Origin of the sequence: Colwellia sp. Bg11-28 (genome assembly GCF_002836245.1) — a bacterium.
GTDB classification, from domain to species: domain Bacteria; phylum Pseudomonadota; class Gammaproteobacteria; order Enterobacterales; family Alteromonadaceae; genus Colwellia; species Colwellia psychrerythraea_A.
In genome coordinates, this window is record NZ_PJBA01000006.1 from 346,030 (window position 1) to 403,700 (window position 57,671).

Below are 57,671 nucleotides of genomic sequence, written 5' to 3' on the forward strand. Positions count from 1 at the left end.
CGATAATGTTGGGATTTACCGCCGTTGCGACTTCAGAAAAAATTGATATTAGCCAAGATGATTTAGAAGATGCCCAGTGGTTTTCACGCGAGCAACTTGTCAACTTTGGCATTAATAATTCAGTTATAGCAGAGGACGGTGGCGCTGAGAAACCACAATATAAAATGAGTAGTGGTGATTCGATTTCGTCTTATTTGATCACGGCATGGATGAATAAGGAAATAGGGCAGTATTAGTAGCAAGCAAGCAAGACACTAAAACTAAAGTGAACAACAGCTAAAATCTTTTATAGGCTCAAAAAAAGAGCCGCTAATTAATAATTAGCCGCTCTTTTTATTTACATAGTTTTTTATCGCTTGAGTTATTGCTTGAGTTACCGCATCTTGCGATAGCTTTCATGTAATATATCACTGAAGGTATTTACTGTGTATTCTCACTGTATTTTTCACTATATCGCTCAATGACCATCGCAATGCCTTGGCCAACACCAACACACATAGCGCAGAGAGCATAACGTTTACCACTGCGCTCAAGCTGCTTAGTTGCCGTAATTAATAAGCGCGTGCCACTCATGCCTAATGGATGACCCAGCGCAATGGCGCCGCCTTGTGGATTTAAACGTGCATCATCATCTTTAAGACCCAATTCACGCGCACTGGCAAGTGCCTGTGCAGCAAAAGCTTCGTTGAACTCAATAATGTCCATATCATCAATACTAAGGCCTAAACGTTTTAATAGTTTGGCACTCGCTGGCGCGGGGCCAATACCCATAATTTCAGGAGTAACACCAATAACAGCAGAGCCAAGTATTCTCGCTTTTGGTGTTAAGCCATTTGCTAAAGCCGCTTCTTTACTCGCGAGAATAACCGCTGCAGCACCATCATTTACGCCAGAAGTATTACCTGCAGTGACTGAGCCTCCTTCTCGAAAGGGGGCTTTGAGGCTTGCTAGTTTATCTAACGGGCTAAGACGTAAATGTTCATCTTTTTCAACAATGACATCATCACCGCGACGTTTTGCAATAACCACAGGGACTATTTCTTCGGCAAATCGGCCGTCTTCTTGTGCGGCTTTTGCTTTACTTTGACTAGCAAAAGCGAATTTGTCTTGAGCTTCACGACTAATGTTAAATTGCTCAGCCACATTTTCTGCCGTTTCAGGCATAGAGTCTGTGCCATAGGCGGTGTGCAGTTTTTGATTAACAAAGCGCCAGCCTAATGTTGTATCGAATAATTCAGCACTGCGTGAAAAAGCCGCTTCAGCTTTAGCCATTACCATAGGTGCGCGCGACATGCTTTCGACACCGCCAGCAATTAACATATCCGCCTCGCCAGCTTTAATCGCATTTGTTGCCATCGCAATAGCATTCATACCTGAGCCACATAAACGGTTAATGGTGCAACCAGCGACTTGAGTTGGATAGCCTGCTAATAAAAGTGCCATACGAGAGACGTTGCGATTGTCTTCACCTGCCTGGTTGGCACAGCCCAAAATAACATCGTCTACTTGGGTTAAGTCTAATGTTGGGTTTCTGTCTTTTAATGCTTTAAGTGGAATAGCCGCTAGGTCATCGGCGCGCACTGATGATAAAGCACCAGCATATTTTCCAATTGGCGTGCGTACGCCGTCACAGATATATACGTCTTTCATTCTTTATTTCCTTTGTAGGTTTCACTCCTTCGCTATTTGAATCATTTCGTTGTCAAAAGTACTGATACCAATCAAATTAACTAAGTGATTAATTTAAATAGTCTAACTATCCAATAACATCGTTGCTTTTAATCCCAATAGCTAGCTATTGGTCAATCAAGCGCCTTGTTCTTGAAAAGTTATCTTTATTAAAATTTTAACCACTAATTAATCTAATTGGTATTATTGACCAACGTCAATTCCGTGCTTTTTTCTTGAAATTAGTTCAATTATCTTTGAGTTAAATTCGTTACTTTATCAATTATTTATTTTGAGTTATTCCCGAGTTTACAATAGGGAGTCAAGTTATTTCAACGCTAAGATTTCGGCTTTAGATACAAACCAAATAACAAAGCATGTTATGCCATTTCTGGTTTTATCAGTTCAAAGCCATCTTTTAATGCACAGACTAAATGATCTATTTCTTTTTTAGTCATGGCGGTTGATAACGTTGCAGTGCAAGTATTTATCATCATAATGCCATTATCGAATAAATGATCGAGTAATTTAGTGATTAATTGGCTTTCTTTTTTATCAACATAGCCGTCACGGTAGTTTTTAGGCGGCAGTGCTTTGAGGTGTATTCTAAACATACTACCTGCGCCAGTCACACATGCCTTAATGCCTACATCGGCCATCGCCTGTGTAATCGCTTCTCTTGCATAACTGGCAAGTTGATTCAGTTTGGTAACGGCTGCTTGATCAAAGTCTTTCATGGCGGCTAAACCTGCTGTCATGGTAATTGGATTAGCCGAGAAAGTACCTGAGTGGGGTAATAAAACCTTAGGCTCAGTTGGATCGAGGACTTTCATCACCTTATCACAACCTGCTAAAGCGCCTGCAGGGAAACCACCACCAATTACTTTTCCCATCGCGGTTAAATCTGGCGCAACATCATAGTTTTGTTGGGCACCACTGTAATTAGTTCTAAAGGTAATGACTTCATCGAATACTAACAGTGATTTATTATCACGAGTCCACTGATGTAATGCATTAATAAAGGCATTGCTGGCGGGAATTAAACCAACACGATGAGGTAATAAATCAACTAAAATACAGGCAATGTCATCTTTGTGTTGATCTAAGATTTTAATCGCTCGCTCAGGATCATTAAAAGGGATCACTACAACATCTTCTAATGCTTTTGGCGGAGTACCTACCGCTACAGGAATGCTATTTGGTTTATCAAGTTCACCCCAATTATTTGGGGTTGCTGTTTGGCTTACTTCAGCATAATCGTAAGCACCATGGTAAGCACCTTCAACTTTGGCTATTTTAGCTTTACCTGTATAGGCACGTGATGCTTTTAACATTGCCATAACCGCTTCGGTTCCCGAATTTACAAACCTAATTTTATCGAAGCTAGGTACTCGATCGCATAAAAGCTGAGCATAGTTAACTTCAGCTTCAGTTGCCATGGTAAAACAACTGCCTTTAGCGAGTTGCTCTGTTACGGCATCAACAATTGCCGGGTAGGCGTGACCATGAATTAATGACGCCATGTTATTAGCAAAGTCGATGCGCGTAACACCTTCTACATCGGTAACATAACAACCTTCACCTTTGTCAGCGTAAAATGGATAGGGTTTTCTAAAAATGGTATTACGACTAACACCGCCAGGTAATACTTTCAGCGCTTTGTTAAATAGTTTTTCGCTTTTATTTGCCATTACTGCTTCGCCTTATACTGTGTACTTCTGACTGGCTTATTAGAGCTATTAACGGTTTTATTTGCAACTTCATCTTTTTGAGTCAGTCCATTAAGTAGCGCTACCCCTGTACGTTCTTGTACGTAATCAAAGCTAATACCGGGCGCTAGCTCTATAAGTACTAAACCGTTTGCTGTGACATCAATGACACATAAATCGCTATAAATACGATTAACAACTTGTTGTCCGGTGAGCGGGAAAGTACATTCAGGTAGTATTTTAGCTGCCCCATTTTTGGTAGTGTGTTGGGTAATAATGTAGATGGTTTTAACACCCGCCACTAAATCCATAGCACCACCCACGGCGGGAATAGCATCAACAGCACCGGTTGACCAATTGGCTAAATCACCTCTCATTGAAACTTGCATTGCACCTAACACACAAACATCTATATGATTGCCGCGGATCATGGCAAAGCTATCACCATGATGAAAATATGAAGCACCAGGAATAGCTGTTACTGCTTTTTTACCGGCATTGATTAAATCAGCATCAAGCTCTTCGTCGCTGGGAGAATTTCCCATGCCTAGTAAACCGTTTTCTGTGTGATAGATAACTTCTCTGCCATCAGGAACATATTGAGCGACTTTTTCTGGAATACCTATGCCAAGGTTTACATAGCTGCCATCTTCAATATCTTGTGCACAGCGTTGCGCCATTTGTTCTCGGTTCCAGCCAACTTGTGTCGTGGTTTCAAGGTTTTGTTGTTCTGTTAGTTGGCTCATGCTTGTGTTTCTCCGACATTTATCTTTTCTAGGTTACTTGGTGAAACGTTATTTTGTGCAGTGTTCTTTGCCGTCGGATTCTTTGTTGCTGGGGTTTTTGTTACTGGGCTTTTTGTTACTGGGCTTTTTGTTACTGGATAGGTAATACCGTCTTTCACAAGTTGAGATTCTTGTTGAGGTTGAGTCACCTCAATTAACGCATTAACGAATATGCCGGGGGTAATGACGTTTTCGGGATCAAGATCACCCAATTCAACCATATTATTGACTTGCACTAAGGTGTTTGTTGCTGCCATGGCCATTATTGGCGCAAAGTTACGGGCAGTTTTGTTAAAGGTTAAATTACCGTATCTATCTGCTTGCTTGGCTTTGATAAGGGCGAAATCAGCTTTTAGACCGCGCTCCATAACATAATCATCGCCTTCAAAATTTCGCAGTTCTTTACCGTCCGCAAGTGGTGTTCCAACCGAAGTTTTGGTGTAAAAAGCAGGGATCCCAGCGCCACCAGCACGAATTCGTTCGGCTAACGTTCCTTGAGGGACAAGTTCTAGCTCAATTTTTCCACTGCGATATAACTCGGGAAAAACTAAAGAATTAGCCGTGCGCGGGTAGGAGCAGATCATTTTAGCCACTTGACCATTTTCAATTAGGGCAGCTAAACCTACTCGGCCACTGCCAGTATTGTTATTAATGACGGTTAAGTTCTTTACACCATGATCTATTAATGCGTGAATTAACTCTATTGGGCTACCTGCTTCACCAAAACCACCAATCATTACCGTATCGCCGTCCTTTATATCGGCAACCGCACTGGCGCAACTCGCTACTCTTTTATCTATCATTTCGCACTACTCATATCATGTTCGTGTTATACCAAACGGAGCAATAAATTAGTCCTATTGAATTATTTAAGGATCTAGGTTATTTCATCTGGCAGTTATTTAACGTTAGCTAATGTAAAGTTAACTAAAACAAGTTGTGCGCTATGCGAACACTTGTTAGTATGCCGAACATTAGTGTAGGTTTGAGATTATTCAATGTCAAAGCAAGAACAAGAAAAACATGATGGTGATCAAGTTATGATCAAATCCACCGAAATTGTACAATCATTACTCAAAGGTTTGGTGGTGATTCAGGCCTTTGATCAACAAAGACCCACGATGACCTTGTCTGAAGTTGCGACCGCTACAGGTTATACGCGCGCAGCAGCAAGACGATTTTTACTAACCTTAGTTAGTGAAGGTTATGCTAAGCAAGAGGGAAAGCAGTTTTCGTTAACGGCGAAAATACTCAAGTTGGGTTTTTCATACCTTGCTTCTCAAGATGTTTGGCAAAGCGCAAAACCTTTGATGCAACAGTTAGTTGAGCAACTTAATGAGTCTTGCTCGGCAGCGGTATTAGATGGTGAAGATGTTGTCTACGTTGGGCGGGTTGCTACCACTAAACGCATCATGTCTGTTAGTTTAAATGTAGGTACTCGCTTACCGGCATTTGCAACCTCATTAGGTCGTGTACTGTTAGCGGACCTGAAAGATGAAGTATTAAATGACTTTTTAACAACCTGTCGCATAGAGCAATATACTGCCTTCACCCTTACTAACAAGGCGGAATTAGCCGCAGAAATTTTACGGGTAAATCAGCAAGGTTATTCTTTGGTAGAACAAGAATTAGAGCTGGGCTTAACCTCTATTTCTGTCCCCGTACGAAATCAAGCAGGAAAAGTGCTTGGTGCGTTAAGTATCAGCACGCATATTTCTCAAACAACGAGACAGCAAGTATTAACGACCATTTTGCCCACGCTAAAAGCCTGTGCGGCTGCTATTGAACAGCTAACTTATTAAAATACTGGTTGAATATAGCTAGTTATGTTCTAATACACGAAAAGTACTGTAATAAAATACAGTGTTCATTGCTGGTGTTCCTCGAGAGTATTTTAGCCAGTACAAGTGAGCAACAATTTAATAAATTTGGTATCAATTATGAACTTTTCCATAGAGCCACAACACCTTTTACCACTCGCACTCACGTTAGCACTAGTGTTTTTTTTAATACTGATATGGGTGTTATTTCGATTAAGCAGCATCAAAAATGCAGTGCTAACACAAAATTCTGAGCAAGAAGAGCGTGTTCAAGCATTATTAAGCCAACATTTTTCAGAACAATTGTTACATTTACAGCAAAATTATCAACATGTTAACCAGCAACAGTTATCACAAGCCCATGATAAGCAACAACTGCAGTTATCGAATAATATTGAACAGCAAATGGCTGATTTACGTATCAAGCTCATGCGGCAAATTAACGAATTACAAACTCAACTTGCCACCAATCAAAGCCAATCATTAGATCAGGTGATTAATCATCTAAATAATACGGGTCAAGCTAACCGAGAAGAGTTGGCTAAAACACTGGCACAAAGTAGTGATCAAATGAGTAAACGTATAGATGGTTTGACCCTAGCGACCGATAAACGTTTACAAGAGATTAGTGGCCAAGTAGAAAAACGCTTGGCTGAGGGGTTTGAAAAAACCACCAAAACCTTTAGTGATATTTTACAACGTTTGGCGTTAATTGATGACGCGCAGAAGAAAATTACTGAATTATCTACCAACGTAGTTAGCTTGCAAGAAGTACTCAATGATAAGCGCTCACGGGGCGCCTTTGGTGAAGTACAATTAAATAGCTTGATTAGAAATGTATTGCCGGAACAAAGCTTTAAACTTCAACATACGCTATCAAACGGTAAAATCGCCGATTGTGTGCTCTTTTTACCTAAACCAACGGGTAACGTCGTTGTTGACTCTAAATTCCCATTAGAAAACTATCGAAAAATGGTGGATTTTGAAACCCATGAGGCAGAGCGAAAATCAGCTATGCGCCAATTTAAAATAGATATCAAAAAACACATTAATGATATTAGTGATAAGTATTTGATTGATAACGAAACAGCTGATGGCGCTATTATGTTTATTCCTGCAGAAGCGATTTTTGCTGAGATCCATGGTCACCAAAGTGATCTCGTAGAATATGCTAATAAGAAACGCGTTTGGCTGACATCGCCCACGACCTTAATGGCAATATTAACAACCGCACGCTCGGTACTTAAAGATGAGGCGACGCGACAGCAAATTCATATTATTCAGGCACATTTGTCCGATTTAGCGCAAGACTTTAGTCGCTTTAAAGGTCGCTTTGCTAACCTTGCTAGGCATATAGATCAGGCTGCAACGGATGTGAAACAAATACATACCTCGGCAGATAAAATATCTACCCGTTTTGAGAAAATAGAGCAGGTGGATCTCAGTGAAAAAGAATCTTTAGAATTGCTTGACTAAAAGTAGTGGCAGGAACATTTTCCTAACTTATCATAGAAACTAGCTACTATTTATCGTCTTTTTGTGTTTTATTGGTTATTGTGATTTATACAAAAAATGACTAATGTGGCTAATCAGTTGCTTTATTCTCGTTAATAACACTCTGTTAGTGGGCTATTTTATATGATTAAAATATTATGCCGTTTGCTCTTATTTTCACTATTATGTTCATCCAGTTTGATAATGGCTGAGCAAGACTTAAAGATAGGTATTGGCAATTTTGCACCTTTTCTTGATGAAGAAGATAATCAAGGTGTGTTTCTTGAACTGACCGAAGAAATATTTAAGCAATTACCAAGATATAATGTGCAGTTTATCTATATGAGTAACAATAGATTGTTACATGAAATCAATTCAGGACAACGAATTGATGTTGCCTGCAATATTTTCTCAAACTCATCAGTTAAAGGCTTTTTATCCTCGCCTGTTTTCCGTTATACCGATGTCGCCGTGTCAAAAAATTCAGCAAAAATTAAGGTTAACCAAATTTCCGATTTACAAGATTTCTCTATTGCTGCCTATCAGGGGGCTAAAGAAATGCTTGGTGACGATTATAAAAAAATGGCTCTTGCTAATCCTCATTACAGTGAGCATTCAAAGCCAGATGAGACTACTTATATGATGGTTGCTGGTGAGAAAGATATTCGTATCGGAGATATACATATTTTTCTAAATGACTTAGCAGATAAACGTTATATAAATGAAGATAAAATAGCAGCGAAAGACTTTACCATACATAGATTATGGCCAGACGTTTACTCACACATGGCTTTTAAAGATGAGATGCTACGAGACTCAGTTAACAAGGTAATCAAAGAATTAACGGCTAATGGTACGATAGAGGCCATTTACCGTAAACATCGCTAGTTTCGCTCACGACGCTAATCATTAGCACCAATGAGTAATGTTTAGCTGAACATGCACTTCACTTCAAATCAGTTCACATCATCTAGCCTCAATAGACAATCAGAGTATAACGATTAAAAAGCCACATTAATAAAGACTACCACTAAAAGAATTGGGCAGATAAAGCGTAAATAAAAGCCAAGTAATTTTAGTGACATGTGTTTATTTAACTGAGCAATATCGGTAAGTTGATTCCCTCGTTTCCACAACCAACCAATAACTATGAAGTAAAACAATGACATCAGGGGTTGTAAAATAGTAGTTAAGAGCTGGATCACTAAGCCAAATAGTTGCTCAAAAAAGGCAATGAGAAACATACTGGCAATAAATACTAACCCAGAGACTAACCAAGTTGCACGTTTTCTTGTCATCGCTTTATCTTCAATGAGATAAGCAACGGGCACTTCAGTTGATGAAATTGTTGAGGTAAGGGCTGCAATTGATAACAGTGAGAAAAAAGCAAAAGAAACAAGTAATCCCACGCCTCCCATAGAGCTAAATAAGGTTGGTAAAATATTAAAAATAAGTTGCCCTTCACCAATGAGATGACCGTCTACAAAGACTTCTTGTCCACTATGTTGAGCGACAAAGAGAGCAGGGATAATCAGTAAACCAGCAATAAAAGCAATAAAGGTATCAAGTAACGTTATCGATAATACTAACTTACCTACGCTTTGTCCTTTAGGCATATATGAGCCATAAGCCATCATAGCGCCAACACCGATAGCGAGTGAGAAAAATGCTTGCCCCATGGCCGAAATAATCAATTTTGGCTCAGTGACTTGACTAAAGTCAGGGACTAAATAAAGCGTCAAACCTTCTTTCGCACCATCTTGCTGTAAGATGTAAATGATTAAACCAAGCAACATTACTAATAACATTGGCATTAATCGTGCTGACCAACGCTCTATGCCACTGTGAACGCCTTGATGAACGATAGCAGCACCTAGCACGATAAATATGGGCGTAAATATTACATTTCGCAGCGTGCTTGAGGTCGATAGCCAATGCGATAAATCCAGTAAACCGACTAATTCAGCTAATGACGCTAGTGCATGCGACAACATCCAACCGGCTACTATGGTATAAAAACTGAGCATCATCATCGCACCAATAATCCCTATGATGCCAGCAGAGTGTCCGAGTTTATTAAAGCGCTTACCACATGCGTTAGCTAAGGCGGAAACAGGGTTGGTTTGTGCTTGATTGCCAATATAAATTTCTGCATAAAGTGCAGGCAAAGCAAGTAAAAAAGTCACCACTAAATAAACAACTAAAAAAGCACCACCGCCATTATTTGCCGCCTGAGTAGGGAACGCCCAAATATTGCCTAAACCTATAGCAGCACCTGCTGCAGCGAGAACAAAACCAAGACGAGAATGAAAAGAATCGCGAGAAGAAGCTGTGGTCATAAATAGTGAGTAGTCGATAAAATTAGTTGTGCAAAGCTTACCGAGTTAAGGCGCTTAGGGGAAGCACTATTCATTGCTTTTATTACATTTTTGTTAGCAATATAACGGAATAATTTATGGACACAGGAGAGACTGAAACTCGCATATTGAGGTGGCTTGAGTATATAATACTGTCATTTTGTAAATAGTAACAATTGAAGAGCAAGATATGTTGAAGCATGAAATTATTCCGGTAACCCCTTTTGAGCAAAACTGTACTTTATTTTGGTGTAGTGACACTAAAAAAGCTGCGGTAGTGGACCCTGGTGGTGATATCGAAAAAATTAAAGCGGGTATTGCCAAACATGGCTTAACACTTGAAAAGATTCTAATTACGCATGCACATATTGATCATGCGGGTGCAACTGATGATCTTGCAAACCACTACGATGTGCTGATAGAAGGCCCACACAAAGAAGATCAGTTCTGGATAGATGGAATTGAAGATCAAAAGCAACGCTTTGGTGGTGCTTTCTCTTATGCGAAAAAATTTACGCCAAACCGTTTTTTAGATCAAGGTGATACCGTTAGTTTTGGTAATATTGTTATGGAAGTGTATTTTTGTCCGGGTCATACACCTGGGCATGTTGTGTTCTTTCATCGTGAGTCAAAACTTGCCCAAGTTGGCGATGTGCTATTTAGTGGCTCAATAGGGCGCACTGACTTTCCTCGTGGCGATCATGCAACGCTGATTAATTCTATTCGTAAAAATTTATTCCTTTTAGGAGATGATGTTCGTTTTATCCCTGGACATGGCCCAATGAGTACTTTTGGGCAAGAGCGCCGCAGTAATCCTCATGTAAGTGATGCTGCGGTAGGGATGAGATAATGGGGCTTTTGGTAGTCAAGGCTCAGCGCCAACTTAGAAAAATAGATAACAGCAAAGTATTTCAAGGTGTTGTCATTGCGGTTATTTTATTATCTGCGTTATTGATTGGCGCAAAAACACATAATCTATCCTCTAACGTAGTCGCTATTTTATTGCTTATGGATGTAGCGGTTACTGTATTTTTTGCTATAGAGATATCTATTCGTTATTTAGCGTGTCCCCAGAAAAAGAACTTCTTTAAAAGTGGCTGGAATATTTTTGATACGGTTATTGTTATTGGTAGCTTAGTTCCATCAGGTGGCTCAGGTGTACTACTCGCTCGATTATTGCGAGTCTTTCGTGTTCTGCGTTTAGTATCCATGGTGCCAGAATTACGCTTACTGATTAATGCATTACTAAAAGCGATACCTCGTATGGGTTATATCGCGCTGCTTATGTTTGTAATTTTCTATATTTATGCCGCAATCGGTAGCATGTACTTTCACTCAATTAACGAAGTGTTATGGGGTGATGTCTCCATCTCTATGTTGACCTTATTTCGTGTTGCCACTTTTGAAGATTGGACCGATGTTATGTACGAAACCATGGCTGTACATCCACTAAGCTGGATTTATTATTTAACTTTTATCTTTTTAACCGCCTTTATCTTTTTAAATATGATGGTGGGTACGGTATTAGAAGTGATGAGTCAAGAACATGAGCAGTTTCGTGCAGAGCAACACGGTGAAAGTGGAGATGGCGGTGAGCCCGCTAGTCGCGCACAAATTGATAAATTAGAAAGTGAAATAGCAGAAATTAAAGCACTCTTGTTAGCCAAAACCTAAGAGTGAAATAGGCTTGTGTTACTTGCATAGTCTTAATTGAAAATCACTTAAAGTTAATTCGCAGATACTCACTTGAGTATCTGCCTATCCTCTAATCACATGAGTATGCAGGTTCCAGCTAAAATACGTACTTTTATACCTATTGAGTTTTCTTAAATTGGGTAATAATACGGTCAAGGTGGTTAGCAAAATTTTGTCTATCTGTTTGATTTAAAGCAGGTGGCCCACCTGTATGCACGCCGCTAGCACGCATGGTGTCCATAAAGTCACGAATATTGAGACGCGATTTTATATTTTCCTTAGTATAAAGCTCGCCACGTGGACTAAGGGCAATACCCGACTTATCTATCACTTCATCTGCTAGTGGAATATCACTGGTGATAACTAAATCATTAGCTTCAATACGCTTAACTATTTCATCGTCGGCAACATCAAAGCCGCTACTTACCTGCATGAAACTTATAAAAGGCGAAGGTGGTATGCGGACATGATGATTAGCCACCAAGGTGATGGCTATTTTCGTTCTGTCAGCTGCTTTGAATAATATTTCTTTGATCACCACTGGACATGCATCAGCATCAACCCAAATTTTCATGTTTTTCCTCAGGGTCTATTGACCGCTCGCGTTATTTTTACTTATGCTGCTATGATACCGTAATTTATTCGGTAATTAACAATTCGGATGAAAAACAGGACTAATAACACAATGCTAAATCCTCATTACCAACAAATATGGCAAACGGTACAGTTAATTCCGCAAGGTAAGGTGGCTTGTTATGGGCAAATTGCGGATTTAGCCGGTTTGCCCGGTAGAGCGCGTCTGGTCGGTAAATCGCTTGGTAAAGTACCAAAAGATGGCTGGCGAGGGCAAAGGGTACCTTGGTTTAGAGTTATTAACTCACAGGGTAAGATTTCTTTCCCTCCAGGCAGTGAAAATTTTGATAAGCAAAAGCATCATTTGCAAGATGAGCAGGTCGTTGTGATTGGTAGCAGGATCAAACTAAAAGAATTCCAATGGAAGCCCGATTTATCAGAATTATTGTTTTCACTAGAATTTTAACTAATCGCTACTCTAAGGTTTTATTCTTAACTTATGCAAACCGGGCTATTTGAGTAAAGGGGCAAGTCTTGTTAAGGCCATTTTTTCTAACTCCTGGTATATGTGATCCTCCTGCCAACACTGGTGAATATTCTTAATTTGCATTATTTCAGCCATAATGCTCTTTTGTGCTACTGATATCTCTCTGGCTTTTACGTATGAAATATCAGGAGAAAAACTGACCATTTGATCTAATGAAGGCCAAAGTTCGGGGTACTTTAATGCGAATTGATGAGCTATCTTTTGATTCAATTGCTCATCAATATTATCATCAAGACTGCTTATCTCAGTAAAATAGTCATTAGATAATTTACTAATAGCATCGTTATTTTTTTTACGTTGTAAGTAATAAGCGGGTAATATTTTTAGCCAGTCATCACGGTATAACTTGATAAGCTTTGCGAGTACGTGACAATCTTCAAAACTACTATTTAAACCTTGGCCATAGAAAGGCAGCATGGCATGCGCAGCATCGCCTATCAAAGCCACTTTGTTATTTATCACCCAAGGATCGACACTCACTAAAAATAGTGGACTAGGTGTTTTATTTAGGAATTCAGTGACAGGATTTTCTAATAGTGGCATAACATCAGTAAAATGATGGAGAAAAAACTCCTCTACAGCCTTTGCACTTGTCAGTGACGAAAATGAAATAGGTCCTTGGTAGTTTAAGTATAAGGTACAGGTAAAACTACCATCATTATTTGGCAGTGCAATCAATAAAAATCCCTTGCGAGGCCATAAATGACTAGCATGTGGCGATAATTTAGAACTACCATCTTTGTTCGGGGAAATGGTTAATTCTATGTATGATTGCTTCATATAACGTTGAGAATAGCTAAAACGTGGTGTTTCCTGCGCAAGACGACGTACTTTAGAAAAAGCACCATCGGCAGCAAAGACGTAATCTGCATCTATCTCTTTATGGCCTTTTCTACCTGCTTTCAAGTAGCTGAAAGAGGAGCAAGCAGTGCTAAAATCTACGTATGTTAATCGTTGCTCAAAGTGTAAGTTAACTTGTGCTTCTTGCTCAGCTTGACTGATCAGAATATCAGTCAATTTTTCTCGTGATATAGACCAGATAGCTTGATTTTTTTTACCATAGTTTTGTTCTGATATAATCCCATCTTGCCCATGGAATACACGCTTATAAAGTGGCGTAGCATATTGACGAACTTTCTTATCAATGCCAATAATAGCCAGTGCCGCCCATGCTCTCTCTGATAAAGTAATATTAATAGATCTACCTTGCTGAGCAATGTGCGTTCTGGGGTCTGGGCGTGATTCAAAGACATCTACCTGATAATTGGCACGTGATAAAATAATGGCTAGCATGGCGCCTACAGGGCCAGATCCTGCGATGGTGATTTTATTTTTTAACTGTGGAAGTTCAGTCAATGGCTAACTACTTAAATAATTTTTATCACTATTTAAATAGCATAGTAAAACAAAAAAGCCCAGTCAAAGACTGGGCAAAAACAACAGATAAAACAAAAGGAGAAACATGAAATAAATTAGGAGTTATGAATTTCCATTCAATAAGCTTTTACCATTTATAGCTATCTTTCGAGACTTTAATGCTTCTGGGATTTCTCGTTCTAAATCAACGTGTAGTAAACCGTTTTCCATAAAGGCGCCAATGACTTTGACGTGTTCTCCTAGTTGGAATTTACGCTCAAAATTTCGCTCTGCAATACCTTGATGTAAAAAATGACGAGTGGTTGCTTCGCTTTCCTGTGTTGAATTAGCTGGGGGTTGCTTGGTACCAACAATGATTAAGCCATTGTCTTTAGATTCAATATCAATATCTTCTTCACGAAAGCCTGCGACAGCCATAGTAATCCGGTATTGATTTTCGGCCAATAACTCAATGTTATATGGCGGGTATGATGATTGTTTGCCCGGCTGGGAAGCTTTATCAATTAAACTAGCTAAATGGTCAAAGCCAATAAATGAACGATAAAGAGGGCTGTAGTCTGTAGAGTTACGCATAATAAGTTATCCTATAATATAGCAATAAAGTGATTATTATTTTAAATAGCGATGTTGATGTTATTAGTGATTTTCTAGCAAAAATATTGCCTAGCGTTTAATCACAAAATCATATGTCATTTAAAATAATGCTGCCTTTCACAATGAACAGGCAATTTTTGTTGTGTAGCCCCTTACGGCGACTACACAATTAAAGATGGGATTGTTTATTGATTTTTCAAGAATAAAGTTGAATTGATTTGTGTTTTATTTTTCAAGTTTTTGTTTTTAAATGCTATTTTAAGTTTGTGCTTAAAGCATTATTTTTCAGTTTCTTTTACGGGAAGTTCTTTAGTCGCATCAACTTCGGCTTCAGGATCGATAACGATAACAGGCGCCGTATATCTAACTTTAGCTAGCGCTTTATCATAATTAGGATGTTGTGATATGTTAGCAACTAGCTCTTTGTAAACAATCTTTCCTTGGTTATTTATAACAAATATGGCACGGGTAAGTAGTCCCATATCCTTAATTAATAAACCATAACTCGTGCCAAAATCACGCCAAACTGAATCGGATAGTACTTTAATATTGTCGACTTTTTCAGCATCACAAAAACGTTTTTGAGCAAAAGGCAAATCATTACTGATGGTTAAAATGGTAATATTCTCAGGGAGCTTTGCTGCTTCTTCATTAAATCGTTTTGTTTGGATAGAACAAACACCGGTATCTAAGCTTGGCACTACTGAAATAAGTACCGTTTGTCCTTGAAAGTCTGCCAATGTCACCGGTGCAAAGTTTTTATCTACAACTTTAAACTGCGGAGCTTGCTCGCCAACATTTACCTGTTCGCCTAACAGGGTGACATACTTATCTCCTGCTTTGACTAGGTTTTGTGTTGATTTAAGTTTTTTTGAGTCAAAATTATCACTATGGCTAGTGAAAGCAATCGTAAAACTGGCGATAAAAAATGCACATAAGGCAATGTTTGAAGTAGGAAAATTCATGGTTTATTGAAATTAATGGTTAAGGTGAAATTATATTAGCCGTTTAGCGATAAAAATTCTATAAATAGAACTTAATCATTGTGTTTTATGTTGGATACTTTAAGGTTATCAATAGAGGCTAGATATTTAATACTCGGCCATTGTTATCGTTTATGTAAGGCCTAAGATTAATATGACCACTAAATTATTAATTTGTGATGATTCTAATATGGCGCGCAAGCAAGTAGCGCGATCATTACCTGATGGTTGGGATGTTGAAATAAGTTTTGCCGCTGATGGTGTTGAGGGAATTGAAGCGATAAAGGCAGGGAAGGGCGACGTACTATTACTTGATCTTAACATGCCAAAGATGGATGGCTATCAAGTGCTTGAAGCCATTATGGCGCAAGATTTACCAACACTTACCATTGTAATATCAGGTGATATTCAACCTGAGGCTCATCAACGTGTGACGAGTTTAGGCGCACTAGGTTTTATTCAAAAACCGGTCAATAAAGATATTCTCACTGAAGTACTATCATCGTATGGACTTTTCTCTCATGAAATTCCAGCGACGAATCATGAATTAGACACATCGCATAATACGTCAATTAATATTCCTGCAACTACACCATCTGCTGTTATAAATACTCCTGAGAAACCCAAGGTTACTCAAATTAATGTCTCTACGGTTGAGAGTGAACCACAAGTTGCAGAGACAAATCTTACCTTATCAACGGATGTTCGCGATTGTTATCAAGAAATAGCCAATGTTGCTATGGGTCGAGCGGGTGATTTACTTGCTCGTTTACTCAACGTTTTTGTTGAATTACCTATTCCTAATGTTAATTTCATCGAAGTGAGTGAGCTTCGAATGGCGTTGAAAGATATTGAAAATCATGAAAGTACATCGGGTATTTGCCAAGGCTTTATTAGTGCAGGCATTTCAGGAGAAGCCTTGTTGATCCTTAACGACTCTAGCTTTAAAGATGTCGCATCACTGATGAATTATCAATACGATGCAGATATGGGGACTGAGTTAGAACTATTAATGGACTTAGCAAATGTACTTATTGGTGCCTGCTTAAAAGGAATATCAGAGCAGCTCGATATTCAGTTTAGTCAGGGACATCCTGAGGTATTAGGGCAACATAGAAAAATTTCTGATTTAATTGCAAATAATGCCAATAAATGGAAAAAAACACTCGCAATAGAAATTAGTTATAGCATAGAGGACTATCCAATCAAGTGTGATTTGTTATTACTCTTTACGGAAAAGTCTATGCAAACACTTAATAATAAATTGGCCTATTTGATTGATTAACTCATGAGTTAACAGGTACAAATCACTTATGGCAAATGACATAAGTATAAGTTAGCGCGATTAAGCGACGACAGGAATTGGTTATGACGTTAGAAAAATCACAATTAAATGAATTACATTGGCTAATGGAAATGTTGCATAACATTGATGTTGGTCTAGTTGTGCTTGATAAAGAGTTCACCATTCAAATATTTAATGGTTTTATGGAAAACCATAGTGGTTTATTACCTCGTCAAGTAAAGGGAAAGTTGATATTTGATCTCTTTGAAGAAATCCCTAAAGATTGGTTTACTCGCAAGGCAGAATCAGTTTTTTTACTGAAAAATAAAGCCTTTACCATATGGGAACAAAGACCCTACTTGTTTAAGTTTGATAGTTATCGCCCTGTTACTGGCAGCGCTGATTTCATGTATCAAAACACCACGTTCATTCCGCTTTTATCTTCTACGGGTGACGTTAGCCACTTGTGTTTATTGGTTTATGATGTCACAGACAATGCTGTGCATAAGCAAGGCTTGAAAAAAGCGAATGAAGAATTGGCAATATTAAGTCAAACAGATGGCTTAACTCAATTGTTCAATCGTGCGCACTGGGAGACGTGTTTATTAGCTGAACATAAGCGTTGGGGCCGAAGTCAACATGCTAGCTCATTAGTGATGTTAGATATTGATCACTTTAAAAATGTAAATGATACTTATGGTCACGTGGTTGGTGATGTCGTTATTCGCCACCTTTCTAGCTTGATTCGCCACCATGTTAGGGAAACCGATATTTGTGGTCGTTATGGCGGTGAAGAGTTTGCCATTTTATTGGCAGATACCTCCCTTAAAAATGCCTACGTATTTGCTGAACGTCTTCGAAAAGAAGTGGCTAAGGCCACTGTGACTTACAATGATATTGATATTAATTACACTATAAGTGTTGGTGTAGCTGAAGTTGATGAGAGTATTACAAGCCATGAAGCTTGGGTTGAATGTGCTGATGCCGCTTTATATCAATCAAAAGAAACAGGTCGTAACAAAACGTCATTGCATCCGAAACAAAACAGATAGATAAGCTAGTAGAATAAATAAAGTGCCACTCTCTTCATTTTATTTATTCTACTGATGATTCAAGGCTTACCGTGAAAGCATCGTTAATAGTAAAGCGATTACTATGCAAATGACTAAATTTACGTGACTACAGTTTACGTTGCTAAAGTTTAAAAATTTTCATCAAGGTCAATGGTAACAGTATCATCAACCATAATATTAGATTTGGCCATTGGCTATAGGGAGTATCACCCTTAACAAACTCAACCGTTCCTTTAAGTACTACCTCTTCAAATTGTGGTGCAATCGCAGTAACTTCTCCCAAATGATTTATCATGCCTGTCACACCGTTATTTGTTGCCCTTACTAATGGGCGACCAAACTCTAACGCCCGCATTCGAGCAATTTCAAAGTGCTGGTGAGGACCATGAGAATCACCAAACCATGCATCATTACTGACTGTTAAAATCATATCGGTATCATCAGTGAAATTGGCTGCTAATTGCATTGGAAAAGCTATTTCAAAACAGTTTAACGGTAATATATGTAAGTTATTAGCGATTAAATTTGGTTGAATGTAGTTACCGGCAGTAAAAGAGGACATCGGTAGGTTGAAAAAGGGTGCTATTGGGCGAAGCAGTTCTTGGAACGGGACAAATTCACCGATAGGTAATAAGTGACTTTTATAGTATCTATTGCTGTGGTTATAATAATAACCTTGTTCATCTTCAGTATTTTTCTTACCTAGAACCACCAAAGCATTAAAGTACTCTTTGCTTTCAAAATTGTAGTTAATTAAACCCGTAATTATTGTGCTGTTGTTCAAAATCGCTGAGCTATTCACTGTACCTAAATAGTCTTGTACTGCAGGCTCTAGCGCTGGAATAGCCGACTCAGGCCAAACAATAAGATCGGCATCATAGTTTACACGCGTTAAATCTAGGTATTTCAACATGGTTGGCCACTCTTGCTCTGGCTGCCATTTTATTGATTGGGCTACATTACCTTGAATTAGCGCCACTTTAGTCGATTTACCGGTTAACTCGGTCCAGCTTACATGGGCGAAACTAAAGCTGGTAAGCATAATGCTTACCATTAAGCTGAGTGGTAAAAGTAAATTTTTGTGTGATAGCGTGATTGAGGATTTTTGATTTTTGTTATTGATATAATCTAAACAAAAACAGTAAATTTTTACCCAGCAAATATTTAATACTAAGATAATGCCTGTAAGACCTACTTCACCGATAACAGGTGCAAAGCTGGCCAACGGACTATCTATTTGACTATAACCAAGCGATAGCCAAGGAAAGCCTGTTAACACCACCGCGCGCAAGTATTCGCACAGTAACCAAATAGAAGGGAATAACCATAAATTAACGTGTTTATTCTTGGCTATTCTCGCCGTTAAGTAACCTGCAAGTGCTGGGAATATTGCCAAGTAAGCACATAACGCTAACATTAATAGCAAAGAAACTATTAGTGGCAGGCCACCAAATTGGTCGATACTGACATGAACCCAGCTAATACCACTGCTAAACCAGCCAAAGGCAAAAAGGGCTGTTTTTTTAGCGGCTACTCTTGGGGAGGAATTTTTGACTTGATATAACATGATGCTAGGTAACGTTAATGCCAACCACCAATAAGAAAAGGGGGCGTAAGCAAAAACCAAGAAAAAGCCACTAAGAAAACACAGCCAATTACTTGGGTTTGTTAGTTTGCTTTTTATTGATTGAAAAACAGAAGCCTTAATGATGTTAGTCACTCACTTTACCGTTAATTTCGTGACCTTTATCAACACTTACTTGTAGCATTTGCATACGTCTACTATCGGCTACTAGCACTTTAAATTCAAAGTTGCCTAAGCGAAATAGTTCACCTTTTTGTGGCATATGATTAAACTGACGCAAAACAATACCACCAATGGTATCGGCATTGGTGTCATTAAAATTACAGTTAAAGTAATCATTGAAGTCGCCAAGCTCGGTCAGCGCTTTTACTAGATAAACATTTCCTGCTAAGTGCTTAATTTCTTCTTCAATTTCATCATCGGTTTCATCTTCAATTTCACCAACAATTTGTTCTAAAATATCTTCGATGGTGATAACACCGGAAACACCACCGTATTCATCAACAACAATGGCCATATGGTAGCGATTTGAACGAAACTCTTTTAATAAAGGTTCGACCTTTTTACTTTCAGGAACAATAATAGCAGGTCGAATAACGTCACTTAAGCTAAAATTATCACTTTGAGAGTTAAAGCCAAAAGCAAGTAGATCTTTCGCTAATAAAATACCATCAACGTGATCGATATCCTCATTAACAACGGGAAAACGTGAATGACCAGACTCTAGAATAATAGGTAAGAACTCATCAAGGCTATGGTTTATATCAATCGTAACCATTTGAGAACGTGGGATCATAATCTCTCGTACGCGCATTTCAGATACGTCTAAGACACCTTTAATCATTTGCTTGGTTTCAGGATTGATTAATTCTCTGTCTTGAGCATCATTTAATATATCAATCAATTGATCTTTATTTTTCGGTTCAGGCGTTAATACTTGCATAACTTTATCTAAAAAGGACTTACTGGCTGAACCGTTACTAGAGTGGGGGGTGTCATCGCTCATAGAGCTATTTGTATTCCTGTATTATGGTATTGGGCATGTAATCGAACATGTTACTCATCAAATTATGAGTTAATTCTATTTCTATCGTTATAAACTAATGATTTACTGTTCTAAATAAGGATTACTAATCCCTAGTTTTTCTAAAATGGTAATCTCAATAGACTCCATTTCAAGTGCTTCAGTGTCACTTATATGATCAAAGCCAACTAAATGCAAGCAGCCATGAATAACAAGATGAGCCCAATGTTCAAACAAGGCTTTATTTTGCTCTTGCGCTTCTTGCTTCATTACTTCAATGCAAATAATCAAGTCGCCTAATAGGTTAAGTTCAATGCCATCAGGTACTTCAAAAGGAAAAGATAAAACATTGGTTGGTTTATCTTTGTCTCGATATTGTTTATTCAGCTGTTGGCTTTCTTCATTATTTACCAAGCGAATGGTAAGTTCAAAATCTTGATTTGGGTTACTGCTAACTTCGGCTAGGGCAGTATCAACCCATAACTGAAATTGCTCTTTAGTGGGTAATTTGGTGGGAGTACAGGCAACTTGAAGATCAATCACATGAGCCATTAGCTTACATCGCTCTTATCATTACTTGTTTGTTGAGCCTGTTTTTTTTCTTGTTTTTGTCTATTTATTTTTTGCTCATAACTATCATAGGCATCAACTACTCGGGCAACCACAGGATGACGAACGACGTCTTTTGATTGGAAGAAGTTAAAACTAATACCATTGATGTCTTGTAAAACTTCAATGGCATGACGAAGCCCTGACATCTGATGACGAGGTAAATCGACTTGCGTAATATCACCGGTAATAACAGCACGAGAGTTAAAACCAATACGCGTTAAGAACATTTTCATTTGTTCAACGGTAGTGTTTTGACTTTCATCTAAAATAATAAAGGCATCATTAAGTGTTCGGCCACGCATATAAGCCAGTGGAGCAATTTCTATAACATTACGCTCTATGAGTTTTTCGACTTTTTCAAAGCCAAGCATTTCAAAAAGAGCATCATAAAGCGGCCTTAAATAAGGATCTATCTTTTGTGATAAATCACCAGGTAAGAAACCTAATTTTTCACCCGCCTCTACAGCTGGTCTTGTGAGTAAAATACGACGCACTTCTTGACGTTCTAGCGCATCGACAGCACAAGCAACAGCTAAATAGGTTTTACCTGTGCCTGCAACACCAACACCAAAACTAATATCACTCGTTATTATGCTTTGTACATAAGCTTGTTGATTACCATTGCGGGGTTTAACGACACCACGCTTTGTTTTAATGGTTAGCATATCATCAAATTTATTATCTAATTGACTATTTATTTGTTTGCCTAATTCTGATGATACTTTATCGCTCGGTTGCTCTTGTTCGAGACAATCAGCTTCTAGAATGGCTAAATGAACCATCTCAGGAGTGATTATTTTGCCTTCACCTTTAACTTCTTGGCTTTCAATATACAAGTCTTTCAATACTTGAACAACGGCCTGAGAATTTGACGGCTGACCAACGACAGTAAACTCATGGCCACGATAGCTTATTTCTACACCTAAGCGGCGTTCAATGGTTTTCAGGTTATCGTCCATAGGGCCACATAAATTTGCTTGTCTATGGTTGTCTACAGGCGTCAAACTGAAAACGGCTCGGGTTAGTTTAGTCGCTGATGTCGTCAAATTCATTTCCGTTTTGTAAAAGTTAAAAGGCTATATAAACCCCAAAGGGTGTTTATGGTGTAAAAGTACCCACACCTAACTCGTCAAGATTACTTGGCGTTGCCATGTGATGGTTATTTGCCAAAATATCAGCAGGAGAATGAGCTATACGTAGACCCATTTCTTTTTCTTCTCTTACTAATTCACCACGTAAAGAGTTGGCAACTACATCAGTAATTTTGATATCGACAAATTGTCCAATAACGCTATGTGGGGCAACAAAGTTAACCGTACGGTTATTTTCTGTTTTACCACGTAATTCCATAGGATTTTTTCTTGAAGGACCTTCAACAAGAACACGTTGCTCTGTATTAAGCATTTGTCTGGCAATGCGTAATGCTTGATGTGTTATTTGCTCTTGTAGTAGCTTTAAACGATCTTTCTTAGTTTGATCACTAATATCATCAGGTAAATCGGCTGCTGGAGTACCAGGACGAGCGCTATAGATAAAGCTAAAACTTAAATCAAAATCAACCGCTTTAATTAAATCCATCGTTGCCGTGAAGTCTTCATCGGTTTCCCCTGGGAAGCCGATAATGAAATCAGAAGACATAGATAATTCAGGGCGTACTTTTTTCAATTTTCGAATTTGAGATTTATACTCAAGCGCGGTATGGCCACGTTTCATTTGCGTTAGAATGCGATCACAGCCACTTTGAACCGGAAGATGCAAGTGATTTACTAGTTCAGGAACATCGGTGTAGGCTTCAATAATATCGTCAGTAAACTCAACCGGGTGAGAAGTGGTATAACGAATACGATCGATACCATCTATGGTGGCAACCAAACGTACTAGATCAGCAAAGCGACAAATTGAACCATCATGTGTTTCACCACGATAAGCATTTACGTTTTGGCCTAATAGGTTTACTTCACGAACACCTTGCTCAGCAAGTTGCGCTATTTCGTATAATACATCATCAAGTGGACGACTAACTTCTTCGCCACGTGTGTAAGGGACTACACAGAAAGTACAATATTTACTACAGCCTTCCATAATAGAGACAAATGCACTGGCACCGTCAGCTTTAGGTTCAGGCAATCGGTCAAATTTTTCAATTTCTGGAAAGCTTACATCAATAATTGGACTCTTTGAGTGCTGCAATTGATTTAGCATTTCAGGTAAACGGTGCAATGTTTGTGGACCAAAAATCATATCGACAAAAGGAGCACGTTTACGTATAGAGTCACCTTCTTGTGAGGCAACACAACCACCAACACCAATGAGTAAATCTGGTTTTTTATCTTTTAGATTTTTCCAACGACCTAGTTGATGAAATACTTTTTCTTGAGCTTTCTCACGAATGGAGCAAGTATTAAGCAAAATAACATCAGCTTGTTCCGCTTCTTCAACCAACGAGAAACCATGGGTTGAATCCAACAATTCTGCCATCTTCTGCGAGTCATACTCGTTCATCTGACAGCCCCAAGTTTTGATATATAGCTTTTTACTCATTACTTCACTCTTTGCACACGAATTCGTACTGGAAATGCCTAAGCAAACCCCGTACAGATAAAAGGACGCGTATTTTATACCAATTGGTGACTAATTTCGAATGAATAAGGCAAATGTCTTCATTATTTTGTTTTATCAAAAAAAGAAGGGTCTAATTTAAGGTCATCAATGGGAAGCTAATGACTAGTTGGCTGCTACCGTCATCATTATCAAAAGTATTGAGTGAAGCGTGGTGTTTACTGGTAATTTGACGAATCGTATAACTAGCGAGATCGAAGTCGATTCTACTGTTGAGTTGGTTAAAAGAATCATTGTCGCTATTAACAGTGAGCCATAATTTTTGCTTAACCTCTTGTAACGTAAGATTGAAGTTTTGTGCTTCACTCTTAAATATGGCCGACATCAGTGCTTCAAATATGACTTTGTAGACATCTGATCTTAATTCATAATTTAAGCTATCGATTTTATCATCAAGAGTACAGTATAGTTTTACTTCGTATTTACTATGAATATAGTTAGCTAAAAAAGGAATCGCTACAGTTAAATCTTTGCCAGCAAGACTATCGGGTTCCTGTGAATCAAGGTTCTCTTTAAGCACTAATATACTTTTTTCAATCAATTGCTTACTTTGTTCTACTTCATTACTTGCTAGCGACGTAGAGGTGAGTTGTAAATTACGTTGAATAGTTTTCATCACTCGACCGCAATTTCTCATGTCATCTTTGAGCAAATTGTGAATGTTTCTAATTGATTTCGTCCGTAAATAAAGTAACCAAGAGGTCAACAACACGATAAACAAGACTAAGATGATGTAAATAATTTTCAGTTCTACTGTCCAGTACCAAGGATAGGCGACATCTATCTCAGTATAAGCTTTTACATCACTCCAATGCCCTAAGCTATTAGTTGCCATAATCTCAATATTATAATGACCTGAAGCCAGGCCTGTTAAGGTTAATTGGTTATTACTAATTTGCTGCCATTGGCTATTATTAATTCGGTACTGATATTTTTTCGCTAACCCTGGGCGATAGTCCAAACTAGCCAAGTCAAAGGTGATGACATCGTTACCACTTTCAATCTTAATCGTTTTATTAAGTAAATAAGCTTTACCTGAAATAGTTGTTTTGCTGATAATAACATTCGGATTAAACTGTTTTTGTTCAGATAGATCGAGTGCCAAAATACCACTGTAGTGAATGGCATAAAGGGTGTCATCTTTTACTAACATACTGCTGACAAAAGAATACTGTTGAGTATTTTCTATCATAGTAACTTGATAATTTTTTGGCGATATACGATATAAACCTGGCTGGCCAGATACCCATACTTCACCATTAATTTTTATCATTTCGGTGAAGCTATGATCTTTAGAAAGCTGAGCTAATAAGTCACCTTGTTGATTAAACACTAAAATACCATCGCCGAGCGTTGAGGCAAAAATTTTGTTGTCAGCTAAAACAAATGAAACTACTTTACTTTTATTTGGTGACTTCAGTGTTGTGGTCACGTTGGTTGCTTGTTCGTAAATGCTAATGTGCCTGCTGTTTGCAATCCATATTTTTCCTTCCTCTAATGGTAAGACATCAATAATCTCAGGACTCAACAATCCCTTTTTAACATCGATATGATTTATAATTTTTTTACTATTTAAGTCATAGATATAGAGGCCATCATCATTAGTGGCTATGTAGAGTAAGTTGTTTTTATGCTTAAGTTTTAATACAAGTTGATCGGCAATAATATTCAGTTTACTCACTTTCTCTTGGTTTTTATCATAGCGCCATAAACCATCAAAACTTGCGATGTATAGGTTTTTGTTTACCTCTATGGCATCAAATATTTTTAGGCCTTTTTTAGTGAAGGCAGTATTTACGCTTGGTTTAAATATAGGTTTTAAGAAGTTTTGTAAACCAGCGCCATAACTGCCAATAATGATCTCATTATCAAATAGTTTGATTTCATTAGCATTGATTGGAATATCAAAAATAACTTCATGATTGGTAATGTAGTTCTCATTAACTTGTTCAATACCTTGATTACTCACCAACCATAAAACTCCCGATGCATCATGAAATATATCTCTAATACGTACGGTTTTACTTTGTCCATAGTGATGAGGAATTGTTGAAAGTGTCAGGCCATTATATTTGGTGATAATATTTTTTTTATTTACTGTAAAGAAATCATCACTATCAAACGCTTTAGTTAGCCCATAGATGGTCTCATTATGCCCTATATTTGATATTGTTCCGTCATCTGAAAAACGGTAAATCTTGTTCGCTGTTATGGCTATCACTGCATTAGATATGGCCGTTAATGCAGTAATCGGCTCATTAATGATAATAGAAAGGCGGTCACCTTGTAATTGAAATAAGCCTTTTTCATTCGATATATATAGGTGCCTTTGATTATGAACAAGATGATCAATACTAATATCATTTTCAATAATATTAGTTTCTTTAGTACTTGGGTTATATCGATACAACTTATTTGGGGCATTGATGTAATATTTATCTTTAAACATTACTGCATCAAAGTGGTTCTGCCGTGGAATATCAACAGGAATTTTTGTAACAGTACCGGTTTGAGTGTGAAATAACCATAAGCCGTGAGTTTCTGTGGCAAGTAAAAGGTTGTCATCAATAAGGCTCATATTATGTATCCAAGAATATGGCAGTGGCCATTCTTGATTACTGAGCGAAAAAGTAATATTACTATTGGCATCAACGCGCGTTAACCCTTGTTGACCGGCTAACCAGATAAAACCGTCCTTGTCTTGGAGTATTTTATTAACGTTACTTAGGGTTTTAATCGATGTTGCATTGTTGGCTTCACTTAAAAAGCTAACGCATAAGAGGCTAAACACTAGAAGTATAGAAAGCTTAGCCTTAAACATTTTATTTAGCTGGATATTAAACGATACTTTGTGGTTTAGTTTTATTGTGCTCTTTTTCTCCACAGGCGACAAAAACTTGCGGCAAGCCATCATGAATGGTTGGCTTTTGTACCAGTAAGTAAGTGGGTTTTCGAGGATCATTTTGATGGTTTTTTTCTGCCCAAGCGTTAGATATTTTATCAGCAAATTGCTGGCCGTATTTTACTGCGAAGGCAGTGACTAGCATCTCAACACCAAAGTCATCCATAACCATCATAGTATTGTCATGGTAGCCGCTTGTACTATCAAAATCTATATCTACGGTTAGAATTTTATTGTTAGGTAATACTAAATCAGCGCGAAGCTTAGCAACCACAGCTCTATCACTATGTGCTTTTAAATGAGTTCGATTAGGTTTTTCAGTGAAATCATAGATTAAATTGATATCTTTACTTAATCGTTTTTCTTCGGTATTTCGGTCCGTGGTGGATTTCTGTAACAATGCAGACATAGTGCTTCCTTAATGATTTGATTAACCGTTTTATTCTCAACTAAGTTACCTAGATGATATCACTTGTTTTGAATAATTGTCCCAAAGTAAAAAAGTACAAATTTATATTTAACTTCAATGCCTTGGCTCTTTACTATAGCGGAAATTCCAGGGTAAACAAGCATTGTCTGACTATCTTGATATCAAACAAATTTGTTTTTTAATACTTGTGATAGCATCCGTGCAATACGCCCAGTTCACCCTTTGCTTAAAATAAGTAGATCTATTGTAATGTTCCAAAATTTTGCTTGTCATTTTAGTATTCGAGCACGACTAAAAACGTTTTTATTGCTTCCTTGGCTAATCATTTTATGCTTTGGACTTAACCATACCAGTGAGTATTTAGAGGATATTAAACTGGCGCGTAAAGCTATTTTGTCTATAGAAATTTCGAGTGAAATTGACGACTTAATCCATGAACTACAAAAAGAACGAGGTTTATCTGCAGGTGTTATCGACCGAAATAGTAAGAAAAAGTTAGTTCAATTACAAAAACAAAGACTGCAAACAGACTCGCGTATCGAGCACACTATTGAGTTCATCCAACGTATTGAATTAACGCAGTTAGAGCTTAATACTATTGCCAGTCAGCAGGTAATAAATGACGTGCTTAAAGACATTTTTGTAAGTATTAAAGGATTATCAAAAGCACGGAGAAAAATTGATAATTCTGAGAGCCAAGGTTACTTTGCTTACTACTCCCAGTTTAATGAAGACCTATTACGTTTAATATCACAAGTACAAGTTCATCTTAAAAGCACTGAACAAAATAGAGATAGTATCGACTTTCTTAACTTACTCAGACTAGAAGAAAAATCAGGACAGGAACGTGGTGCTTTAAACGCTTTTTTGAATACTAAACAGCTATACGCCAGCCAGCTCCAGCAAGTTATCTCTTATGGAAATGCACAAACAGAGCTCATTAGTGATTTATTTTCTGTATCAAAATCGCATCATCAACTGTGGTTACAGCGGCAACTTAATTCAGAAAATAACCAGCAAGTATTGCTCATTAGAGACCTACTCAATGAAAGATTAATACGCGCTGAGCAATTGGCACAACTTGAACGAGAAATAGGCTATGGCGGCTTAATACATGATTTTAAAAATTATGTATTAAGAGGAGAAACCAATTACTTTGACAGTTTTCTAACTCGCCTATCTTCCAGCCAAAGCTATCTGACAACATTTAATGATATTGCCAACTTAACAAATGATGAAAAACAAGCGGTTGATATTATTGGGCAGACCTTAAATCGTTATCACCAGCATATCTTATTAGCAAAAATGTCAAGAGACAAAGGCAGACATGCTGAGCAAATAGATGACGAAATTCGCATTGATGATAGCCAAGCGGTAGCTGCGATTAAGAAGCTACAACAAAATGATGTCGGTATTGATACTGAGCAGTGGTGGCATTTGTCTTCGTTACGCATTGATGAATTTAGAGCAATAAGCAATCATATCCTTTCTGAAATGCAGAATTTAGCGAGTCATGAAGAGCAACAAGCAATCGATAGTTTAGTGCTCTACATAACAACATTTATTTTGGTCTTTATAACAACCTTATACCTCTCTTTCTTAGCGGTTAGGCGCATTGTTGCGAAAATTAAATATATCAGCACCGCAATGACAACAATGGAGGTTGAGCATAAATTTAATCAGCCATTGAAAGTCAAAGGAAAGGATGAAATATCCGATATGGTGATAGCTTTTAATCAAATGTTAGCCGAACGTATTAAATCAGAAGGCGAGCAAAGGATTTCTGCGGCAGTATTTAAGTATGCTTCAGAAGCAATCATGATCACGAATGCAGAGAATAGGATTGAAACGGTTAACCCTGCATTTTGTCATATCAGTGGTTTTAGCATAGAAGAGGTATTAGGTAAGTCACCTAATATTCTAAATTCAGGTAAGCATGACAATCATTTTTATCAAAAAATGTGGCAATCTCTTGAGCAAGATAATAGCTGGCAAGGTGAAATTTGGAATAAAAGAAAAAATGGTGAGATTTACCCTGAATTTTTAGCTATTTCAGTGGTGAGAGATCAAGATAAAAAGCCACTCCAATATATTAGTTTATTTTCAGACATCACTAAGCATAAAAAATATGAGGAAGATATTTGGTTACAAGCTAATTATGACTCACTCACCGGGCTACCTAACCGTAGTTTATGTGTCGAAAGATTACATAATAAGTTAAAGGGGGATAAAGCTGGAGATAGTGAAGTAGCTTTATTGTTCATTGATTTAGATCGGTTTAAATTTGTCAATGATACCTGGGGACACAGTAGTGGAGATGAGTTATTAAAGTTGGCGGCGATTCGGTTAAGAAACTGTATACGTGAAAAGGATACGGTAGCTCGATTTGGTGGCGATGAGTTTGTTGTTCTATTAGTAGGCCTATCTAATCGTTTTGCTATTGAACGAGTCGTTAAAAATATCCTGACTAGTTTATCGATGCCTTTTCATTTACGAAATAATAATGAAGCCGTTGTTTCTGCGAGTATAGGCGTTACGATTGGCCCTGTTGATGGTGACAATGTTGAATTACTGCTTAAAAATGCGGATACTGCTATGTATCAAGCAAAAGCTGCGGGCCGCAATACTTTTCAATTTTTTACGAAGAGTATGAATGAAACTGTCAGTAGACGGATGCATATAGAGCAAGCTTTAAGGCAAGCAATTAAGCGGCAAGAATTTGTCTTGCATTATCAACCGGTAGTTTCACTCGATACGGGAGAAATTATTGGCGCTGAAGCACTCATTCGCTGGCAACACCCAGATAAAGGATTAATTTACCCCGATAGTTTTATAGAAATAGCTGAGGAAGCTGGCTTGATTGAACTTATTGGACAATGGGTGATTGAACAGGCATGTACTGATTTAAGGTATTGGCACGATCTTGGTCTGAAAATACAAGTGGCCGTTAATGTCTCTAGTCGACAATGCAAACAAACAAGTCAAACGCCGATAAAAGACATCATAAAAAAAGCCCTGAAAGTTAATAATATTTCGCCATCTAGCTTGAAAGTTGAAATTACCGAAAGTTCATTGATGGATAATTCAGAAGAAATGATGACTACTTTACAAGATATTCGTAGTTTAGGCGTTGCTATTTATATGGATGATTTTGGTACGGGTTATTCATCGTTGAGTTATCTAAAACATTTTCCCATCGATGTAATGAAGATAGATCGTTCTTTTATCGCCGGATCTATTGATGATAAAACCGATGCAAGTTTAGTTGAAGCAGTCGTTTTAATTGGGCATAGCTTATCGTTAAAACTGGTTGGTGAAGGTATAGAAACTAAGCAGCACTACGACTACCTACGCTCATTAGGTTGCGATTACGGCCAAGGTTATTTTATCTCTAAACCGATAGCCTCAAAAGCGCTGATTACCTTATGCCAACAAGTGGGTAATCCGCCTAAATGGTTAGATTGATATTAATTAATTGATAAAGGGTCGAAATTATTCGCGTGCTTGGGTAAAATAACAGTCTATTCCGATATTGTTGTGAACATTAAAGTATGGAACATTTTGATTGTGTGGTTATTGGTGGTGGTATGGTTGGTGCAGCAAGTGCATTGACCTTAGCGCAACTTGGTTTAAAGGTTGCTTTGGTGGAGAAATTCACGCCCCAAGCTTTCAGTGCTGAGCAACCTCTTGATTTACGTGTATCAGCGATTTCTTTAGCCTCACAAAACTTACTCAATCAAGTTGGCGCATGGCAACAAGTTAAACAATGGCGCAGTTGTCCTTACAAACGTTTAGGTGTTTGGGAGTATGAAAGTGCTTATACTGAATTTAACGCTGACGACATTGAGCAGTCACATCTAGGACATATCGTAGAAAACCGTTTGATTCAACTCGCTCTATGGCAACAAGTTACTGCTATGAGTAATATTCACACATACTGCCCAGAAAGCTTACTCTCCCTAAACCAAGATGATGACTCCGGCAATAACAGAGCAACACTAACACTAACTAATAGCGTGGTAACGGCAAAGCTAGTTATTGGCGCTGATGGCGCTCAATCAAAAGTAAGGCAAATGTCTGCTATTGGCATGACAGGCTGGGACTATCAACAGTCAGCCATGTTGATTAATGTTGAAACGTCAATGTGCCAACAAGACATTACCTGGCAGAAATTTTCACCTACAGGGCCAGTAGCCTTTTTACCATTGCCAGGACAAAGTCCATTAGGTGGTTATGCCTCTTTAGTTTGGTATCACCAACGAGATGAAATAACCCGCTTAGCTTCGTTATCAAATAGCCAACTGCAACAAGAAGTACTTAAATGCTTTCCTGCACAATTGGGTGATATCAAGGTGCTGGCCAAAGGTGACTTTTCATTAACACGTAGACACGCTAATACCTATCAGCATAAGCGAGTTTTGTTATTAGGTGATGCAGCTCATACTATCAATCCAATGGCCGGGCAGGGGGTAAATTTAGGCTTTAAAGATGTACTGGCCTTGCAGCATGTTATCGCGGAAGCGATTGGCAATGGTGAAGCATGGCATGATGAGGCTGTGTTAGCTCGTTATGAAAAAATGAGACGCAAAGATAACTTACTTATGATGTCTACTATGGATGCTTTATATGCCAGCTTTAGTCATCCCTCACCACTCATCAAAGCCGCCCGTAATTTAGCCTTGTTAGCGGTTAACAAAGTACCTGTTCTAAACTCGACTATAAAAAACAAAGCATTGGCTTATGCGTGTGGTTTATAGATAAGTTACCGCAGGTTAAATAGGAAATTACTGTTCGGGGGAGTTGAACCCCAGTATTAAATGAAAGAGTTATACAGTGAACAGTTGATGTGCAGGAATGGCTCTTACAGCGGTAAGCACTATGGGAATAGTATCCATGAGTAAGATTACTTGTAGCTCATGCCGTGATTACGTATAAAGCCTTAGATATATAGCATAGAAGTATGGCTGATTTTTATAACGAGTAATTAGTAGCGAATAATTGAGTATAAGGTTTCAATTTGTAAGTATCATTTGTAGTGTACTTGAAGTGTTATTTGAGATTCTAGATATTTTGAAAGGGTATGGTTAAAGAGGATTGAACGCATTTTTACAGAGGTAAAAATGGTGGCTACACCGGGACTCGAACCTGGGACCCCATCATTATGAGTGATGTGCTCTAACCAACTGAGCTATGTAGCCTTTGAAACACAAATAATTATCTAATATAAGCAGTGCTTAAGTTTTAGATAATAAAGGGAGTGTTTTGTTTTCTAGATATTTGAAATGGTGCGGGTCAAGAGACTTGAACTCTCACATCTTGCGATACTGGAACCTAAATCCAGCGCGTCTACCAATTCCGCCAAACCCGCATTACATTCAAGGTTTAAAGAGACTTGGCTCTGTGTACCATTTTTAAAAAAATGGCAGGGATAAGAGGATTTGAACCTCTGAATGACGGGATCAAAACCCGCTGCCTTACCGCTTGGCTATATCCCTCCAGGATAATAAGTTACATTGCATACTTTTTATTAAAATTGAATTAACAATGATGATAAAAAGTGGCAGGGATAAGAGGATTTGAACCTCTGAATGACGGGATCAAAACCCGCTGCCTTACCGCTTGGCTATATCCCTGCAATGTACTTACTTTTTACGTGCAACAACGTTGCTTTGAAATGGTGCGGGTCAAGAGACTTGAACTCTCACATCTTGCGATACTGGAACCTAAATCCAGCGCGTCTACCAATTCCGCCAAACCCGCATACATTCAATTTTTAAAGAGACTTGAACTCTTTTTACTTAAGTATAAATACTGAAGTAAATGGTGGCTACACCGGGACTCGAACCTGGGACCCCATCATTATGAGTGATGTGCTCTAACCAACTGAGCTATGTAGCCTTTACCAACCTGCTCTGTAGCAAGTGCGGCGTATTATGCTAATCTACTTGCCTTCCGTCAACAGTTATTTTCAAAAAAGTTGTACTTTTTATTTGTTTGGCTATTGCGTGTGCAGTTTGACGAATAACTATGCAGGGAAACAGTGAAAAAAGCAGTGAATTGATGAATTAGGTAATACATTTGTCTTTATAGCGAAAGAGATGAGATTGCCATTCTTTGGTTTACTAGGTTAGTTGCGTTGAATATTTTGTTAAATTATCTATTTCAAGCTAAATTATTTGTTTGTAAATTGCCAATGATGAAATGTTAGAGCGCTAATCAATAATTTTTTACGATGAAAACTAATAAATGTTCCCTATGTATGTCTGTTATAAATATCAGGAGTCAGCAGGACTTTTTAATAAGTACTTAAGCAATTATTATTACGAAGAGTAATGAACGGGGTAACAGCATACTACTATGCTCAATCAAGCGCCTTATTCTTAATATTTTCGATTATTTCACCTTTTACAGTAAACATTGCAACCTTACTTAATTCAATTGCCCTAGTTAGTGTTTTACAGGCACAAAAAAGGCCCATCATGATGAGCCTTTTTGAGAATATAATTTTTACAGCGTGTTAGACATTAAAGCGGAAGTGGATTACATCGCCATCTTTTACACGATACTCTTTACCTTCTAAGCGCCACTTGCCAGCTTCTTTAGCACCCGACTCACCATTAAATTCAATAAAGTCATCGTAGCTAATAATTTCGGCACGAATGAAACCTTTTTCAAAATCAGTGTGAATAACACCTGCTGCTTGAGGTGCGGTAGCATTTTGTTTTACTGTCCACGCGCGTACTTCTTTAACGCCGGCAGTAAAATAAGTTTGCAAGTGTAGTAAAGAATAACCGGCATTTATAACACGATTAAGTCCTGGTTCTTCTAAACCCAAATCAGCCATAAATTCAACACGGTCTTCGTCATCCATTTCAGACAACTCACTTTCAATCTCAGCACAAACAGCAACAACGATCGCACCTTCTGCATCCGCTATTTTTTGTACTTCATCAAGATAAGGATTATTTTCAAAACCATCATCGTTGACATTAGCTATATACATTGTTGGTTTTAGTGTCAAAAAGTTTAAGTAATCGACGGCTGCTTTTTCTTCTTTAGATAACTCTAAAGAACGTACCATGTGGCCTTCTTCAACATGCTTTAATATTTTCTCTAATACCGGCATTTCAAATTTAGCGTCTTTATCTCCACCTTTAGCTTTTTTGGCTAAACGAAAAATAGCACGTTCCGCTGTGTCCATATCAGATAAAGCTAATTCAGTATTGATCACATCGATATCATCAACAGGACTGACTTTATTAGCAACATGGATAATGTTGTCATTATCAAAACAACGTACAACATGGCCAATGGCATCGGTTTCACGAATGTTAGCTAAAAACTTATTACCTAAACCTTCACCTTTTGATGCTCCAGCAACAAGACCTGCAATATCTACAAATTCCATTGTTGTGGCTAATACACGCTCAGGTTTTACTATGGCTGTTAATTTATCTAAGCGAGGATCTGGTACTGGTACTACGCCAGTATTCGGCTCAATAGTACAAAAAGGGAAGTTTGCCGCATCAATACCTGCTTTGGTAAGTGCATTGAATAGTGTTGATTTACCGACGTTAGGCAAGCCAACGATACCACATTTAAAACCCATAATTTTTTACCTATTGATTATTTCTAGCGTGTATTTACTTGTGTATAATTACTCGGCTTTAAAAGAGTGTAAGCGATTTTGCGCTTTCTTTAAGTCGTCTTTTAGCCAAATATCTAAACATCGACTGGCTTCGTCGATTGCTTGTTCAATTTTTGCTTGTTCTGCACTCGGCGCTTTACCCAGTACATGACCCGTTACTTTATCGCGATGACCCGGATGGTCAATACCAATACGTAACCGGTAAAAATCTTTATTGTTAGCCATGCGATCAATAATATCGCGCAAGCCATTGTGTCCGCCGTGCCCACCGCCTTTTTTAATCTTACAAACACCAGGCAACATGTCTAATTCATCATGGGCAACTAAAATCTCATCGACCGATATTTTATAAAAATTAGCTAGAGGTGCAACTGCTTGACCGCTACGGTTCATAAATGTAGTGGGGATTAATAAGTGAACAAGGTTTCCCGCAATTAACCCTTTACCGTAAAGGCCAGAGTATTTTTTTTCGGGACGAAGGGAAATGTTATGGCTACGTGCTAGTTCTTCTACGAACCAAACACCTGCATTGTGGCGTGTTTTGCTATATTCGGGGCCAGGATTTCCCAGCCCCGCAATTAGTTTAATAGTCATTATCTATAATATTATAAATGAATGTGGCTATTATTCAGCAGCTGGAGCTTCTTCTGCTGGAGCAGCAGCTTCATCGTCAGTGCTTACTTTTGCAGCTTTCGGTGCATTAGCAGAAACAACAGCTAGATCGTGATCTTCGCCTTTAGCCAATTCATCAGAAGTAACGCCTGCAGGGAAGGTAACGTCTGATAAATGGATAGTTTGACCAAGTTCTAAACCAGCTAAGTCAATTGAGATGAACTCAGGTAAGTCTTTTGGTAAACAAGTGATAGCGATTTCATTCATGTGGTGAGAAATGTTCGCACCAGTTTTAGCCGCTTCATCTTCGTTTAAGAAGTGAATAGGAGCGTTTGCATGAACAGCGTGCTTTGCATCAATGCGTAAGAAATCTAAGTGCATTACAACTTGCTTGAACGGATGACGTTGCATGTCTTTAATTAGACATTCAACTGGCTTGCCAGCGATGTTCAATGTTAATACTTGCGAGTAGAACGCTTCTTCTTGTTGAGCACGGAAAACGTTTTTGTGTTCTAAAGTTAAAGAAATAGGTTCTTCATTTTCACCGTAAAGGATAGCAGGAACTTTGTTCGCGTGACGTAGGCGGCGGCTCGCACCTTTCCCTAAATCAGTACGTACTTCAGCTTCTAATGTTAATAAATCAGTCATTTTAATACTCTTCTGTTATATAAGTTAAAAAACTTAAAAATTTTATCTTGTTTTTTGCGACCAAAAACAAGGAGACACCATTTGAATCTACATTAAATATGCTTAGCTATAAATAACTAGGCCATTAGATAAAAAAGGCGCGGCATAATAACATTTAGGCTTAGGTAAAGCTATTAAATAAACAGAATAATTGACGGAGGTATGGGGGGAAGAGAAGGGCAATAAAAAAGCAGCCTAAGTAGTGGCTGCTTTTTTGCAATAAATAGTTGTCATTAATCGCTAGGCGATCATTGTCAGGAATTAGTCAAACATTGCAGAAATAGATTCTTCATTGCTTACACGACGAATCGCTTCACTTAACATGCCACTTAATGTTAATTGACGAACCATTTTAAGTGCTTTAATTTCATCAGAAAGAGGTATTGAGTCAGTAACAACAACTTCATCAATAACAGATTCTCTAAGGTTTTGTGCTGCATTACCTGATAGTACTGGGTGAGTAGCATAAGCAATAACACGTTTTGCGCCATGTTCTTTTAATGCTTCTGCTGCTTTAGCTAAAGTGCCACCAGTATCAATCATATCATCTACGATAATACAGTCACGGCCTTCAACTTCACCAATAATATGCATAACTTGTGCAACGTTCGCTTTAGGGCGACGTTTATCGATAATGGCTAAATCAGCATCATCAAGTAACTTAGCTACAGCACGAGCACGAACTACACCACCGATATCAGGAGAAACAACAACAGGATTGTCTAACTCACGATTTTGCATATCATCTAATAAGATAGGTGTACCAAACGCATTATCAACAGGCACATCAAAGAAACCTTGAATTTGCTCTGCGTGTAAGTCAACAGTTAATACACGGTCAACACCAACACTTGATAAGAAGTCAGCAACTACTTTCGCAGTAATAGGTACACGAGCACTACGTACGCGTCTGTCTTGGCGAGCATAACCAAAATAAGGGATTACAGCAGTGATACGGCCAGCAGAGGCACGACGCAAAGCGTCTATCATTACAATTAATTCCATTAAGTTATTGTTGGTTGGAGCACAGGTTGATTGAATAATAAAAACATCAGCACCACGGACGTTTTCATTTATTTCAACACTAATTTCACCATCACTAAAACTACCGACTTTAGCATCACCTAGAGGCATATATAGGCGATTAGCAATTTTCTTGGCCAGTTCAGGGGTGGCATTACCCGCAAAAATCTTCATGTCAGGCACTTTCGATTCCTCAGAAATATTTGACATTAATAGTAGGCTCTTTGATTGATAAGCAATCATTGAACAGTATAGGCCGGCTTAACTGTAACAGCTTTTTTCTAGCACAATAATGTGCTTAAAAACAGCCGTATTGGTTAAGTTAGCAAATCTTTATAAAACTTTACTCGCTCAATGATAGCTTTGCTATTACAGAGCAGAGTGGGGACTTATTCAGTCCTTGCGCTACAAAAGAGCTTATTCCTTTAGGGAGTTTCGCTTGTAATGAACGCGCCTCTTGATAACTAGAAAATTGCGTAAAAACACACGCTCCAGTTCCTGTCATTCTTGAGGGTGCGTATTCTACCAACCAAGCCAGTAACTTGGCAACCTCGGGATACTGTTTTATTACTAATGTTTGGCAGTCATTATGAAAGCTTTCAGTGACGAAGTCGCTAGTGTTAAGGGCTGTGGGGTCAAGTTTCTTAGTATTTCTAGGTAGATCTACAGCAGTAAAAATTTCCTTTGTAGAGATGCTACATTCAGGTTTAGTAATCAAATACCAAGACTCTTGAGGTTTGATAGCGGTGAGATGGTCACCTACGCCTTGGGCAAAGGCAGAAAAACCATGAATAAATATAGGTACATCGGCGCCAAGACTCAAACCTAACGATGACAATTCACTTAAAGAAAACTCGCACTGCCATAACAAATTGAGTGCAACTAAAACGGTCGCTGCATTTGATGAACCACCACCCAAACCTCCACCCATTGGTAGGATTTTATTGATACTGATCTTAACGCCCAAATCAGTATTACTTCTATTTTTTAGTAATCGTGCTGCTTTGACAATTAAGTTATCGTCATTATTAACACCATCAATAGGTGTTAATAATTCTATATCAGGCGTTTCGGTCGCCGTTAAGGTAAGAGTATCGCTATGATCGATAAATTGAAAAAGTGTTTCTAAATTGTGATAACCATCTTCACGTTGTCCGACAATGTGTAAAAATAAGTTAATCTTTGCTGGCGATGGAAATTCAATCGCTTTATTAAGAAAAGAGTTCGAGTTAGAAGCGCAAGTCATGTAAATATTCTGCTTATTTTGAGTGATATTATTTGGCAATAGCCAATTATTTGTTGGTAATAGACCAGTCATTGACGACAATTTTAATTAATAAATCATCTTTCTTAATCGAAAATTTAGTCGCTAAGCTATAGCTATCAATTTGCTGATAGTTAGCGTAGCTGACTTGCCATAATTCATTATTATAATAGCTTGATAGCGTGAGTGGTAGCTGCGTAGTTTTTTGATAATGAATACTATCATCTTCTTGATAGGGTATACCTTTGAGCCAAAACGTCAGTGCTTGGGTTGGTAAGGTTAAACCGGTAATGGAATGAATAAGTACTTCTAAATTATGGCCTTGATAGGTTTTTCCATCTACTTGTATTTTATGGCTGTTAGCATTCGAATCAAGTTGTAGAACATTTATCCCTAAATAAGTGGTTAAATTGAGTTTTTGGGTGCTTTTATTTTCGTCAACTTGCCAAGATAATGTTGCGCTACTGCGTGATTTTTTTTCTATAAAAGCTATTTTACCCTTTATTTTCCACTGCTGTAAGTGTTGCAGTTCGTCAATTCTTTGTTGGGATGTTTGTTTAATTAATACCTGAGTTTCATTATTAGGCAGAGTACTACAACCTGATACTAATACCGTACATAAGGTAAGGGTGAGTAAATAGGGGGAGTAAAGGTGAGCTTTAATAAATTGGGACATTAATGATAAGTGCTTAAAACGATGATAATTGTTATTGAAACATAGCTTTTTAGCCTTTGTAAATAGCAGTATTATTTTTAGGGTCTTTTATCACAGATCATATTTTAATAGCAGGGCTTAGGGTATACTTACGTTACTATATAAAACAAGTTCTATAAAACTTGTCGGAAATGTTTACAAAATAGGTTTATTACTGTGTCTATCGTTGCTGTTGGAATTAATCATAAAACTGCGCCTGTTGCGGTCAGAGAGAAAATATCTTTTAATCCAGATAAGCTTTCTATTGCCCTTCAAGAAATGCTTAATGCAGTACAGTGTCGTGAAGTTGCTATTCTTTCTACCTGTAATAGAACAGAGTTATACCTAGTACAAGATGGTGACTTTGATGTTACTCAGCAACGCCTAATTAAATGGCTAGAAAGTTTCCATAACGTACCCGCCTCGACTATTTTACCTAGCCTATATTGGCATAAAGACCAGCAAGCCGTTAATCATATGATGCGCGTAGCCTGTGGTTTAGACTCTCTTGTTTTAGGCGAACCGCAAATCCTGGGGCAAATGAAACAAGCTTATAGTCAAGCGAAAGCTGCTGGCTCTATGTCATTGATTATGGACCGGTTATTTCAACGTACTTTTGGCGTTGCAAAACAAGTTCGCACAGAAACTGAAATTGGTGCCAGTGCAGTATCTGTTGCCTTTGCTTCAGTAAACTTAGCCAAGCATATTTTTGGCGGCCTTGAAAAAACTAAAGTATTGCTTGTTGGTGCAGGTGAAACTATTGAGTTAGTTGCAAAACATTTATATGAAAATAATGTCGGTAAAATTACCGTTGCTAACCGAACACTTGCACGTGCTGAAAACATGGCAACGAAAATTGGCGCTGATGTTATTACTTTAGCGCAAATACCTGAACATATGTGCAATGCTGATATTGTTATCAGCTCTACCGGATCTACTTTACCTATCATTGGTAAAGGCATGGTTGAGCAAGCGTTAGCGTCACGTAAGCATCAACCTATTTTTATGGTTGATCTTGCTGTTCCTCGTGATATTGAAGAACAAGTTTCAGAACTTGAAGATGTATTTTTATATACCGTTGATGACTTACAAGGCATTATTGCTAAGAATATAGCCAATCGACGTAAAGCTGCAGTTCAAGCTGAAAGCATTGTGAATAGCCAGTCCGATAATTTTATGGCATGGCTGCGCGGTTTAAATACGCAGGACACTGTCATTAGTTATCGTAAACAATGTTTAGATAACCGTGATGTTTTACTCGAAAAAGCATTCATACAATTAAAAAATGGTAAAAATTCAGAAGCTGTTCTAGCTGAACTTGCCAATAAACTTACCAATAAATTCATGCATGCACCTACCAGTGCTCTCCAGTCTGCTGCCCAAGGTGGTGAACTGGATAAACTTATCTATTTACGTGACATCTTTAATATAGATTCACAAGAGTAGACCTCGTATTATTTTATGTACTCATAAAAGCAAAGACCTTATTTGATTTATTTAGCATGGCTATGCTAAAAATTCGACTGTAATTAAATCCGCTTTAATGTGAACAAATTTTAACCCTGAAAGATTAACATGCCCTGACTCTGCTAGTGCACCGCCATGACAATTTGCAGCGGACATGGTGGATTGCGTTATTACTGTGTTAGAATAGCAGTAATTTAGTCATCCTTATCTAAAATATAAGAATATTCCCAATGAAATCATCAGTTTATCAGAAGCTTGAAGTGCTAGTAGAGCGCTTTGAAGAAGTACAGGCATTATTATCCGATCCTGCAACCATTAGCGACCAAGAAAAGTTCCGTGCTTTATCTAAAGAGTTTAAGCAGCTTGATGCAGTGACTTCAGTTTTTAATAATTATAAAAGTGCTGAAGATGATTTTTCTACAGCAGAGCTGATGCTTAAAGATGACGATCCTGATATGCGAGAAATGGCACAGGAAGAATTCAAAGACGCGAAAAAAGCGGTTGCTGATATTGCGGATGAATTACAAATTTTATTACTTCCACGCGATCCTAACGATGATAACAACTGTTTTGTTGAAATTCGTGCTGGGGCTGGTGGTGATGAAGCTGCTATTTTTGCTGGTGATTTATTTAGAATGTACAGCCGTTATGCAGAAAAGAAAGGCTGGAAAATTGAAGTAATGAACTCCAATGAAAGTGAGCAGGGCGGTTATAAAGAACTGATCATGAAAGTAAACGGTGAAGGCGTTTTCGGTCATATGAAATTTGAGTCGGGTGGTCACCGTGTACAACGTGTGCCAGCGACTGAATCTCAAGGTAGAGTACATACCTCGGCTTGTACTGTAGTTGTTATGCCTGAAATTCCAGAGGCAGATGCGATTGAAATTAATAAAGCTGACTTAAAAGTTGATACTTTCCGTGCATCAGGTGCAGGTGGTCAGCATGTTAACAAAACAGACTCGGCTATTCGTATTACCCATATTCCTACGGGTGTTGTGGTTGAGTGTCAAGAACAACGCTCACAGCATAAAAACAGAGCGCAAGCGATGTCAGTACTTCAAGCACGCCTGCAGCAGGCTGAAGATGAAAAACGTCGTAGTGAAGAAGAATCATCACGTCGTAACCTTGTTGCCAGTGGTGATCGCTCTGAACGTATTCGTACCTACAACTTTCCACAAGGTCGCATGAGTGATCACCGTATTAACCTGACTTTATATCGTTTAAACGAAATTATGGAAGGTAGTTTACAACTGGTGATGGAGCCGATAATGCAAGAAAACCAAGCTGATTTATTAGCTGAATTAGCCGAACAACATTAATCGTAGTTTTGTCAGCCACTTTATCAGTAATATCAATGGAAAATAACACCATAGCGTACTGGATAGCACACGGACAGGAACAATTAGTTTCCTGTTCAGATAGTGCTAAGCTCGATGCACAAATCCTCTTGTGTTTTGTGCTTGATAAGGAACGTAGTTACTTACTTACTTGGCCAGAGAAAGAAGTAACTGAGCAATCTGAACAACAGTATCTTGCCTTATTACAAAGGCGGATAATGGGTGAGCCAATAGCTTATATTGTTGGAGTACAAGAGTTTTGGTCTCTGCCATTTCGGGTTTCACCGGCTACGCTTATCCCACGTCCTGACACCGAAGTTTTAGTTGAACTAGTCCTTGAACATTTTGGTGAGTTGGATACCTTACATTGCTTAGATCTTGGTACTGGCACTGGTGCAATCGCACTAGCGCTTGCATCAGAACAACCAAACTGGCAAATTGACGCTATTGATTTTAGTCTTGATGCAGTAAAACTAGCCAAGCAAAACGCACAAGACTTACACTTATCGCATGTGAATATATTCCAAAGTGATTGGTTTAATGCAGTTAATGAGCGTAAGTTTGATGTGATTGTTTCTAACCCCCCTTATATTGATGCATTAGATAAGCATCTAAGCCAAGGTGATGTGCGCTTTGAACCTGAATCTGCTTTGGTTGCCGATGAGCAAGGGCTTGGTGATATTAAGCTCATAGCACAACAAGCGCTAAAGTTTCTCAATACTCACGGTTCTCTATTTTTTGAACATGGTTTTGAGCAAGGTCAAGCGGTAAGAAATATCTTAACGGCTTTAGGTTATGACAATGTACAAACCGTTAGAGACTTTAATGGTCACGAGCGTATCACTTGGGCAAGTTTATATACCCGTCCCACTTGATTATGATTCGCTCAGATCTCCTGAAACAAACATCTTCAGGTGGAGCGGGTATAAATCGGTTAATACTTGTTGTTTAACTTAATCGTTGATTTTTGCTTTAGGGTTACACTTTGAAACGTTTTGATAACCTAAAATCGATACACTATGAGAAAATAATTGCATAAGCAATTGGACAAATTAATAGAACCATTTGCTCAAATAAAAGGAATAACTTTGAAACATTTACATATAACCCTTGCAGTACTTAGCATTAGCTTATTCACCTACCGTTTTATTTTAACGTTAATGGCATCAAAGAATCTTGACCGTAAATGGTTAAAGATAAGCCCTCATGTTATCGATACTTTTTTACTTATTGCTGGTATTTCGTTAGCCGTAAAATTACATTTAAACCCAATGGAACAAATGTGGTTAGCTGAAAAGATTTTAGCTTTGTTTGCTTATATATTTACTGGCTATTATACCTTGAAATTAGCGCGTAATAGACCGATGCAAATACTTGGTTTTTTAGGTGCTATGGGCTGGGTAATGTTGATAGTTCGCTTAGCAATAACTCGCGAAGCGATGTTTTTTAGCTAACATTAACAGTTAAAAATAAAGTTTAAGTCTGAACTAAAGTGCAAAATCGAATTTATTGGTTAAGCATCCAACGGAGTCATTAAGATAATTAGTTATGAATGAATTGTTTTTATCAGAATTAAAGTCTGCCGATAAAGATTTACTACAGAAACTTGTATTAATTGAAGAGCATGTTTTTGCCGATAGTGCTCAAGAACCTGTGCAAACAGAAGCATCTTTGGATAGTTTAGAGTTAATTATCAGCCAGTGTATTGCCATCATAAGTGAAATAGAATCACCATTAGAAAAAGCAGAAGCTTTACTTAATGAATTATATTTTCAGCACTTATTTATAGACCGTTATCAGACCCGCTGGCCTATTTCTGCTTATAGTGTCGCAAAAGGTCTGAATCAACGTGCTATGTCACCTGTTGTTAAGGCGGCTTTAGTTAAAGAAATCATTACCGCTTGTGGCTTTGAGACAGACTTAGTGTTTATCCCCAATAAAATTATGGTACGCCTGTGCTGTGATGAGCAGTACGCTATTATTTTTGATGCAATAACAGGAGAGTCACTCGATTGGACTGAGCTTGATGTGCGTTTAGATGAGTTAGATGGCGATCCTGGAGAGCAAGAATTAAAAGCAATCGATGACAGTGTCGCTTTGGTAGAACACCTATCAGCACTGAAAAACGTTTTGATCCATGAACAGGCCTTTGATAAAGCATTAACATGCGTTGATGTTATCTTGTCATTAAATCCTGACGATCCATTGCAACGTAGAGACCGTGGTTTCTTGCTGCACCAGCTTGATTGTTTTAAAGTGGCGGTTGATGATTACCGTTATTTCGTAGAGCAATGCCCTAAAGATCCCGCAGCGAAAATATTAAAAATTCAACTTGAAAAAATTGATGTTGGTAATAACGTACTTCACTAGAATTTTTACTTTATCAAGAATAAAAATAAGAACAAAAACAAAAACAAAAATATAAATAAAGATAAAAGGCAAAATAATGCAAGAAAATATTGTGGCGAATGCGCCACTCATTACCAATGATGCAGTAGTATTGGGACTTTTGGCGCTTATCTTAGGCTTGGTTTTTTATACTTCCACGAGTAAGAATTCCGCCTGTCAAAAATTTTATAAATATGTACCTGCGTTATTAATGTGCTATTTACTGCCTTCTTTTTTAAATACCTTTGGCATAGTGAGTGCTGAGGTTAGCCAAGTTGATGAAGTAGCAAAATACTTTCTTCTACCTGCTTGTTTAGTACTGTTAACGTTAAGTATCGATGTAAAAGCCATTGCAGGCCTTGGTAGCAAAGCTATTATTATGTTTTTAACTGGTACCGTCGGGGTCGTAATTGGTGGTCCAATTGCTTTGCTAATTGTCTCTGCTATTTGGCCTGAGCTTATTGGTGTTACCGGTCCTGAAGCTGTATGGCGTGGTATGGCCGCTCTTGCTGGTAGCTGGATTGGCGGTGGCGCTAATATGTTAGCGATGAAAGAAATATTTGAAGCGGATGGTAAGATATTCACCATTATGGTCACAGTAGATATTGTAGTGGCTAATATTTGGATGGCAGTATTACTTTATATTGCTGCAAACCATAAAGCTATTGATGCTAAAAGTGGTGCAGATACCTCGGGTATTGATAAACTAATTGCTGATGTTGAAGCTTTTGACAAAGAGCATAAACGAACGCCAGAATTGAAAGATTTTATATTTATTATTGCCATCGCTTTTGGTGCAGCTGGTTTTGCCCATTTTGCAGCTGATTTACTGGTACCGTTTTTCCAACAAAATTTCCCTGATCTAAAAAAATTCAGTCTACACAGTAAATTATTTTGGATTATTGTCTTAGTAACTTCAATTGGCTTGGCTTTATCGTTTACTAAAGTTAGACGACTTGAATCGGTAGGTGCCTCTAAAGTTGGTAGTAGTTTCTTATATATTCTTGTTGCAACCATTGGTTTGCATATGGATGTTACCCAAATAGCAGAAGCGCCGAAGTATGTGGTTATTGGTTTAATTTGGATGGCAATACACGTCGCTTTATTATTTGCTGTTGGCCGATTCATTAAAGCGCCAATATTTTACTTAGCGGTAGGTAGTAAAGCTAATATTGGTGGTGCAGCTTCTGCCCCAGTGATTGCCTCTGCATTCCACCCATCATTAGCACCTGTTGGTGTATTACTTGCAGTACTAGGTTATGCCCTAGGTACTTATATGGCTTGGATGTGTGGACAACTATTACGTATTATCGGTAGTTAGTAAAACATCACCTTGTTGCTGTATGAACGAATTTAGGTGTCAAAAGTGCTCATTGATACTTTTCTAATTGATAAGTGTCAACTCAGTGCTTTTTCCTTTAAATTGATTTATACAGCTTAAAGTTGAAGCATTACTTAAAGCTACTTTTTGCACATATCTGATAATAGAATTACGGTACTTTTTTAGGAATACTTTTTAGGAAGAAATGATGACAATTAAATCTGTTTCAGTTAAAGGCATTGACGTTGCTAATGAGCAACCTTTTGTATTATTTGGTGGCATGAATGTGCTTGAATCACGTGATCTTGCGATGAAAATTGCTGAGCACTATGTTGAAGTGACTCAAAAGCTAGGTATACCTTATGTATTTAAGGCCTCATTTGATAAAGCAAATCGTTCTTCAGTCAATTCTTATAGAGGCCCTGGTTTAGATGAAGGCTTAAAGATTTTTGAAGAAATAAAGTCAACGTTTAATGTGCCGATTATTACTGACGTGCATGAATCATATCAAGCACAGCCGGTAAGTGAAGTCGTTGATGTTATCCAGTTACCAGCCTTTTTAGCGAGACAAACTGACCTTGTGGTAGCCATGGCTAAAACCGGTGCCGTTATAAATGTTAAAAAACCCCAATTTCTTGCTGCACATGAAATGAAGCACATTATTACCAAATTTGGTGAAGCGGGAAATGAGAATATTATTTTATGTGAGCGAGGTAGTTGCTATGGATATAACAACCTCGTTGTTGATATGCTGGCAATGGACGAAATGAAAAATTACGCCCCTGTTATCTTTGACGCAACGCACGCCCTGCAAAAGCCTGGTGGTCGTAGTGATAGCGCTGATGGTCGTCGTGCTCAAGCGGCGCAATTAGCGCGAAGTGGTATGGCAATAGGAATAGCGGGTTTATTCATTGAAGCACATCCTGATCCATCTGCAGCTAAGTGTGATGGTCCTTGTGCATTGCCACTGGATAAGCTAGAGCCTTACTTAGCTCAAATGAAAGCCCTAGATGATTTAGTGAAAGGTTTTACGCCACTCATCACTGACTAGAATTTGATCCATCTTACGTATTTTGAGCCTACTTATTATTCGTTAAGTAAGTGGTAACTTATAATTTAAGCAATAAAAAAGGTGTCCTAGGACACCTTTTTTTATTTGCGATCTTAATAACTAAGATCTTACTTCAGTAAATGTGCGAGCATTTTGAAATATGGTAACATGCGGGTTAAAACGAACCGACATGAAGAGTGATAACCACTGTGGTTAGTATTACTTTACACAGTGTAGTTCACTTTAATTATTCAGCAATTAAACTTGCGTTAGTTATCGTAATAGACTTGTTTTGATTAGCTGTTTGCTTTTGTTTAGCAAAGCCTGCGTCAGTCGATTGTTGTGTAAATATAATTTTAGCTGGTGCTAAAGAAACCTTTAGGCTTTTATGTGCAGCAGTTGTAAGTTGAGTTCGGTTCACTGGCTCAGCTTTAACAAGTGCCGTTTTTGGTACCGCAGCTGTAGCTGCAGTACTTAATAAAGTAGTGGCGAATAATGCGACAAGTAAATTAGTTTTTTTAATGCTTTGTTTCATGTGTTTGTCCTATGTATGACCTAATAATAAATTTGTAGTACCCTATAGATTTATTAGGACCATTTCTCGCACTGGTTTTATTCTTAAAAAATAAAGCGTATGGTTGGGAGCACACGCTATACCTGAGTTTCATAAAACGTTGAGATGATGTCCTTCATCTACGGCGTGAATAATACGCAAGTTAGTAAAAAAATAAAAATGACTTTAATTAATGTTATTCATTAGAAAAACTAATGAATAATTGTTATGCTCTATTTATAGGTTTTTATGCAGTTATTAACGACATAATTTAAATTTTATTGAATATTCTAGGGTGAATTTTGGCTAGTAGACTCCCACCATTAAACGCTTTGCGAGCATTTGACGCATCGGCAAGGCAGCTTAGCTTTACGCGAGCAGCAGAAGAGCTTTTTGTAACGCAGGCTGCAATAAGCCATCAAATTAAATCTTTAGAAGATCATTTAGGCATTAAATTGTTTATGCGAAAAAACCGAGCCTTGCTACTGACAGAAGAAGGACAATCGTATTATCTGGACATTAAAGATATTTTTACCTCGTTGCATGAAGCCACTGAGCGCTTACTGGCTCGTGGGGCTAAAGGAGCCATAACGGTTAGTTCGCAAGCAAGTTTTGCTATCCAATGGTTAGTCCCTAGGTTAACGGCTTTTAATTCATTGCATCAGGATATTGATGTTAGGATCAAAGCGGTTGATCAGCCTGAGAACTCATTGACTGAAGATGTTGATATCGCGATTTATTATGGTCGAGGTCGTTGGCCAAATATTCATGCTGATAAATTGCATACCGAATACCTAATTCCCGTTTGTTCACCATTGTTAGTGCAAGAAAATGCTGCTAATGGCAAACCACCTCTTTTAACATTAGAGGATTTGTCTGAACATACATTATTACATGATACTTCACGTAAAGATTGGAAACGCTGGTTCAAACAAGTGGGTGTTAAAGGGGCTAATGTCAATCATGGCCCTATTTTTAGTCACTCCGCTATGGTTTTACAAGCGGCGTTACACGGACAAGGCATTGCGTTGGCTTACAGCGTGTTAGCAAAGCCTGATATAGACTCAGGACGATTAGTTTGCCCTTTTAACGATGTTTTAGTGAGTAAGAATGCTTATTTCATCGTCTGTCGTGAAAATCAAAAAGATATTGGTAAAATTACTGCTTTTAGAGAGTGGATGTTGGACATGGTTGAAGCAGAGCAAGCACAAATTACTGATGGACAAATAAGTTAATGACCCACCAAGATACAATTGCTAGCGAAGATGGTAGCGATATCAATATATTGTTGAACACTGTCCAAAATGCTAAAGCACTCGTTATATTTGCCCATGGCGCGGGCGCTAATATGTCACATGAGTTCATGAATGAAACATCGCGTTTACTTAATCACTTGGGCATCAATGTTTTACGTTTTAATTTCCCTTTTATGGATAAAAGGGCACTGACAGGTAAAAAATACCCCCCTGATAGAATGCCTAAGCTGTTGCTTTGTTATGAAACCGTGATCGAATACGTAGTTGAAAAAAAACTAAGTCATCAGTTACCTTTATTTATTGGTGGTAAGTCTATGGGCTCGCGCGTTGCGGCAAGCTTGGTGGCTGATTCTGATCTATTAAAGAGTCGTTTACTTAATCACATTTCTGGCATTTTTTGTATAGGTTATCCATTTCATCCAGCTAAAAAACCAGAAAAACTACGTCTTGAACCTTTGGTTCATGCCAATAAGCCAGTATTAATTGTACAAGGTGACCGTGATACTTTGGGTAATAAAGTTGAGATTGCCAGTTATCGGCTAGCTGAGCACTGCCAATGTGTTTTTTTAGAAGATGGCGATCACAGTTTAAAACCAAGAGTTAAATCAGGTTTTACTCATCAGGCACACATGCAAAGTGCTGTTGAAGAAATTGTGACATTTATTGAACGGGTAACTATTAGCAGTTAACAACTAAGCCAAACATGAGAAAAAGATATGAATTCTACTAATAAAAATCAGCATCAGGATATAAAATTAAATAGTATGGCAATTTTACTTAAATGGTTGATGATTTTTGTTGGTATCAGTGGCTGTTTTTCTGTACTATTCGGCGCTTGGCTAGCACATGGTGGCCAAGCATTGCCGGTAAATGTGCAATCTAGTTTATCAACTGCACTACAATATCAATTTATTCATACTCTTGCGCTATTAGCTACATTGGTTTGGTTGAAAACAGCTAAGTCCTCAAAGGTATTACTTGGTGCAAGTATCGCCTTTGTCGTCGGGATTTTATGCTTTTGCGGCACAATATATATTAAGTCTTTTTTTGAACTTGCCATTATTGGGAAGTTAACACCTTTTGGTGGTATTTCTTTTGCTCTCGCTTGGCTATTGTTAGCGCTAGAAGGTAAAAATAATTTTTAACGACACTTTTTGTAGTGTTAATACGCTTATGTTCATACATCATTAAAGATGAACATTAGCTATAGAAGGTAAAACAACATATGACCTCCATCGTATTATTCTGTCGACCAGGCTTTGAAAAAGAGTGTGGTGCAGAAATCCAAGAAAAAGCTGCTTGGAATGAAATGTATGGCTATTTAGAGCTAAAGATAAACCAAGGATTAGTTTTTTTTCACTTACACGAAAGTGCACATGGTGAAGCATTAATGAATAAGTTGCCGCTTAAGCGACTTATTTTCGCTCGTCAGTGGTTTGTTACGGTAACTGATAAAATTGACCTTCCAGATTATAATCGCGTTGAAGCTATTACCGAAGCATTAGGTAATGATTGGCAATACAGTGATTTGCGTATGGAAATGGCTGATGATAACGATGGTAAGTCGTTAAGTAAATTTTGTCGTAAACTCTCAGTACCTTTACGCCAAGCTTTACGTAAGAATAAAGTGCTTACCCAGAAAGGCAATAATTCAGCGGATGATCCTGAAGGCGCTATTTTACATGCGTTATTTCTGAGCGGACAAGAAGTGATTTTAGGCTTTTCATTAGCCCGTAATAGCTCTCCACATGTTATGGGGATCCCTAGATTAAAATTCCCTAGCGCATCACCAAGTCGCTCTACTTTAAAACTTGATGAAGCGTTTTTACATTTTATTCCTCGTGATGAATGGGATGAACGATTAACATCAGGTATGAATGCCGTTGATTTAGGCTCAGCCCCAGGAGGTTGGACATATCAATTAGTGCGCCGTGGCATGATGGTAACAGCAATAGATAATGGTCTTATGGCTGAATCCTTAATGGAAACGGGACAAGTAAAACATAAGATGATGGATGGCTTTAAATACGTACCACTGAAGCAAAATGTTTATTGGTTGGTGTGTGACATGATAGAAAAACCACAGCGAGTAGCTAAGCTAATGAGTGAGTGGTTATTACATGGTCATTGTAAAGAAGCTATGTTTAACTTAAAGCTACCAATGAAAGGGCGTTATCAACAAGTTACCAATGATTTACAAACAATCAAAGATGCTTTTACTAAACATAATGTGAAGTATGAGCTTTATGCAAAACACCTATATTATGATCGTGAAGAAGTCACCGTACATGCACGCTTACTTTCTCCAGCGCCATTAAGAGCTAAAGAGTAGATATACTATATAGTTTAATCAGCTAGCGCTGAAAATAAAAAAGCCATCAAGTTCACTACTGAACTTGATGGCTTTTTTTGTATGCGATTTGTTATCAGAAAACTAGTACTTATAGTCTCTCAAGTACTGCTTCAGTAAAGTCCGTAGTACCATGAGTACCACCTAAATCACCGGTAGTTCTATCACCTGATGCAATAACATCTGTAATAGCAGCTCTGATCTTTTCTGCTTTATCACCCATGTCTAAGTATTCCAGCATTTGAATTGCTGCTAATATCACAGACGTTGGGTTTGCTAAGTTTTTACCAGCAATATCTGGTGCACTACCGTGTACCGCTTCAAAAATCGCACAATCTTCACCAATATTAGCACCTGGCGCCATACCAAGGCCGCCAACTAAACCAGCACATAAGTCTGATAAAATATCACCAAATAGATTTGTTGTTACGATAACATCAAACTGTTCAGGGTTCATAACCAGTTGCATACAACAGTTATCAACAATCATTTCTGTTGATTCAATTTGTGGGTAACGCTGGGCAACTTCACGAGCAACTTTTAAAAATAAACCTGAAGTCGATTTTAGGATATTAGCTTTATGAACAGCTGTTATTTTTTTACGACCTTCTTTAATTGCAGTCTCGTAAGCAAATGTTAATATTTTTTCAGCGCCTTCACGAGTAACAATACTCATTGCTTGAGCTTCAGTACCGTCCTCAGAAGTCACTTGGCCAGCACCAGAATACATGCCTTGAGTATTTTCACGAACCGTTAGAATATCAATGTTTTCATAACGTGCTTTTGTGCCCTTAAATGATAATACAGGACGAAGGTTTGCGTATAATTTAAACTGCTTACGTAAGGTTACGTTGATTGAAGTAAAACCTTCACCTACAGGAGTCGTTAATGGCCCCTTTAAAGTGATCTTGTTTTTTTCGATAAGGTTGATCGTTTCTTCTGGTACTAATTCACCATGCTTTTCTAAGGCGGTTAAACCTGCATCTGCAAATTCATAATCAAAACCACAGCCTGCTTTATCTAATATTTTAATCGTAGCATCTATAATGCTCGGACCGATACCGTCGCCAGGAATTACCGTGATGGTTTGTTTAGTCATTAAGTTCACCTTGTCATAATACTTCGGGGGTAATATGTCGTCTCTTAATTTGTACTAAGCGACAACATACATTTAATTAATTACGTAATGCATAGCTGATATATTAAAAGGTCAGCTCAGTGCTTTTATTTGGGCATTTTATATCATGGAAATGCTATGTATGCGAGCTTGAAAGCTTTTACTTTTACCGACAAAACGGTGATGTTTTAACGGGCTAGTAACTTAACAAATAATAGTAGAGGGTTAGGTAGCTAGTAGCAATCTGACTTTAGTCTACAATTGGTCGATTTTTACTTACACTTACATGATTGCTAACTATTCCCCATTGCTCAGGGTAATTATTGCCTAGACCAATTTCTTTAAGAGTCCCATTTACAAATAGTAGAAAGGTACATTCATCTTGCGTAGTGATGCCATCCGATTTTACGTGCTGAGTACGATAAAACATAACTTGGTAGTTTATTTTATCAATTGTTCTCGCTTCAGTGATGTCAGGACTTCCTAATTGAGTCAATGCTTGCTCAAAAGTAAAATTATCTAGCATTACTTTTGCAATGAATTGACGATTATACGCTTCTCTGTCTTTCCATTTCATCTGATCAGGGCTGTCATCATAAAAAGTCATAACAAGGGCAACAAAAATGCCATAAACCGTCAGGGCAAGTAGGATTCGACCGATTATTTTTTTATTCATAGTTATTTTTCTTTCTAGTATTAACTTTTATCATCAGTAGTTAGGTTTATATTAGCATTAATCTCGTGGGCAGATGAAGAGGTTGTTAAGCGGATATCTTTTAAATTAAAGCCTAAAGGGATATCTTGTTTCAATGTTAATAGCTTTCTTGCCAAATCCATCTGTTCGAGGCTTTGTGTTAACTTCTCTGCAAGCGAGTCTTTTAAATCAGTCGCTTCAAGTATCGCCTTCAATGAACCATATTGGTTAAGTAACTTTGCTGCAGTAACTTGACCAATACCACTAACACCTTCAATTTTATTGGTATTATCGCCAGTTAGCGTCCAAAAATCTATTAGTTGAGACGTCTTAACACTAAACTTACTTTGAACATGTTCTTCATCCAAATAGCGGCGATTAAAGTAATCATAAATATGTATGTTAGGGCTAAGTAAAGGTAGGAAACCTTTATCGGTCGAAATAATAGTCACTTTTTGACCGTGAAGTGCCATCTTCACCGCTAAAGTAGCGATAAGATCATCAGCTTCATCTTCGTCTGATGTCAGTGAATCAACACCTTGTTCCATAAAAGCATCTTGTATATCAATTAATTTATTTGCAAGGTGATCAGGCATCTTCTTTCTGCCTTTCTTGTACCCCTCAAATAATTGATACCGCCAGCAGGGCTCTTGACTATCAAATACAGTCAATGCGTGTGTCGGCTGATGTTGGTCGATAATTTTTATTAAAGCGTTTACACAGGTATTTTGCGTATTAAATAGTACTTGTTTTAAGGTGCTGGCTGATAGCTCATCGTCGTGATCCTGCTTTATTTGGATAAAAGGACGCTCTTGTACAGCGTACACACGACGAATTAAATTTAGAGCATCAATGAGTATTAAGTGAGCGGACAATATTAACCCTCAATAACTTTATAACAGGGAATATACTCACTACCAGGTAACTTCATACGTTGTTGTTTTACGAACGAGGCAAGTAGTTTATCCATTAGCGCCATGATCTCTTTATCTCCAGATATTTCAAAAGGACCAAATTCTCTAATTGCTTTGATGCCCCCTGATTTTACGTTACCTGCAACTATCCCTGAAAAGGCGCGGCGTAAATTAGCGGCGAGTTCAGCCGTAGGGAGTTCATGACTAATGTTTAGATTTGCCATATTTTCATGTGTTGGCTCAAAAGGGTGTTGGAAGTCATCGGCAATCATAAGTGACCAATTAAAGTGAAAGGCATCACCTGTTGCTTTTCTATGTGCAAGTACTTTATCTAAACCTTGCTTCATTACTTGGGCTACTTTAACAGCATCATCAACGACTATTTGATACAGCGACTGTGCTTTTTTGCCAAGAGTGGCGCCAATAAAAAGATCTATTTCATTAAAATATTCAACAGCGCTTGCAGGCCCTGTCAGAATAATAGGTAACTGTTGCTCCGAATTACTTTCGTTAAGCATAATGCCCAAAATATAGAGCAGCTCTTCGGCCGTTCCAGCTCCACCAGGGAATATAATTATGCCGTGTGACATGCGTACAAATGCTTCTAAGCGTTTTTCAATATCGGGCATGATTACTAATTCATTAACTATTGCGTTTGGTGGCTCTGCTGCAATAATGCTTGGTTCGGTTAAGCCTATATAACGTCCTTCTTTGATACGTTGCTTCGCGTGGCCAATGGTTGCTCCTTTCATAGGGCCCTTCATTGCGCCTGGACCACAACCTGTACATATATTAAATCCGCGTAAACCAAGTTGGTAACCGACATCTTTAGTATATTTATACTCATTGTGTTTAATTGAGTGACCACCCCAGCAAGTGACTAAGTTCGCCCCAGTCTCTGGCAATATTAGATCGGCATTTCTTAATATATCAAAAATTGAATCGGTAATGCCTTCCGACGAGCAGGGAACTCTTCTGTAGCTACTATGAAGAAAAAGAATATCGCGTAATACTGCAGATAGGTGTTCTCTGATACCTCGGATTATTTTATCGTCAACAAAAGCGTGAGTTGGTGGGTTTTTTAAATCAATTTTTACGCCGCGCTCTCGTCTTAATACCTGTATTTCGAATGAAAGGTATTTTTGATAAATTTCTTCGGCATCATCAGTATTTGAACCTGCGTTGAGGACAGCGAGGGAACAGTTTCGATACAGTGTGTATAAGGTACTACTAACTGATTGTTGCAGTTGGTCAACTTCTGCTTGCGAAAGCAAGTTCATATTTCCAACCGGATTAATTTGAGTATGCATAGCTCACTCCTTTTATGCTAATCACTTATGATAAAATACAGCTGTTCTTGGTGAGATGTGAAGGCTGCGATTAAGCCGTGTCTTTTTATCGCTACTTAACGTAAATAACTTGATTCTTGCCTTGTTTTTTTGCTTTATACATCGCTTGGTCTGCGCGTTCAAAAGCAATATGGATGTTATCGTCAGGTTTTATATGCGTTGCGCCAATTGAAAGGGTAATGCTTACTTTATTCGTTTTAAACTTAAAAGGTAAGCGAGCTACGAAGTTATTCAAAGCATTGAGTTCAGCGGTTAATGCTTCTTCTTGGACTTTAGAATAAATAAGAACAAACTCTTCGCCACCATAACGACCAACAAAGACCCCTTTACTTACATTTTTTACAATTGAGTTAGCAATGACTTGTAATGTTTTATCGCCAGCGGTATGGCCATATGTATCGTTAATCTTTTTAAAGTCATCGATATCAATAACGACTAAGGCAAGCGGGAATGATTTACGATGAAAACGGATCATTGATTTTGCAAAGAAATCATCAAAAGCAGCTCTATTAGCTAGTTTGGTTAGAGCATCTTGCATACTTTTTCTTTGCTGTTCGGCCAGTTTTTCTTCAAACATCTCGCTCTGTTGTTCAAGTTGTTCAACTTTGGCCGACATATCATTAAGCTTATCAGCTAATTGCTGGTGATTTTGTTGTTCAAATTTTGATTTTTGCTCTAACGTATTAGCAATGACTTGTAGTTTTTCATTAATATCTTCTTTTACTTGACTCAATGTTAACGCTTTCTCTACGGTCCCAGTCATATCGAGTAACTGGCTTTGTAACTTGAGATTGATTATATCGTTGGCTTTTTGCGAGTTTTTCTGTGTAACAATGGTATCTTTAACGGCACTTTGTACCGTTGTTAACGTGGCACTTAGCGTGGTTAAAAAGTTTTTAGCATTTTTTTGCTCATCTTTAAAATCAGCGACAATAACATCAAAAATATCAATGAAATTTTGCAGTACTTTCTCACTTGATTGATTAGTCATTAGTTTTTTCTTAATGGCTAATAAATCACTCGTGTGCGCTTTAGATAATGGCAAAGCACCGAGTGAAATTGAAATTTTTTCAAGAAATTGAGCATCCAAGATTACAGAGCTACCGACTATAGCATTTTTATTTTCGGGTGAAGTAACAGGAGGAGCCTGCAAAATACCTTGATTAGCCATACCACTTTTGGCTTTTAGAGAATGATCATAAAAGGTCAATAATTGACTTAATAGAGGAATATACTGGATTAAAGAATCTTTACCTTCTTTGGTTTCTGTTAACAAGGTACGCAGATCTCTACGTAAATCTCCAGGTAAGCCATTTATTTTTTGTAAGCTTTCACCTGCTTGGCTAAACTGCTCATGGACATGAGAAATATTCTTTCTATTGGTTATGCTGTGTTGTTGCAACAATTTCGAGATAACTGCAATTTTCTCTTCAATCTCAGAGATTGGAGCTGACTTGGTAAATAGGGTTCTTAATTGCGCCAGACGGTTATCCAGTTCAAGATCAATGCCTTTGGAAACTAGCGTTAATTTACCAATAAATTGAATGAGCAGATTAGATTGCAGATTAAAATCATCTTCTAGTGAACTACGAGACTCGATGGCAGTATCAAGTTTTCTTTTTAGTGCAACTAGCTGCTTTTGGGCAACAGAACTGTCATTCATAAAACCAATAAATCCTAATGCAGAGGAATAGTTAGTGCGTAATATAGTCTAAATAACATAATTAATGCTTTGTTTTCTGCTATTTATCTTGATAAATAGTTTATTACTATACTATTACTTTGTTCTTATTATAAGACAGTTTATACCATAAAAATGTTATTTATCAGTATGTGAGTGAAAAAAGATTACTTTCATTGTTCTACAGTAAATTTTAATAGTATTGAGCAATTTTTCATTGGTAAAATAGCGCCATCTTATAGCAACTACTTTGTGTACCAATAATGAGCGAATTTACGCGCGTATTTAATTATAAAATTAAACTAATGATAGCAATATCTTTATTTTTTACACAGCTGATATCAGCTAATGCGAGTGTAGAAGTTAACATCAGCGTAGAGCAACCAGAGCACCATTTAGCGAACGTTGAACTTAAATTTGAGCAAGTAAATGAAAGTAAAGTTAACTTTTATCTTCCTACTTGGCGTACCGGTCGATACGAGACGCTCAACTTAGCCAATGGAATTCGTGAATTCATTGCTCAAGATAGCCAAGGTAATGTGCTTAGCTGGCATAAAATAGATAAAAACACGTGGCAGGTGAGTGATGCTCAAAACAAAAAAATCACTTTAACTTACCAAGTTTATGCAAACCAATTGGCGAAAAGAACTCGTCATATTGATGATAGCCATGCTTTTTTAGATAGCTCCGCCGTTATTATGTACAGTCAGGCAAGTCGAAGTTCAGAACATATCGTACAGCTTTCAGTGCCTAAATTATGGAAAAGCTTTTCTGGTCTTGAATCCGGTAACAATAGCCATCAATTTATTGCCCATGATTATGATCAACTAGTAGATTCTCCTATTGAAAGCGGTATTAATGAACACTATCAGTTTAGCGTTGATAATCGACAGTATGAACTGGTCATATGGGGAGAAGGTAATTACGACAGTGCGAAAATGGTTAAAGATTTACAAATATTGGTAAAACAAAGTAAGCATGTTTGGCAGGGATACCCTTTTAAGCGTTATGTATTTATGGTGCACGCAACGAGTGGTGCTCGCGGTGCAACAGAGCATGTAAATTCAACCATAATTCAGCGTTCGCGTTTTAAATTTTCAACCCGAAAAGATTACCTCAGTTTTATTGCTGTT

The 57,671-nt window shown here is 37.9% G+C and carries 51 protein-coding genes and 6 tRNA genes (2 of these 57 only partly in view); 23 read left to right on the forward strand and 34 right to left on the reverse strand.

The window, feature by feature from the left end:
* On the forward strand, positions 1-236 hold the end of the coding sequence (gene nudC / locus CXF79_RS08440; RefSeq protein ID WP_101154647.1) for an NAD(+) diphosphatase. Its footprint begins 811 nt before the window's first position; 236 of the gene's 1,047 nt are visible here — the last part of the coding sequence; its start codon lies beyond the left edge, outside the window; its stop codon occupies positions 234-236.
* 184 nt (positions 237-420) lie between these two features.
* On the opposite strand, the gene pcaF is transcribed toward nudC, so the two are convergent.
* The 4 genes from pcaF to CXF79_RS08460 form a co-directional block, all read right to left on the reverse strand.
* Positions 421-1,650 (reverse strand): 3-oxoadipyl-CoA thiolase, encoded by a 1,230-nt coding sequence (gene pcaF, locus CXF79_RS08445; protein ID WP_011044348.1) that lies wholly within the window; start codon positions 1,648-1,650, stop codon positions 421-423.
* A gap of 398 nt (positions 1,651-2,048) precedes the next feature.
* Positions 2,049-3,359 carry an aspartate aminotransferase family protein gene (locus CXF79_RS08450; protein ID WP_101154648.1) on the reverse strand — a complete coding sequence of 437 codons (1,311 nt, stop codon included), beginning with the start codon at positions 3,357-3,359 and terminating at the stop codon, positions 2,049-2,051.
* Positions 3,359-4,123 (reverse strand): 3-oxoacid CoA-transferase subunit B, encoded by a 765-nt coding sequence (locus tag CXF79_RS08455; protein ID WP_101154649.1) that lies wholly within the window; start codon positions 4,121-4,123, stop codon positions 3,359-3,361. The genes CXF79_RS08450 and CXF79_RS08455 overlap by 1 nt, the downstream gene beginning before the upstream one ends.
* On the reverse strand, positions 4,120-4,965 hold the full coding sequence (locus CXF79_RS08460; protein WP_101154650.1) for a 3-oxoacid CoA-transferase subunit A: 846 nt from the start codon (positions 4,963-4,965) through the stop codon (positions 4,120-4,122). The genes CXF79_RS08455 and CXF79_RS08460 overlap by 4 nt, the downstream gene beginning before the upstream one ends.
* A 195-nt stretch (positions 4,966-5,160) precedes the next feature.
* Here CXF79_RS08460 and CXF79_RS08465 point away from each other — a divergent pair, with 195 nt between their 5' ends.
* The 3 genes from CXF79_RS08465 (at position 5,161) to CXF79_RS08475 (ending at position 8,364) form a co-directional block, all read left to right on the forward strand.
* Positions 5,161-5,964 carry an IclR family transcriptional regulator domain-containing protein gene (locus CXF79_RS08465; RefSeq protein WP_101154651.1) on the forward strand — a complete coding sequence of 268 codons (804 nt, stop codon included), beginning with the start codon at positions 5,161-5,163 and terminating at the stop codon, positions 5,962-5,964.
* Between the two features lie 138 nt (positions 5,965-6,102).
* On the forward strand, positions 6,103-7,458 hold the full coding sequence (gene rmuC, locus CXF79_RS08470) for a DNA recombination protein RmuC (protein ID WP_101154652.1): 1,356 nt from the start codon (positions 6,103-6,105) through the stop codon (positions 7,456-7,458).
* Between the two features lie 162 nt (positions 7,459-7,620).
* Complete coding sequence (locus CXF79_RS08475; protein ID WP_011044342.1) at positions 7,621-8,364, forward strand: substrate-binding periplasmic protein; 744 nt, start codon at positions 7,621-7,623, stop codon at positions 8,362-8,364.
* 113 nt (positions 8,365-8,477) lie between these two features.
* Here CXF79_RS08475 and CXF79_RS08480 read toward each other — a convergent pair whose 3' ends face one another.
* Positions 8,478-9,815, reverse strand: coding sequence for a sodium-dependent transporter (locus tag CXF79_RS08480; RefSeq protein ID WP_101154653.1), 1,338 nt, complete (start codon positions 9,813-9,815; stop codon positions 8,478-8,480).
* Positions 9,816-10,023: 208 nt separating this feature from the next.
* On the opposite strand from CXF79_RS08480, the gene CXF79_RS08485 reads away from it, so the two are divergent.
* Entirely contained in the window at positions 10,024-10,683 is a 660-nt protein-coding gene (locus CXF79_RS08485; protein WP_101154654.1) for an MBL fold metallo-hydrolase, read from the forward strand.
* Positions 10,683-11,507 carry an ion transporter gene (locus tag CXF79_RS08490; protein WP_011044339.1) on the forward strand — a complete coding sequence of 275 codons (825 nt, stop codon included), beginning with the start codon at positions 10,683-10,685 and terminating at the stop codon, positions 11,505-11,507. The genes CXF79_RS08485 and CXF79_RS08490 overlap by 1 nt, the downstream gene beginning before the upstream one ends.
* Before the next feature lie 139 nt (positions 11,508-11,646).
* Here CXF79_RS08490 and CXF79_RS08495 read toward each other — a convergent pair whose 3' ends face one another.
* Positions 11,647-12,102, reverse strand: coding sequence for a YaiI/YqxD family protein (locus tag CXF79_RS08495; RefSeq protein WP_011044338.1), 456 nt, complete (start codon positions 12,100-12,102; stop codon positions 11,647-11,649).
* Positions 12,103-12,213: 111 nt separating this feature from the next.
* Here CXF79_RS08495 and CXF79_RS08500 point away from each other — a divergent pair, with 111 nt between their 5' ends.
* Positions 12,214-12,567 (forward strand): MGMT family protein, encoded by a 354-nt coding sequence (locus CXF79_RS08500; RefSeq protein ID WP_041737102.1) that lies wholly within the window; start codon positions 12,214-12,216, stop codon positions 12,565-12,567.
* Positions 12,568-12,612: 45 nt separating this feature from the next.
* Here CXF79_RS08500 and CXF79_RS08505 read toward each other — a convergent pair whose 3' ends face one another.
* The 3 genes from CXF79_RS08505 to tpx all read right to left on the reverse strand — a co-directional run bounded on the left by CXF79_RS08505 (position 12,613) and on the right by tpx (position 15,584).
* Positions 12,613-14,004, reverse strand: a complete 1,392-nt coding sequence (locus CXF79_RS08505) for an FAD-dependent oxidoreductase (RefSeq protein ID WP_101154655.1) — start codon at positions 14,002-14,004, stop codon at positions 12,613-12,615.
* Between the two features lie 123 nt (positions 14,005-14,127).
* The gene (locus CXF79_RS08510) at positions 14,128-14,598 is read right to left on the reverse strand and encodes an Hsp20 family protein (RefSeq protein ID WP_011044334.1); all 471 of its coding nucleotides are present in this window, start codon (positions 14,596-14,598) and stop codon (positions 14,128-14,130) included.
* 299 nt (positions 14,599-14,897) lie between these two features.
* Positions 14,898-15,584 carry a thiol peroxidase gene (gene tpx / locus CXF79_RS08515; RefSeq protein ID WP_011044333.1) on the reverse strand — a complete coding sequence of 229 codons (687 nt, stop codon included), beginning with the start codon at positions 15,582-15,584 and terminating at the stop codon, positions 14,898-14,900.
* 172 nt (positions 15,585-15,756) lie between these two features.
* Here tpx and CXF79_RS08520 point away from each other — a divergent pair, with 172 nt between their 5' ends.
* Positions 15,757-16,887 carry a response regulator gene (locus CXF79_RS08520; protein WP_011044332.1) on the forward strand — a complete coding sequence of 377 codons (1,131 nt, stop codon included), beginning with the start codon at positions 15,757-15,759 and terminating at the stop codon, positions 16,885-16,887.
* Positions 16,888-16,970: 83 nt separating this feature from the next.
* On the forward strand, positions 16,971-17,939 hold the full coding sequence (locus CXF79_RS08525; RefSeq protein ID WP_011044331.1) for a sensor domain-containing diguanylate cyclase: 969 nt from the start codon (positions 16,971-16,973) through the stop codon (positions 17,937-17,939).
* Between the two features lie 142 nt (positions 17,940-18,081).
* Here the strand turns inward: CXF79_RS08525 and lnt are convergent, their stop codons facing one another.
* From lnt to CXF79_RS23610, 7 genes are all read right to left on the reverse strand, one after another.
* A complete protein-coding gene (gene lnt / locus CXF79_RS08530) occupies positions 18,082-19,680 on the reverse strand; it encodes an apolipoprotein N-acyltransferase (RefSeq protein WP_101154656.1) in 1,599 nt (532 codons plus the stop codon).
* Positions 19,673-20,551, reverse strand: coding sequence for an HlyC/CorC family transporter (locus CXF79_RS08535; RefSeq protein WP_011044329.1), 879 nt, complete (start codon positions 20,549-20,551; stop codon positions 19,673-19,675). The genes lnt and CXF79_RS08535 overlap by 8 nt, the downstream gene beginning before the upstream one ends.
* Before the next feature lie 102 nt (positions 20,552-20,653).
* Positions 20,654-21,121 (reverse strand): rRNA maturation RNase YbeY, encoded by a 468-nt coding sequence (ybeY, locus tag CXF79_RS08540; RefSeq protein ID WP_101154657.1) that lies wholly within the window; start codon positions 21,119-21,121, stop codon positions 20,654-20,656.
* The gene (locus CXF79_RS08545; protein WP_011044327.1) at positions 21,121-22,227 is read right to left on the reverse strand and encodes a PhoH family protein; all 1,107 of its coding nucleotides are present in this window, start codon (positions 22,225-22,227) and stop codon (positions 21,121-21,123) included. Before CXF79_RS08545 ends, ybeY begins: the two co-directional genes overlap by 1 nt.
* 52 nt (positions 22,228-22,279) lie before the next feature.
* Positions 22,280-23,722, reverse strand: a complete 1,443-nt coding sequence (miaB, locus tag CXF79_RS08550; RefSeq protein ID WP_011044326.1) for a tRNA (N6-isopentenyl adenosine(37)-C2)-methylthiotransferase MiaB — start codon at positions 23,720-23,722, stop codon at positions 22,280-22,282.
* Between the two features lie 151 nt (positions 23,723-23,873).
* Positions 23,874-26,591 carry a ligand-binding sensor domain-containing protein gene (locus CXF79_RS08555; protein WP_232769123.1) on the reverse strand — a complete coding sequence of 906 codons (2,718 nt, stop codon included), beginning with the start codon at positions 26,589-26,591 and terminating at the stop codon, positions 23,874-23,876.
* Between the two features lie 46 nt (positions 26,592-26,637).
* Complete coding sequence (locus tag CXF79_RS23610) at positions 26,638-27,111, reverse strand: hypothetical protein (protein ID WP_011044324.1); 474 nt, start codon at positions 27,109-27,111, stop codon at positions 26,638-26,640.
* A gap of 270 nt (positions 27,112-27,381) precedes the next feature.
* Here CXF79_RS23610 and CXF79_RS08560 point away from each other — a divergent pair, with 270 nt between their 5' ends.
* Both CXF79_RS08560 and CXF79_RS08565 read left to right on the forward strand, forming a co-directional pair.
* Positions 27,382-30,597 (forward strand): EAL domain-containing protein, encoded by a 3,216-nt coding sequence (locus tag CXF79_RS08560; protein WP_101154659.1) that lies wholly within the window; start codon positions 27,382-27,384, stop codon positions 30,595-30,597.
* A gap of 86 nt (positions 30,598-30,683) precedes the next feature.
* Positions 30,684-31,889 carry an FAD-dependent oxidoreductase gene (locus CXF79_RS08565; RefSeq protein WP_101154660.1) on the forward strand — a complete coding sequence of 402 codons (1,206 nt, stop codon included), beginning with the start codon at positions 30,684-30,686 and terminating at the stop codon, positions 31,887-31,889.
* A 364-nt stretch (positions 31,890-32,253) separates the two neighbouring features.
* On the opposite strand, the gene CXF79_RS08570 is transcribed toward CXF79_RS08565, so the two are convergent.
* From CXF79_RS08570 to lolB, 12 genes are all read right to left on the reverse strand, one after another.
* Positions 32,254-32,330: transfer RNA gene (locus CXF79_RS08570), tRNA-Met, on the reverse strand.
* 85 nt (positions 32,331-32,415) lie between these two features.
* Positions 32,416-32,500, reverse strand: a tRNA-Leu gene (locus tag CXF79_RS08575).
* Between the two features lie 52 nt (positions 32,501-32,552).
* Positions 32,553-32,627: transfer RNA gene (locus CXF79_RS08580), tRNA-Gln, on the reverse strand.
* Positions 32,628-32,690: 63 nt separating this feature from the next.
* Positions 32,691-32,765: transfer RNA gene (locus CXF79_RS08585), tRNA-Gln, on the reverse strand.
* Positions 32,766-32,807: 42 nt separating this feature from the next.
* Positions 32,808-32,892 (reverse strand) — tRNA-Leu (locus CXF79_RS08590).
* A gap of 61 nt (positions 32,893-32,953) precedes the next feature.
* Positions 32,954-33,030 (reverse strand) — tRNA-Met (locus CXF79_RS08595).
* Positions 33,031-33,649: 619 nt separating this feature from the next.
* Positions 33,650-34,741: a redox-regulated ATPase YchF gene (gene ychF, locus CXF79_RS08600; RefSeq protein WP_011044320.1), complete on the reverse strand. Its 1,092-nt coding sequence runs from the start codon at positions 34,739-34,741 to the stop codon at positions 33,650-33,652.
* 48 nt (positions 34,742-34,789) lie between these two features.
* On the reverse strand, positions 34,790-35,374 hold the full coding sequence (gene pth, locus CXF79_RS08605; protein ID WP_011044319.1) for an aminoacyl-tRNA hydrolase: 585 nt from the start codon (positions 35,372-35,374) through the stop codon (positions 34,790-34,792).
* A gap of 30 nt (positions 35,375-35,404) precedes the next feature.
* On the reverse strand, positions 35,405-36,040 hold the full coding sequence (locus CXF79_RS08610; RefSeq protein WP_011044318.1) for a 50S ribosomal protein L25/general stress protein Ctc: 636 nt from the start codon (positions 36,038-36,040) through the stop codon (positions 35,405-35,407).
* 300 nt (positions 36,041-36,340) lie between these two features.
* Entirely contained in the window at positions 36,341-37,285 is a 945-nt protein-coding gene (locus CXF79_RS08615; RefSeq protein WP_011044317.1) for a ribose-phosphate pyrophosphokinase, read from the reverse strand.
* 160 nt (positions 37,286-37,445) lie between these two features.
* A complete protein-coding gene (gene ispE, locus CXF79_RS08620; protein WP_011044316.1) occupies positions 37,446-38,348 on the reverse strand; it encodes a 4-(cytidine 5'-diphospho)-2-C-methyl-D-erythritol kinase in 903 nt (300 codons plus the stop codon).
* Positions 38,349-38,394: 46 nt separating this feature from the next.
* On the reverse strand, positions 38,395-39,042 hold the full coding sequence (gene lolB / locus CXF79_RS08625) for a lipoprotein insertase outer membrane protein LolB (protein WP_011044315.1): 648 nt from the start codon (positions 39,040-39,042) through the stop codon (positions 38,395-38,397).
* A gap of 195 nt (positions 39,043-39,237) precedes the next feature.
* Here lolB and hemA point away from each other — a divergent pair, with 195 nt between their 5' ends.
* The 7 genes from hemA (at position 39,238) to kdsA (ending at position 46,624) form a co-directional block, all read left to right on the forward strand.
* Positions 39,238-40,506, forward strand: a complete 1,269-nt coding sequence (hemA, locus tag CXF79_RS08630; RefSeq protein ID WP_011044314.1) for a glutamyl-tRNA reductase — start codon at positions 39,238-39,240, stop codon at positions 40,504-40,506.
* A 251-nt stretch (positions 40,507-40,757) separates the two neighbouring features.
* Positions 40,758-41,846 carry a peptide chain release factor 1 gene (prfA, locus tag CXF79_RS08635; protein WP_011044312.1) on the forward strand — a complete coding sequence of 363 codons (1,089 nt, stop codon included), beginning with the start codon at positions 40,758-40,760 and terminating at the stop codon, positions 41,844-41,846.
* Between the two features lie 35 nt (positions 41,847-41,881).
* Positions 41,882-42,739 carry a peptide chain release factor N(5)-glutamine methyltransferase gene (gene prmC, locus CXF79_RS08640; protein ID WP_101154661.1) on the forward strand — a complete coding sequence of 286 codons (858 nt, stop codon included), beginning with the start codon at positions 41,882-41,884 and terminating at the stop codon, positions 42,737-42,739.
* 213 nt (positions 42,740-42,952) lie between these two features.
* Positions 42,953-43,318, forward strand: coding sequence for a SirB2 family protein (locus CXF79_RS08645; protein WP_011044310.1), 366 nt, complete (start codon positions 42,953-42,955; stop codon positions 43,316-43,318).
* A 94-nt stretch (positions 43,319-43,412) separates the two neighbouring features.
* Positions 43,413-44,234: a SirB1 family protein gene (locus tag CXF79_RS08650; RefSeq protein ID WP_011044309.1), complete on the forward strand. Its 822-nt coding sequence runs from the start codon at positions 43,413-43,415 to the stop codon at positions 44,232-44,234.
* A 76-nt stretch (positions 44,235-44,310) separates the two neighbouring features.
* On the forward strand, positions 44,311-45,573 hold the full coding sequence (locus CXF79_RS08655) for a DUF819 family protein (RefSeq protein ID WP_011044308.1): 1,263 nt from the start codon (positions 44,311-44,313) through the stop codon (positions 45,571-45,573).
* Positions 45,574-45,781: 208 nt separating this feature from the next.
* Positions 45,782-46,624, forward strand: a complete 843-nt coding sequence (kdsA, locus tag CXF79_RS08660) for a 3-deoxy-8-phosphooctulonate synthase (protein ID WP_011044307.1) — start codon at positions 45,782-45,784, stop codon at positions 46,622-46,624.
* A gap of 247 nt (positions 46,625-46,871) precedes the next feature.
* Here the strand turns inward: kdsA and CXF79_RS08665 are convergent, their stop codons facing one another.
* A complete protein-coding gene (locus tag CXF79_RS08665; protein WP_011044305.1) occupies positions 46,872-47,159 on the reverse strand; it encodes a hypothetical protein in 288 nt (95 codons plus the stop codon).
* A 320-nt stretch (positions 47,160-47,479) separates the two neighbouring features.
* On the opposite strand from CXF79_RS08665, the gene CXF79_RS08670 reads away from it, so the two are divergent.
* From CXF79_RS08670 to rlmM, 4 genes are all read left to right on the forward strand, one after another.
* The gene (locus CXF79_RS08670; protein ID WP_011044304.1) at positions 47,480-48,412 is read left to right on the forward strand and encodes a transcriptional regulator GcvA; all 933 of its coding nucleotides are present in this window, start codon (positions 47,480-47,482) and stop codon (positions 48,410-48,412) included.
* Complete coding sequence (locus CXF79_RS08675) at positions 48,412-49,122, forward strand: alpha/beta family hydrolase (protein ID WP_101154662.1); 711 nt, start codon at positions 48,412-48,414, stop codon at positions 49,120-49,122. The genes CXF79_RS08670 and CXF79_RS08675 overlap by 1 nt, the downstream gene beginning before the upstream one ends.
* A gap of 27 nt (positions 49,123-49,149) precedes the next feature.
* Positions 49,150-49,578 (forward strand): DUF423 domain-containing protein, encoded by a 429-nt coding sequence (locus CXF79_RS08680; RefSeq protein ID WP_232769124.1) that lies wholly within the window; start codon positions 49,150-49,152, stop codon positions 49,576-49,578.
* A gap of 80 nt (positions 49,579-49,658) precedes the next feature.
* Entirely contained in the window at positions 49,659-50,765 is a 1,107-nt protein-coding gene (rlmM, locus tag CXF79_RS08685; RefSeq protein WP_011044301.1) for a 23S rRNA (cytidine(2498)-2'-O)-methyltransferase RlmM, read from the forward strand.
* A gap of 109 nt (positions 50,766-50,874) precedes the next feature.
* Here rlmM and CXF79_RS08690 read toward each other — a convergent pair whose 3' ends face one another.
* From CXF79_RS08690 to CXF79_RS08710, 5 genes are all read right to left on the reverse strand, one after another.
* Positions 50,875-51,882 carry an isocitrate dehydrogenase gene (locus CXF79_RS08690; protein ID WP_011044300.1) on the reverse strand — a complete coding sequence of 336 codons (1,008 nt, stop codon included), beginning with the start codon at positions 51,880-51,882 and terminating at the stop codon, positions 50,875-50,877.
* Between the two features lie 268 nt (positions 51,883-52,150).
* Positions 52,151-52,576, reverse strand: a complete 426-nt coding sequence (locus tag CXF79_RS08695) for a DUF3192 domain-containing protein (protein ID WP_011044299.1) — start codon at positions 52,574-52,576, stop codon at positions 52,151-52,153.
* Positions 52,577-52,596: 20 nt separating this feature from the next.
* The gene (gene xni / locus CXF79_RS08700; RefSeq protein WP_011044298.1) at positions 52,597-53,469 is read right to left on the reverse strand and encodes a flap endonuclease Xni; all 873 of its coding nucleotides are present in this window, start codon (positions 53,467-53,469) and stop codon (positions 52,597-52,599) included.
* A 2-nt stretch (positions 53,470-53,471) separates the two neighbouring features.
* Positions 53,472-54,818 (reverse strand): nucleotide 5'-monophosphate nucleosidase PpnN, encoded by a 1,347-nt coding sequence (gene ppnN / locus CXF79_RS08705; RefSeq protein ID WP_101154663.1) that lies wholly within the window; start codon positions 54,816-54,818, stop codon positions 53,472-53,474.
* 91 nt (positions 54,819-54,909) lie between these two features.
* Complete coding sequence (locus CXF79_RS08710) at positions 54,910-56,520, reverse strand: GGDEF domain-containing protein (RefSeq protein ID WP_101154664.1); 1,611 nt, start codon at positions 56,518-56,520, stop codon at positions 54,910-54,912.
* 323 nt (positions 56,521-56,843) lie between these two features.
* Here CXF79_RS08710 and CXF79_RS08715 point away from each other — a divergent pair, with 323 nt between their 5' ends.
* A protein-coding gene (locus CXF79_RS08715; RefSeq protein ID WP_232769125.1) for a M61 family metallopeptidase crosses the window boundary here: on the forward strand, positions 56,844-57,671 show its 5' portion. It continues 963 nt past the right edge of the window; only the first 828 of its 1,791 coding nucleotides appear in the window; it begins with the start codon at positions 56,844-56,846; its stop codon lies beyond the right edge, outside the window.

Excerpts from the sequence above, each read along its gene's own strand:
- CXF79_RS08450 (WP_101154648.1), bottom strand. The coding sequence starts at position 3,359 with ATGGCAAATAAAAGCGAAAAACTATTTAACAAAGCGCTGAAAGTATTA.
- CXF79_RS08710 (WP_101154664.1), bottom strand. The coding sequence starts at position 56,520 with ATGAATGACAGTTCTGTTGCCCAAAAGCAGCTAGTTGCACTAAAAAGA.
- CXF79_RS08500 (WP_041737102.1), top strand. The coding sequence starts at position 12,214 with ATGCTAAATCCTCATTACCAACAAATATGGCAAACGGTACAGTTAATT.
- CXF79_RS08655 (WP_011044308.1), top strand. The coding sequence starts at position 44,311 with ATGCAAGAAAATATTGTGGCGAATGCGCCACTCATTACCAATGATGCA.
- CXF79_RS08520 (WP_011044332.1), top strand. The coding sequence starts at position 15,757 with ATGACCACTAAATTATTAATTTGTGATGATTCTAATATGGCGCGCAAG.
- CXF79_RS08510 (WP_011044334.1), bottom strand. The coding sequence starts at position 14,598 with ATGCGTAACTCTACAGACTACAGCCCTCTTTATCGTTCATTTATTGGC.
- CXF79_RS08675 (WP_101154662.1), top strand. The coding sequence starts at position 48,412 with ATGACCCACCAAGATACAATTGCTAGCGAAGATGGTAGCGATATCAAT.
- prmC (WP_101154661.1), top strand. The coding sequence starts at position 41,882 with ATGGAAAATAACACCATAGCGTACTGGATAGCACACGGACAGGAACAA.
- ychF (WP_011044320.1), bottom strand. The coding sequence starts at position 34,741 with ATGGGTTTTAAATGTGGTATCGTTGGCTTGCCTAACGTCGGTAAATCA.
- CXF79_RS08480 (WP_101154653.1), bottom strand. The coding sequence starts at position 9,815 with ATGACCACAGCTTCTTCTCGCGATTCTTTTCATTCTCGTCTTGGTTTT.
- CXF79_RS08475 (WP_011044342.1), top strand. The coding sequence starts at position 7,621 with ATGATTAAAATATTATGCCGTTTGCTCTTATTTTCACTATTATGTTCA.
- CXF79_RS08680 (WP_232769124.1), top strand. The coding sequence starts at position 49,150 with ATGAATTCTACTAATAAAAATCAGCATCAGGATATAAAATTAAATAGT.
- pth (WP_011044319.1), bottom strand. The coding sequence starts at position 35,374 with ATGACTATTAAACTAATTGCGGGGCTGGGAAATCCTGGCCCCGAATAT.
- CXF79_RS08490 (WP_011044339.1), top strand. The coding sequence starts at position 10,683 with ATGGGGCTTTTGGTAGTCAAGGCTCAGCGCCAACTTAGAAAAATAGAT.
- rmuC (WP_101154652.1), top strand. The coding sequence starts at position 6,103 with ATGAACTTTTCCATAGAGCCACAACACCTTTTACCACTCGCACTCACG.
- ispE (WP_011044316.1), bottom strand. The coding sequence starts at position 38,348 with ATGACTTGCGCTTCTAACTCGAACTCTTTTCTTAATAAAGCGATTGAA.
- CXF79_RS08535 (WP_011044329.1), bottom strand. The coding sequence starts at position 20,551 with ATGAGCGATGACACCCCCCACTCTAGTAACGGTTCAGCCAGTAAGTCC.
- CXF79_RS08465 (WP_101154651.1), top strand. The coding sequence starts at position 5,161 with ATGTCAAAGCAAGAACAAGAAAAACATGATGGTGATCAAGTTATGATC.
- rlmM (WP_011044301.1), top strand. The coding sequence starts at position 49,659 with ATGACCTCCATCGTATTATTCTGTCGACCAGGCTTTGAAAAAGAGTGT.
- CXF79_RS08460 (WP_101154650.1), bottom strand. The coding sequence starts at position 4,965 with ATGATAGATAAAAGAGTAGCGAGTTGCGCCAGTGCGGTTGCCGATATA.
- CXF79_RS08695 (WP_011044299.1), bottom strand. The coding sequence starts at position 52,576 with ATGAATAAAAAAATAATCGGTCGAATCCTACTTGCCCTGACGGTTTAT.
- lolB (WP_011044315.1), bottom strand. The coding sequence starts at position 39,042 with ATGTCCCAATTTATTAAAGCTCACCTTTACTCCCCCTATTTACTCACC.
- CXF79_RS08560 (WP_101154659.1), top strand. The coding sequence starts at position 27,382 with ATGTTCCAAAATTTTGCTTGTCATTTTAGTATTCGAGCACGACTAAAA.
- prfA (WP_011044312.1), top strand. The coding sequence starts at position 40,758 with ATGAAATCATCAGTTTATCAGAAGCTTGAAGTGCTAGTAGAGCGCTTT.
- CXF79_RS08665 (WP_011044305.1), bottom strand. The coding sequence starts at position 47,159 with ATGAAACAAAGCATTAAAAAAACTAATTTACTTGTCGCATTATTCGCC.
- miaB (WP_011044326.1), bottom strand. The coding sequence starts at position 23,722 with ATGAGTAAAAAGCTATATATCAAAACTTGGGGCTGTCAGATGAACGAG.
- kdsA (WP_011044307.1), top strand. The coding sequence starts at position 45,782 with ATGACAATTAAATCTGTTTCAGTTAAAGGCATTGACGTTGCTAATGAG.
- tpx (WP_011044333.1), bottom strand. The coding sequence starts at position 15,584 with ATGAATTTTCCTACTTCAAACATTGCCTTATGTGCATTTTTTATCGCC.
- CXF79_RS08525 (WP_011044331.1), top strand. The coding sequence starts at position 16,971 with ATGACGTTAGAAAAATCACAATTAAATGAATTACATTGGCTAATGGAA.
- CXF79_RS08650 (WP_011044309.1), top strand. The coding sequence starts at position 43,413 with ATGAATGAATTGTTTTTATCAGAATTAAAGTCTGCCGATAAAGATTTA.
- CXF79_RS23610 (WP_011044324.1), bottom strand. The coding sequence starts at position 27,111 with ATGTCTGCATTGTTACAGAAATCCACCACGGACCGAAATACCGAAGAA.
- CXF79_RS08565 (WP_101154660.1), top strand. The coding sequence starts at position 30,684 with ATGGAACATTTTGATTGTGTGGTTATTGGTGGTGGTATGGTTGGTGCA.
- CXF79_RS08495 (WP_011044338.1), bottom strand. The coding sequence starts at position 12,102 with ATGAAAATTTGGGTTGATGCTGATGCATGTCCAGTGGTGATCAAAGAA.
- CXF79_RS08610 (WP_011044318.1), bottom strand. The coding sequence starts at position 36,040 with ATGACTGATTTATTAACATTAGAAGCTGAAGTACGTACTGATTTAGGG.
- CXF79_RS08690 (WP_011044300.1), bottom strand. The coding sequence starts at position 51,882 with ATGACTAAACAAACCATCACGGTAATTCCTGGCGACGGTATCGGTCCG.
- ybeY (WP_101154657.1), bottom strand. The coding sequence starts at position 21,121 with ATGGCTCATGTGATTGATCTTCAAGTTGCCTGTACTCCCACCAAATTA.
- ppnN (WP_101154663.1), bottom strand. The coding sequence starts at position 54,818 with ATGCATACTCAAATTAATCCGGTTGGAAATATGAACTTGCTTTCGCAA.
- CXF79_RS08485 (WP_101154654.1), top strand. The coding sequence starts at position 10,024 with ATGTTGAAGCATGAAATTATTCCGGTAACCCCTTTTGAGCAAAACTGT.
- pcaF (WP_011044348.1), bottom strand. The coding sequence starts at position 1,650 with ATGAAAGACGTATATATCTGTGACGGCGTACGCACGCCAATTGGAAAA.
- CXF79_RS08455 (WP_101154649.1), bottom strand. The coding sequence starts at position 4,123 with ATGAGCCAACTAACAGAACAACAAAACCTTGAAACCACGACACAAGTT.